Raw genomic sequence first — 57,671 nt, forward strand, 5'->3', positions numbered from 1 at the left:
ACACGACCGCCCCCATTTCAACAGGAGAGAGACATGTTTGATTTACTCCTGCGCCGTGCGTGCCTCGTTGACGATACGGTGAGCGATATTGCGCTCAAAGACGGCAAGATCGCGGCGTTGGGTGACGTTGATGGTCCGGCGCTGAAAACCATCGAGCTGGGCGGTGAGTGCTACGTCAGCGCAGGCTGGATTGACTCCCACGTTCATTGCTACCCGAAATCCCCGATTTATCACGACCAGCCGGATAGCGTCGGTATTGCGACCGGCGTCACTACCGTGGTGGATGCGGGCAGCACCGGGGCGGATGACATCGACGATTTTTACACCCTGACCCGGGAAGCTGCGACCGAAGTGTACGCGTTGCTGAATATCTCCCGCGTGGGGCTTATCGCCCAGAACGAGCTGGCCAACATGGCCAATATTGACGCTGATGCGGTGCGAGAGGCGGTGAAACGCCACCCTGATTTTATCGTCGGTCTGAAGGCACGTATGAGCAGCAGCGTAGTCGGTGAAAATGGCATCACGCCGCTGGATCGCGCCAAAGCGATGCAAGCACAGAACGGCGACCTGCCGCTGATGGTGCATATCGGCAACAACCCGCCGAATCTCGATGATATCGCTGAGCGCCTGAGCGCGGGTGACATCATTACCCACTGTTACAACGGTAAGCCGAATCGCATTCTGACGCCGCAAGGCGAGCTGCGGGCGTCAGTGACGCGGGCGATTTCACGTGGCGTGCGTCTGGACGTTGGGCATGGCACCGCCAGCCTGAGCTTTGCGGTGGCAAAACGCGCGATCGGCCTGGGCATTTTGCCGCACACCATCAGCTCCGATATTTATTGCCGCAACCGTATCAGCGGCCCGGTACATTCCCTGGCGAATGTGATGTCGAAATTCCTCGCCATTGGGATGTCGCTTCCGCAGGTCATTGAATGCGTTACCGCCAATGCCGCCGATGGTCTGCGCCTGAAACAGAAGGGGCGGCTGCAGGTCGGTCTGGATGCCGATTTAACCCTCTTTACGCTTAAGCGCCAGCCAACCGTGCTGGTAGATGCAGAAAACGACAGCCTGCAGGCTGAACAACTGCTGGTGCCGCTTGCCGCAATACGTGCGGGCAAGGGCTATATGACCGAACAAGGGAGCGCGGAACATGCCTTCGATTTTTGAGAAATACGATTTAAAACAGGTGATTAATACCTCCGGCCGCATGACGGCGCTCGGCGTTTCCACGCCGCGACCAGAAGTGGTTGAAGCCGCGATGGCGGGGATGAACCAATATTTCGAGATGAAAGACCTGGTCAATAAAACAGGCGACTACATCGCGAAATTACTGGAAGTGGAAGGGGCAACGGTTGTCTCTTGCGCCTCGGCCGGGATCGCCCTGTCGGTGGCTGGCGTATTGGTTAAAGATAGCGACTGGCTGCTGGAGAACCTGCACGTCACGCCCATTGAAAACAACGAAATCGTGCTGCCCAGAGGTCACAACGTCAACTTTGGCGCTCCGGTAGGCACCATGGTGGCGCTTGGCGGCGGCAAGTTAGTGGAAGCCGGTTATGCCAACGAATGTTCCGCGGCGCAGCTGGCGGCGGCCATTACACCGCGTACGGCGGCCATTCTGTATATCAAATCTCACCATTGCGTCCAGAAAAGTATGCTCAGCGTGGAGCAGGCCGCGGTGGTGGCGCGTACGCATAATCTGCCGCTGATCGTGGACGCGGCGGCGGAAGAGGATTTGCAGTGCTATTACCGGGTTGGTGCAGATCTGGTGATTTATAGTGGCGCCAAGGCGATAGAAGGACCAACCAGCGGTCTGGTGATAGGTAAAACCCAGTACGTTGAGTGGGTGAAGCGCCAGACGGCGGGAATTGGCCGGGCGATGAAGGTGGGCAAAGAGGGAATTCTTGGACTGACCTGCGCCATCGAACTGTATTTGAACGCGCAGAAAGAGAGCGGCGCGGAGATGGTCGAGAAAATGACGCCGTTCATTAATGCCTTGAACCAGCTTAACGGCGTGAGCGCCCGTGTGGTGTGGGATAGTGCAGGGCGTGACATCGCCCGCACGGAAATTAAGTTTGATGAAGCGGTAACCGGGATCGCCACGGGGGAACTGGTCGACGCGCTGAAACAGGGGGAGTACGCGATTTACTTCCGTGGTTACAAAGCCAACGAAGGCATTATCGAAGCTGATGTGCGCAGCGTCGATCGCGCGCAGCTGGAGATTGTGGCCCGTCGAATTGGTGAAGTGATTTCGCAGGAGAAAAACGCATGAAACTGACCCCTAACTTTTATCGCGACCGCGTCTGCCTGAACGTGCTGGCAGGCTCCAAAGAAAATGCCCGGGATATTTACGCGGCGGCGGAAGGACACGTGCTGGTTGGCGTGTTGTCAAAAAATTACCCGGATGTCGCAAGCGCGGTAGCGGATATGCGTGAATACGCGGCCCTTATCGACAATGCGCTCTCCGTGGGGCTGGGGGCGGGCGATCCTAACCAGTCGGCGATGGTCAGTGAAATCTCCCGTCAGGTGCAGCCCCAGCATGTTAATCAGGTCTTTACCGGCGTGGCCACCAGTCGCGCGCTGCTGGGCCAGCAGGAGACAGTGGTCAACGGTCTGGTCTCGCCAACCGGCACGCCGGGCAAGGTGAAAATCTCCACAGGTCCGTTGAGCAGCCAGACGCCGGACGGTATTGTACCGGTAGAAACCGCGATTGCGCTGCTCAAAGACATGGGCGGTAGCTCAATTAAATACTTCCCGATGGGCGGCCTGCAATGCCGTGACGAGTACATTGCGGTCGCGCAGGCCTGCGCCCGTCATGACTTCTGGCTGGAGCCAACCGGCGGTATCGATCTGGATAATTTCACTGAAATCCTGCAAATTGCCCTCGATGCCGGAGTGAGTAAAATCATTCCTCACATCTATAGTTCGATTATTGATAAGGTGAGTGGTAACACTCGTCCGGACGACGTACGCCAGCTGATGGCGATGACCCGGGCCTGCGTAGGCTAACTGACTGATGAGGAAACTGACGTGCGATTCCCCAACCAACGTTTAGCACAGCTGTTTGACATGTTGCAAAACGAAGCGCTTCCGCAGGACGAGCTGGCGCAGCGGTTGTCGGTTTCCACACGCACCGTACGGGCGGATATCACCGCGCTAAACGCGCTGCTCACCCAGTACGGCGCACAGTTTGTCCTCAGCCGGGGTAATGGTTATCAGCTCAAAATTGACGACCCGGCAAGCTTTCACACCCTGCAAACGCAGCAGCCCAATACGTTGCTGCGCATCCCACGCACCAGCCAGGAACGGATACACTGGCTGGTGGTGCGTTTTCTGACATCGGCTTTCTCGCTGAAGCTGGAAGATTTGGCTGATGAATGGTTTATCAGCCGCGCGACGCTGCAAAACGATATGGCTGAGGTGCGCGAGCATCTGCAACGTTATCATCTGACGCTGGAAACGCGTCCCCGTCACGGCATGAAGCTGTTCGGCAGCGAAATGGCGATCCGCGCCTGTTTGACCGATCTGCTGTGGACGCTGGCGCAGCAGGATCCGCAGCATCCGTTAGTGACGCAAGAAGCGCTGAATGCGGGGCTCCCTGAACAGTTGCAACCCGTTTTGCAGGACATTTTTGCCCGTTTCCATATTCGTCTGACCGATGAGGGCGAGCTGTTTTTACGCTTGTACTGCGCGGTGGCGGTACGGCGGATTAGCGAAGGATATCCACTCCCGGATTTTGCCGCAGAAGAGGCCGATCAATCGGTGTGCCTGGCCACGCGGGAAATCGCGGCGGTATTGCACCGCCTGGCAGACAAACCGCTTTCCGTTTCCGAAGAAAACTGGCTACAGGTGCATATTGCTGCCCGCCAGGTACAAGAGATCGCGCCCAGTGCTATCAATGCGGATGATGATGAAGCGTTGGTCAATTACATCCTGCGTTTTATCAACAGCCAGTACAACTACAACCTGTTGAATGACAAACAGTTACATGCTGACCTGCTGACGCATATTAAGACGATGATCACCCGGGTGCGTTACCAGATAATGATCCCCAATCCGCTGCTGGAAAATATTAAACAGCACTACCCCATGGCGTGGGACATGACGCTGGCCGCCGTCTCGGGATGGGGAAAATATACGCCGTACACCATCAGTGAAAATGAGATTGGCTTCCTTGTGCTGCATATTGGCGTCGGGCTGGAGCGTAGTTACAACATCGGTTACCAGAGACAGCCGAAGGTTCTGCTGGTATGCGATGCCGGAAATGCGATGGCGCGGATGATTGAAGCGGTACTGGCGCGTAAGTATCCGCAGATAGAGATCGTCGATACCGTAACGCTTCGCGACTACGAACAGCGGGAAAGCATCAGCGAAGATTTTGTCATCTCTACCGCGCGGATTGGTGAAAAAGATAAACCGGTGGTGATGATTGCGCCGTTCCCTACCGATTATCAGCTGGAACAGATTGGTAAACTGGTGCTGGTCGACAGAACCCGTCCGTGGATGTTGAACAAATTCTTCGATGCCGCCCATTTTCGTGTGATTGACGAGCCAATGGATCAACAAACGTTGTTCAAAACCTTATGCCGTCAGTTGCAGGATGAAGGTTTTGTCGACGCGGAGTTTCTTGATTCGGTGGTTGAGCGTGAGGCCATCGTCAGCACCATGTTGGGTGACAGCATTGCCTTGCCGCACGCCCTTGGTCTGCTGGCAAAGAAAACGGTGGTCTACACCATCCTCGCCCCACAGGGTATCGCCTGGGGCGATGAAACGGCCCACGTGATCTTTTTGCTCGCCATCAGCAAGAGTGAATATGAAGAGGCGATGGCTATCTACGATATCTTCGTCACCTTCCTGCGCGAACGCGCGATGACGCGACTCTGTGCGTGTCGCAATTTCACCGAGTTCAAAGCGGTTGCGATGGAGTGTGTGAGCCGTTTTTGAGAGGCGTTATCCAGAATTCGATGTAATGCGAATGTAATGCTAAACTGCATTACATATTCGATTTTACTGGAGGCATAATGGCCACGCTGAACGTCCGTCTGGATGACAAACTCAAAAATGAGGCTTATGCCGTGCTGGAAAAACTGAATATTACTCCAACGGAAGCTGTGCGATTACTGTTTCAGTACGTCGCGGAAACGGGGCGCATGCCGGTGAAAACCGTCACCCTTAGCGACAGTGAAGATGCACTCATTCAGACAGTCCGGGAAAGACTTGCCAGTCCGCAAAAGGGAATCAAGGTTAGTCTGGATGACTTATGAACTGGAATTCGACCCGAGAGCCTTAAAAGAGTGGCATAAACTGGGTGATACGGTGAAGGCTCAGTTTAAGAAGAAGTTGGCCGATGTGTTGTTGAACCCCGGAATTGACTCTGCCCGTTTAAATGGTCTTCCTGACTGCTAGAAAATTAAGCTTAAATCGTCCGGGTACCGTCTGGTGTACCAGGTTCGGGATGAGGTTGTGGTCGTGTTTGTTGCCGCGGTAGGTAAGCGAGAACATTCAGCCGTTTATCACGATGCAAACAAACGGCTTTAGCGATTAACGCAAATGATGTACAACCTGGTTGCTGCTGCCGCGCCAGATCAGTGCCGGGTCTTTAAGATCCTGCACAAATTTACCATCGACCAGCACGTTGATGAGATCCACCACCTGCATTTGTGCGGCGTTGAGTTCATCAAGCTTGTAGCCGGTCCACACCCAGATATCTTTCCCCGGACACTCAGCGTGAATACGCTGTACCAGTTGCAGGATATCCGGCACGTTTTGCGGATGCAGCGGATCGCCGCCGGACAGCGAAATACCCTGGCGAGGGATTCGCGTGTCGTTCAGATCGGCAATGATCTTGTCTTCCATCTCTTTGGTAAACGGCTGGCCGGAATTGAGTCGCCAGGTGCTTTTGTTATAGCAGCCAGGGCATTCATGCACGCATCCCGACACAAACAGGGTGCAGCGAGTACCGGGGCCGTTAACGATATCGACGGGATAGTATTGATGGTAGCGCATAGCGGGTGTCCAGAAAGCATGTAGGCCGGATAAGGTGCTTGCACCGCATCCGGCAACATTGTGATGCCTGATGACGACGCGACTGCGTCTTATCAGGCCTGCGACCTTTGCAAACGGAAATTAACCTATCTGCCCATTACCTAAATGCTTAACGCGGCGCTTCACTTCTTCCTGCTTACCGGCGTTAAACGGACGAGCGTCCGGGCTGCCTAAATAACCGCATACGCGGCGGGTGACCGACACGCGTGCGGCGTCGTGGTTACCACATTTCGGGCAGGTAAAGCCTTTGCTGGTGCACTCGAACTCACCGGTAAAGCCGCACTCGTAGCATTCATCGATTGGCGTGTTGGTCCCGTAATACGGCACGTGCTGATAGCTGTAATCCCAGACGTCTTCCAGTGCTTTCAGGTTGTGCTGAATGTTCGGGTACTCGCCGTAGCAAATGAAGCCTCCGTTCGCCAGCGGCGGGTACGGCGCTTCAAAATCGATCTTGTCGTACGGGTTAACCTTTTTCTCCACGTCGAGGTGGAAGCTGTTGGTGTAGTAACCTTTGTCGGTAACACCCGGTACCACGCCAAACTCGGCGGTATCCAGACGGCAGAAACGATCGCACAGGTTTTCACTTGGCGTACTGTACAGACTAAAGCCGTAGCCGGTTTCGTCTTTCCACTGATCGACCGCCTGACGCAGACGTTCCACAATGGCGATAGCTTTAGCGCGAAGCTGCTCGCTGTCGTACAAGTGTTTGTCGCCAAACAGCGCGTTGATGGTTTCGTGAATGCCGATGTAACCCAGAGAAATCGACGCGCGGCCGTTTTTAAAGATTTCAGACACGTCATCGTCTGCTTTCAGACGCACGCCGCAGGCCCCTTCCATATACAGGATCGGTGCAACGCGGGCCTTCACGCCTTCCAGACGTGCAATGCGGGTCATCAGCGCTTTACGCGCCAGGATCAGACGGTCGTCGAGCAGTTTCCAGAAGGTGGCTTCATCGCCATGAGCTTCCAGCGCGATACGCGGCAGGTTAAGGCTGATAACGCCGAGGTTGTTACGGCCATCGTGGACCTGTTCGCCGTTCTCGTTTTCCCATACGCCCAGGAAACTGCGGCAGCCCATCGGCGTTTTGAACGAGCCGGTCACTTTAACCACCTGATCGTAGTTCAGGATGTCCGGATACATACGCTTGCTCGCGCACTCCAGCGCCAGCTGCTTGATGTCATAGTTCGGATCGCCAAACTTGTGGTTCAGACCGTCACGAATCGCAAACACCAGTTTCGGGAACACGGCGGTTTTACGATTTTTACCCAGGCCGGCAATGCGGTTACGCAGAATGGACTGCTGGATCAAACGCGATTCCCAGCTGGTTCCCAGGCCGAAACCGAAGGTAACGAACGGCGTCTGACCGTTGGCGGTATGCAGGGTATTCACTTCATACTCAAGGGACTGGAATGCGTCGTAGCACTCTTTCTCGGTACGGGAATGCGCATAACCGTCGGCATCTGGGATCTGCCACTCTTCAGCGGTTTTGCGATGCTTATTAAAGCTCTCGGTCACGAACGGTGCGAGAACTTCGTCAATACGGTTAATGGTGGTACCGCCATAAATATGGCTGGCAACCTGCGCGATAATTTGCGCGGTGACGGCCGTCGCGGTGGAGATGGATTTTGGCGGCTCAATCTCCGCGTTACCCATCTTAAAGCCCTGCGTCAGCATACCTTTCAGGTCGATCAGCATGCAGTTAAACATTGGGAAGAACGGAGAGTAGTCGAGATCGTGATAGTGAATATCACCACGCTCGTGCGCCTGGACGACATCACGCGGCAGCAGGTGTTGACGCGCATAGTGTTTGGCGACGATACCGGCCAGCAGATCGCGCTGGGTCGGGATCACTTTGCTGTCTTTGTTGGCGTTTTCGTTCAGCAGAGCAGAGTTGGTTTGCTCAACCAGACCACGAATTTCCTGGTTCAGACGGCCACGTTTTTCACGCTGTATATCACGGTCGTGGCGATATTCGATGTACGCACGGGCGAGTTGTTTGTACGGACCAGACATCAGCTGGTTTTCTACCGCTGTCTGGATCTCGTTGATATCGACCTGGCTGCGCTCATTCATCTGGCTACTAACGACTTCTGCGACGGTGGCACAGTAATCTGCGTCATCGACTCCCGCTGCTTTAGCTGCACGCAGAATGGCTTCTTTGATGCGCTCTGATTTAAACGGCACTTTACAGCCATCTCGTTTCATCACATGCGGTGTCATGATCACTCCATATTTATAAGAACAGGTTATCCACAGAGGTTGGAGAAGCGGCCATGGCTTTATTCATCTATCTGGCCAATGACTTCCCGCAATACTGACCCACTTTATCCACAATTCCACCGTTAAACGGTGCACTGTAGTTGTAGCAATTGTAGTCGATTAATACAACATATTGGGTCGGCGTGCATTTTAAGTTCTATATGTAGTGATTTGCATCAAGGATGTTTACGATTTATTTGATGTAGCGCAAAGTAAAAATCGGAGCGTACAGATGACGGGCAGTACAGCGATTGTAAATTGTGGGCAGAAAATTCTGATTAATTATTCAACAAAAACAGGAAGCTAAGCTAAGCGTATATAGCAACGCCCGGTAGCGCTATGCGTACCGGGCCTGAACATAATTGCAAGCTATTTTTGCAACCACCAGACGGCCTCAAAAGGACGCAGTGTCATGTCCCCAGGTTGGCTGGCAACCTCGGCATAGTTGTGCATCAGGACCTGCCAGTTTCCGTCGGTCTGGGCTGGCTGCCAGCTCTGGAAGGTATCGCTCAGATTGGCAATGACCAGCAGCCGCTGCCCTTGCCACTCTCGTTGATAGCACCACAGATGCGGGCTGTCCGGTAGCAGATCCTGGTAGTCGCCCCAGGTGATAACCGGCTCCGCTTTGCGCAATGCGATCAGCTTCTGATAGGTGTAGAACACCGAGTCAGTATCGTTCAGTGCAGCCGCCACGTTGATGTCTGCCGCGTTGTCACACAGATTGATCCACGGCTCGCCGCAGGTGAAGCCCGCGTGTTTGCTGGCATCCCATTGCATCGGCGTGCGGCTGTTATCGCGTGATTTACTGGCGAGGATCGCCAGCAGCTCTTGCGCATCGCGTCCCTGGCCGTTCAGGGCGGCAAACATGTTATGGCTTTCCACATCGCGATAATCGGTAATCTGGCGGAAGTGCGGGTTGGTCATACCGATCTCTTCACCCTGGTAGATATAGGGGGTGCCCTGCATGCCATGCAGCACCATCGCCAGCATTTTGGCCGACGGAACGCGGTATTTACCTTCATCGCCAAAACGCGACACGATGCGCGGCTGATCGTGGTTACACCAGAATAATGCGTTCCAGGCCTGATTGTGCATGCCCTGCTGCCAGTGGCGGAACAGGGTTTTCAGCGCCATATAGTCGGGTTTTGCTAACGTCCACTTCTCGCCGTTGGGGTAATCCACTTTCAGGTGGTGGAAGTTAAAGGTCATCGACAGTTCGCTACCATCTTGTGCGGCGTACTGCTGGCAATGTTCCAACGTGGTGGATGACATTTCGCCGACCGTCATCAGGTTGCGTGGGGTAAAAACATCGCGGTTCATCTCACGCAAAAATTCATGCGCGCGTGGGCCGTCGGTATATAAACGCCGTCCATCGCCGTCGGGATCGTTCGGGAAGTCCTGGTCTTTAGAGATAAGATTCACCACGTCGAGGCGCAGTCCGTCCACGCCGCGATCGGCCCAGAACTCGCAGACTTTTTTTAGCTCGGCGCGGACCGCCGGGTTTTCCCAATTCAGGTCGGCTTGCTCCGGAGCAAAGAGGTGCAGATAGTACTGCTCGCTTTCGGCGTGCCAGTCCCAGGCGTTGCCGCCAAACTTGGAACGCCAGTTATTCGGCGGGCAGTCTGGCGTGCCGTCGCGCCAGAGATAAAACTGACGATACGGGCTGTCTTTATCCAGCGCTTCACGAAACCAGGCGTGCTGGGTTGAGGTGTGGTTAAACACCATGTCGAGAATAATACGGATGCCGCGTGCTTTCGCCTGTACCACCAGTTCGTCAAAGTCTTCCAGCGTGCCGTAGGCCGGATCGACAGACGTGTAGTCTGCGACGTCGTAACCGTTATCAACCTGCGGCGAAATATAGAACGGCGTCAGCCAGATGGCATCAACGCCCAGCTTTTGCAGATAGTCGAGGCGCTGCGTCACGCCGCGTAAATCTCCGGTGCCGCTGCCGGTGGTGTCCTGAAAACTCTTGGGGTAAACCTGATAGATAACGCCGTTTTGCCACCAGTGGGGAATATTCATGGTTGTTTCCTGGAAATACGCTGGGGCGCAACTGCGCCCCGAAGAAAAGTTAGACAATCTGTAATGTGCCCAGACGGTGTTTACGCTGGTAAACGAATGAGGTCAGTACCATTGGGATGACAATCGCAATGACCATCGCCATGCCAAAGACCTGCCAGTAAGTCGGCTGGATGGAGAGGATGCCCGGCAAACCGCCGACGCCAATCCCGTTCGCCAGCACACCGTTCAGGCCGCACAGCAGTCCGGCGAGACCGGAACCGATCATCGCGCACAGCATCGGGAAGCGGTATTTCAGGTTGATCCCATACATCGCTGGTTCGGTTACCCCGAGATAAGCGGAGATCGCGGCAGGAACGGAAATTTCACGTTCGTTGTGTTTGCGACTGGAGATAATGATCCCGACCACCGCAGAGGCCTGAGCGATATTCGACAGGGCGATCAGTGGCCATACCGGCGTGCCGCCCATGCTCTGAATCATCTGCATGTCGATAGCCAGCGTGGTCTGATGCACACCGGTGATCACCAGCGGGGCGTACAGGAATCCGAACAGCGCCGCGCCGATCGGGGCAAAGCTGCCGGTCAGCAGATGACGGACCGCAAACGCGACACCGTCGCCAATCATGCGGCCAAATGGACCGATAAAGGCATGCGCAAGGAATACCGCAAGGATCAGCGAGCACACCGGGACGATCACCAGATACAGGTAATCCGGGACGATGCGCTTCATGCGTGTTTCAATAAACCCGAGCGCCAGCCCGGCCAACAGTGCCGGAATGACCTGCGCCTGGTAGCCCACTTTCTCAATGCTGAACAGGCCGAAGTTCCACACGTCCGGCACCTGCTGACCGAGCAAATAGGCGTTCATCAGTTGCGGAGAAACCAGGGTCACGCCCAGCACAATACCGAGGATCGGCGTACCGCCCATTTTCTTCACCGCCGACCAACAAATCCCGACCGGCAAATAGAAGAAGATCGCTTCGCCAATCAGCCACAGGAAGTCATAGAGGGTTTTCAGCGAAGGATGCATCTGCGCCAGCGTCTGCCCGTTACTCATGGGCAGATCGCCGATCACGTTACGGAAACCTAAGATCAGGCCGCCGCTAATCAGCGCTGGCAGCAGCGGGAAGAAGATCTCCGCGAAGTGAGAAATCAGCTGCTCGTGCCACTTCATGTTCTGCCGCGCCGCTTTCTTTGCCTGCTCTTTGTCGGCACTGGCTTGTCCGGTGGTCGCCAACAGCGCTTTGTAGTAATCGCCCACCTCGGTGCCAATTACCACCTGAAATTGCCCGGCGTTGGTGAAGCAGCCTTTGACCATTGGCAACAATTCGATCTCTTTCGGCCTGGCGTTCGCAGGCTGATTCAGCACAAAACGCAGGCGAGTAATGCAGTGGCTCACCGTAGCGATATTGTCGCGCCCGCCAACCAGCTCAATCAGCCGGTCGATGTCTGCTTGTTTTATTTTGCTCATGATGGTGTGTGTTCCCCGTAGACCGGAAAAGACGCTGTTGCGTCGTCATTCGGCAACTCTCTCGTTGTTGACGCCAGAGTATATCTTCGATGAATTTTTAAAAATGGGAACGTTCCCGAAACGCAGCGAAGATCACAAATTAATGCTCAGAAAGCGATCAGGAGAGGGTGGAAGGAATAACGATTTGTCGTGGTTCGCTACGGCCGTTGATCTGTTCGATCAGCTGCGAGGCCGCTTGTCGCCCGGCTTCGGCGTATCCTGGATCGACGGTGATAATTTCCGGATGGAGGAATTTCATCAGCGGCGTGCTGCCCACGCTTGCCAACTGCAGGTTCTCTATTCGCTGCTCCTGCAAGTATTTGCTGACGCCAAGGGCAAGGGTATCCGTCGCACAGACTAAGGCGGTGGTTTCCGGGGTGATGACGTTGGCGGCCTGTTCATAGCCCTGCTTCATGGCCAGACCAGGTAGCGCTGCCACAGGATGCAGTTTATGTTTTTTACAGAATGCCAGGTAGGCCTCATGGCGGCGTTTACCAGTGGTCACATCGCTATGCGGAACACCAAGAAAGCTAATATGGCGATGCTCGCGTTCGTATAAACGCTGCATCAGGGTACGAATGGCACCCTCATCGTCATAGCAGACGGAGGCAAAGCCTTTTGCATCTCTTGCCAGCAGCACCAGAGAATCCTGCCAGGAGGCGAGCATGGTTTCAGTAATGCCGGTAAAACCGAACAGCACCACGCCATCAATGTTACGGCGTCTGAGCATGCCGAGATGTTCTTCAACCAGCTCGGGCGAGAACTGGCTTTCCATCATGATCGGATCGTAGCCCTGTTCATAAAAGGCGGGCAACATGGTCTGCACGGCGAGATTTTCCGAAAGCGAGTCCAGACGCGTGACGATAATCGCCACCACCTTGTCGCTTTGTCCGCGCATGGCGCGTGCGGAGCGGGAAGGGGAAAAACCGTGCTGATTCATCACCGCCTCAACGCGTTCGCGGGTGCGTTCACTCACGCCGCTTTCATTGTTGAGCACACGGGAAACGGTTGATTTTCCCACACCGCTTAAGCGGGCGATGTCTTTAATGGTCAGCCGATTTTGCATCCTGTTTTCCCATGTTGCGTGTGAAGTTATGCCAAATAGAGAATAACTTTACTCAAGCGCAGTGCAATGGGCAAAGTCTGGTATATGTTTGGTTTAGTTTCCATGGTTTATCATACCGCCATAATTGCCACAAACCTTATGGTTTTCTGCGTATAATCCGCAGCGCAAATCATTCACTTACCGGAGGCTATATGGATCCCGATCCCACCCCTCTCCCGAGATGGAGAAACAACCCTTTCCGGTAAGCTTGTCTTTCACTGTCTTACCGGAACTGTAAGACAGTGACGTTCTGACGTCCCTGTTGTGATTTTAATATTGCCACCAGGCAAGGCTTTGCCACGCCTGAAGGATTTACTGCGCCTGTTTATACTGGTGCAGAGGGACTGCCTATGTTCAAAAATATAACCCGCCAGCTGTTTGCCCGGCTAAACCGCCATTTACCGCATCGTCTGGTGCATCGTGATCCATTGCCGAATGCTCAGACCGTTGCCAGTACGCCGATCCCGCCATCGCTGAGCGAACATTGCCTGAAAATGGCGCTGATGGACGAAGAAGCGCTGTGGAAAACGTTCGGCGCTCATCCGGAAGGCTTAAACGCCGCAGAAGTCGAAAACGCCCGCGAAATACATGGCGAGAACCAGTTGCCGGCGCAGAAGCCGTCGCCCTGGTGGGTGCATCTGTGGGTCTGCTATCGCAACCCGTTTAATATACTGCTGACCATTCTCGGGGCGATTTCCTATGCCACCGAAGATCTGTTTGCCGCTGGGGTCATCGCCCTGATGGTCGTCATCTCTACGCTGCTGAATTTTGTGCAAGAGGCGCGTTCCACCAAAGCGGCTGATGCGCTGAAAGCGATGGTCAGCAACACCGCCACGGTGCTGCGCGTTATCAACGAGAAAGGGGAGAACGGCTGGGTTGAACTGCCGATCGACCAGTTGGTTCCCGGCGATGTCATCAAGCTGGCGGCAGGGGATATGATCCCAGCCGATTTGCGCGTGGTGCAGGCTCGTGACCTGTTCGTGGCCCAGGCTTCGCTGACCGGTGAATCGCTGCCGGTGGAGAAAGTGGCAACCAGTCGCGATCCGCAGCAAAGCAACCCGCTGGAATGCGATACCCTGTGCTTTATGGGCACCAACGTAGTGAGCGGCACGGCGCAGGCCATTGTGATTTCAACCGGCGCCAATACCTGGTTCGGGCAACTGGCAGGCCGCGTCAGCGAGCAGGAAAGCGAGCAGAATGCCTTCCAGAAAGGGATCAGCCGCGTCAGCATGCTGCTGATCCGCTTTATGCTGGTGATGGCGCCCATCGTGCTTATCATCAACGGCTACACTAAAGGCGACTGGTGGGAAGCGGCGCTGTTTGCCCTGTCTGTGGCGGTGGGACTGACACCGGAAATGCTGCCGATGATCGTCACCTCAACGCTGGCGCGTGGGGCGGTGAAGCTGTCAAAACAAAAGGTTATCGTTAAACACCTCGACGCTATCCAGAACTTTGGCGCGATGGATATCCTGTGCACCGATAAAACCGGCACCCTGACTCAGGATAAAATTGTACTTGAGAATCATACGGATATCTCTGGAAAGCCCAGCGAACATGTCCTGCATTCTGCGTGGCTGAACAGCCATTATCAGACCGGGCTGAAGAATCTGCTGGATACGGCGGTGCTGGAAGGCGTGGACGAAGAATCAGCCCGCCAGCTCTCGACTCGCTGGCAGAAAATCGATGAGATCCCGTTTGATTTTGAACGTCGCCGCATGTCGGTAGTGGTGGCAGAAGAAACCGATGTACACCAACTGGTCTGTAAAGGGGCGCTACAGGAGATCCTCAACGTCTGTACCCAGGTGCGTCACAACGGTGAGATAGTCCCGTTAGATGACAACATGCTGCGTCGGGTGAAACGCGTCACGGACACGCTGAACCGCCAGGGGCTGCGCGTGGTGGCGGTGGCGACGAAATACCTGCCAGCGCGTGAAGGTGATTATCAGCGTATTGATGAATCAGATCTGATCCTCGAAGGCTATATTGCGTTCCTCGATCCGCCGAAAGAGACCACCGCACCTGCGCTTAAAGCGCTGAAAGCCAGCGGTATTACGGTGAAAATCCTCACTGGCGATAGCGAATTGGTGGCGGCGAAAGTGTGTCATGAAGTGGGCCTGGATGCGGGTGATGTGGTTATCGGTAGCAGCATTGAAGGGTTAAGCGATGATGAGCTGGCTCGGCTTGCTCAGCGCACCACGCTGTTTGCCCGTCTGACGCCAATGCACAAAGAGCGCATTGTCACGCTGCTCAAGCGCGAAGGCCATGTGGTCGGCTTTATGGGCGATGGTATAAACGATGCCCCGGCGCTGCGCGCGGCGGACATTGGTATCTCCGTTGACGGCGCGGTAGATATTGCACGTGAAGCGGCGGATATCATTCTGCTGGAAAAGAGCCTGATGGTGCTGGAAGAAGGGGTGATCGAAGGACGCCGTACCTTCTCTAACATGCTGAAGTACATCAAAATGACGGCCAGTTCGAACTTCGGTAACGTGTTTAGCGTGTTGGTGGCGAGCGCCTTCTTACCGTTCCTGCCGATGTTACCGCTGCACTTACTGATTCAGAACCTGCTGTACGATGTATCCCAGGTGGCGATTCCGTTTGATAACGTCGACGAAGAGCAGATCAAAAAGCCGCAGCGCTGGAATCCTGCCGAGTTGGGCCGCTTTATGATCTTCTTTGGACCGATTAGCTCGATCTTCGATATTCTGACCTTTTGCCTGATGTGGTTCGTCTTCCATGCCAATACGCCTGAACATCAGACGTTGTTCCAGTCTGGCTGGTTCGTGGTGGGCCTGCTGTCGCAAACGTTGATTGTGCATATGATCCGTACCCGTCGCGTGCCGTTCATCCAGAGCCGCGCCGCATGGCCGCTGATGCTGATGACGCTGGTGGTAATGGTGGTGGGCATTGCATTACCGTTCTCGCCGCTGGCCAGCTACCTGCAATTGCAGGCGCTGCCGCTGAGCTACTTCCCATGGCTGATTGCGATTCTGGCGGGTTACATGACATTAACCCAGCTTGTGAAAGGTTTTTATAGCCGTCGCTACGGCTGGCAGTAATCCTCAACGTCTCTGCAGGATGGTGTTAATACCATCCTGCATTTCTCTTTTTCATTCGAAAGATATTCTCCCAAAATATTAGTGTTTTATTTTTATTGAAATGCTAACGGGTGTTATTAGTATCAAATCGCCTTCTTTGCGTTGTTTTTGTATCAATAAAACGATCTGCATTGCAAAAATGAAACAGTGTGCTAAAAATTTTAAGCATCTGCGATTTTTTGTGAACGCAGTCATCGAAATAAATTGTTACACCAGTTAGTCTGCGCAGGTAACGTCGTTAAGAAAGTTTCTCGCTGCCCGTTTTTAATTCCGGCAGTCATTTGCTCTGCAAGCTATTCCTGTTAATGGATATTATGAACTTCTGGAGAAGGACAAATGAAACTGACAAAAAAACTGTTAAGTCTGTGTATTGGCGCGTCTGTATTCCTGGCGAGTCATGCAACGCTGGCACAAACTTTTCGCGCCGCAGATGTGCATCCGGCTGATTACCCGAACGTTGTTGCTGTCAAACATATGGGGGAAAAACTTAGCGCTGCGACCGACGGCCGTCTGGAGATTAAAACCTTTCCAGGTGGCGTGTTAGGCGATGAAAAACAGATGATTGAACAGGCGCAATTAGGCGCTATCGATATTATTCGTGTCTCAATGACGCCTGTTGCCGCCATTCTCCCTGAAATTAACGTGTTTACCCTGCCATATATTTTCCGCGATGAGGACCATCTGCATAAGGTTCTCGATGGCATGATCGGTCAGGAAATTGGCGACCGTCTGACGGCCAATACCAAATCGCGGCTGGTGTTTCTCGGTTGGATGGATGCCGGCACGCGTAACCTGATCACCAAAAATCCGGTGGTGAAACCGGAAGATTTACACGGTATGAAAATCCGCGTTCAAGGAAGTCCGATAGCGCTGGATACCCTGAAAGCGATGGGCGCTAACTCCGTTGTCATGGGCGTCAGTGAAGTATTTAGCGGCATGCAGACCGGCGTTATTGATGGCACGGAAAATAACCCGCCAACGTTTGTTGCGCATAACTATTTGCCGGTCGTGAAAAACTATACCTGGAGCAAACACTTTATTATTCCTGAGCTTTTTCTGTTTTCGAAAGCTAAATGGGATAAGTTGAAAAAAGAAGATCAGGATCTCATTATTAAACTCGCCAAGGAAGCACAGATAGAGCAACGAAAACTTTGGCATGATTATAATGCGAAATCACTGGAGACCATGAAAGCCAACGGCGTTCAGTTCCACGATATTGATACGGACTATTTCTATAAAGCCACGCAGTCAGTGCGGGATAATTACGGTAAAGACCACCAGGATTTGATCAAACGTATTCAGGATGTGAAGTAATTCATCAGGTGGAGGATATCAACCCTCCGCCTGAATCTTTTGATTAATTCGAGGTGATAATTATGGGTGAATGCTATTCATCGGTAATGGATTTTCTTTATCGGGTGTCAATGTGGATTGCCGGTATCGCATTATTGGTCATGGTCGCCATTATCCCCATTGGCATATTCGCGCGTTATGTTCTGAATAACGCCCTGTCATGGCCTGAACCCGTCGCTATTCTCTGTATGGTGACATTCACCTTTATTGGCGCGGCGGTGAGCTATCGTGCAGGCTCACATATCGCGGTGAGCATGGTGACTGACCGTCTGGGGGATGCTTCCCGCCGTTATTGCTCGGTAATCGCAGACGTTATGTTGGTGGCGATAAGCCTGTTTATCCTCTGGTACGGAACCAATCTCTGTCTTGAACTGTGGGACCAGCCCGTGGCGGAATTCCCGCTTTTAAGCGCCGGGCAAAACTATCTTCCGTTGCCAATTGGCTCTGCCATAACGCTGCTGTTTATCGCAGAAAAGATTTTCCGTGGACCGCAGTACCAACGTCCCGTTGTTATGCTGGGATCGACCAGCTAGTTACCGCCCCCATTTCAGAAAGGAAAGCAGATGGATGCATTTATTCTCGTCTTTACGCTCGGCATTATGCTGGCGATTGGGGTACCGGTAGCGTACGCAGTTGGCATTAGCGCCATCATTGGGGCCTGGTACATAGATATTCCGCTGGAAGCGGTAATGATCCAACTGACCAGTGGGGTGAATAAGTTTTCGCTGCTGGCGATCCCATTCTTTATTCTGGCCGGGGCTATTATGGCCGAAGGGGGAATTGCGCGGCGACTGGTGAACTTTGCCTATATTTTTGTTGGTTTTATCCGCGGCGGACTGTCGCTGGTAAATATTGTGGCATCAACCTTTTTTGGCGCTATTTCCGGATCGTCCGTGGCGGATACCGCGTCCATCGGTTCGGTAATGATCCCGGAGATGGATAAAAAAGGTTATCCGCGTGACTTTGCCGCAGCGGTAACGGCCAGCGGTTCGGTGCAGGCGATTCTTACGCCGCCCAGCCATAACTCGGTTATCTACTCGCTGGCAACCGGTGGCACGGTGTCGATTGCCGCGCTGTTCATCGCCGGGATCCTGCCGGGGCTGCTGTTAAGCCTCAGCCTGATGGTGATGTGTGTGGCGTTCGCGCACAAGCGCGGTTATCCAAAAGGAGAACGTGTACCGTTTCGCCAGGCGCTGAAGATTTTCGTCGATACGCTGTGGGGCCTGATGACCGTTGTGATCATCATGGGCGGTATCCTGTCAGGTATCTTTACCGCAACGGAGTCTGCGGCAATTGCCTGCCTGTGGGCCTTCTTTGTCACCATGTTTATCTATCGTGACTATAAATGGTCTGAGCTGCCGACGCTGATGTTCCGCACGGTGAAAACGGTCACTATCGTCATGATCCTGATAGGCTTTGCCGCTGCGTTCGGTGCCGTCATGACCTATATGCAGTTGCCGATGCGTATCACTGAAGCCTTCACCAGCATCTCGGACAACAAATACGTCATCCTGATGTGTATTAACATCATGCTGCTGCTGATCGGTACGCTGATGGATATGGCACCGCTGATCCTCATTCTGACGCCGGTTCTGCTGCCGGTGACCAACGCGCTCGGCATTGATCCGGTTCATTTTGGCATGATCATGCTGGTGAACTTAGGGATCGGCCTGATTACGCCGCCGGTAGGGTCGGTGCTGTTTGTGGCCAGTGCGGTGAGTAAACAGAAAATAGAGCAGGTGGTGAAGGCGATGCTGCCGTTTTACCTCGTGCTATTCCTGGTGCTGATGCTCGTGACGTACATTCCGGCGATTTCGCTGTTCCTTCCGAAACTGTTTGGTGTGATGTGATAAATGCCCGGTGGCGCTTGCGCTTACCGGGCCTGTAAAGGACCCGTGCATTGGCCGGACGAGGCAAAGCCATCATCCGGCACAAGAAGACTTAGCGACGAACAGCGATCGCTTCAATCTCGATTTTCACGTCTTTCGGCAGACGGGCAACTTCTACGCAAGAACGCGCAGGGAAGGTCGCGTTGTGTTCGGTGAAGAATGCTTCGTAGGTCGCGTTTACAGTTGCGAAATCGTTCAGGTCTTTAACGAAAACGGTCGTTTTTACGATGTCGCCCACTTTCAGGCCTGCTGCTTCAACGATAGCTTTTACGTTTTCCAGCGACTGACGTGCCTGAGCGGACACGTCTTCCGCTACGGCACCGGTTTTCGGATCGACCGGGATCTGACCGGAAGTGATTACCATGCTACCCAGGTCAACGCCCTGAACGTATGGGCCGATTGCTGCTGGTGCATTTTCCGTCGCGATAGTCTTGCTCATGATTTCTCCTGAATTACAGCGGTAGTAGAATGTTCCCGCTCATTATAGGGAGCCGGGATCTCATAACCAACCCCAATTAGTTGGCCAGCACCACATAATGCGAAAACTCTTTTTCACAGTATTTGCATTTGAGTGCGATGTCATCAGCGCGCTTTTTCACTGCAAAACTGGAAGATACTGGTTCAGCATGGCTGATACAGTTGCTGTTTGGGCAAACCAGTACGTTGTCGATACGCTCAGGCAGGCTCGGACGTGATTTACCCACCACGTCGTAATCGTCAATGCGGTTTACCGTTGCCTGCGGGGCGTACAGGGAGAGCTGGTTTACCTGCTCATCGGTCAGGAACGTGTTTTCAATTTTAATCAGGTCCTTACGGCCCATCTCGCCTGACGGCAGGTTCAGACCGATGGTGATACGTTGGTCGGTTTCCGTCAGTTTGAACAGCGTCAGCAGCTTAAAACCAACCTGTGCGGGAATATGGTCAATCACGGTGCCACGTTTGATGGCTTCAACCTGCAGTTTGTTATCGTGTGTCATCTCTTTTTCTCCCTTACAGTGCCAGTTCGCTATTCAGTACCAGTGCCAGTAACGCCTGGCGGGCGAAGATGCCGTTGCCAGCCTGCTGGAAATACCAGGCGTGTGGCGTCTTGTCGACGTCGGTGGTGATCTCATCGATACGCGGCAGCGGATGCAGTACCTTCATGTTTGCTCTGGCGCCGTTCAGATCGCTGGCGCGCAGAACAAACTGCGCTTTCACGTTGGCGTATTCGGACGGGTCCAGACGCTCTTTTTGTACGCGGGTCATGTAGAGGATATCGACCTCCGCCATCACCTCTTCAATAGTGCCGTGCAGGCTCCAGGCGATACCTTTTTCATTCAACATATCCAGAATATATTGCGGCATGGCCAACGCGTCCGGGGCGATGAAGTAGAAACGGTTACCTTCAAACTTCGCCAGCGCCTGGGTCAGGGAATGGACGGTGCGGCCATATTTCAGGTCACCCACCATGGCGATGTGAAGATTGTCCAGGCGACCCTGAGTTTCCTGAATGGTGAACAGATCCAGCAGCGTTTGGGTGGGATGTTGGTTGGAGCCGTCGCCTGCGTTCAGTACCGGAACGTTACCGGAGAACTCCGTAGCCAGACGCGCGGCGCCTTCCTGCGGATGGCGCATTACGATGGCGTCGACATAGGTGCTGATGACGGAAATGGTATCGGCCAGTGTTTCACCTTTTTTGCCCAGAGAGGTGTTGCTGCTGTCAGAGAAACCCACCACGCTGGCGCCCAGGCGGTGCATGGAGGTTTCAAAGGATAAACGGGTGCGGGTTGAGGCTTCAAAGAAGCAGCTGGCGATAACCTTATGCTTTAACAGCTCCGGCTGTGGGTTAGCTTTTAATTTCGCCGCCGTTGCGAGGACCAGATTGAGGTCATCGCGGCTGAGGTCGTTTATGGAAATGATGTGTTTTTGATAGAGCGGATTAGCCATGTTTATCTCCTGACGCCTGGGCAAAAAAAAAGCCCCTCAATTGAGGGGCTCGGAATGGGTGATCAACGGAAAGAAAAACGGCAGGCCAGCGTCCTTTTTCAGACGCGGTAAGACAAAATGTCGTACACACTGAACCATACATCCTCCCGGCAAATTGTCCGCGATTATACTCAGCTCCGTTATGGGATCAAGCGAAAAATGCACAAATTATTCATCGCAAACGATTCTCATGAATATTCATTCACCCTGAATGCCAAACAGTAACAATGAGATAAACATGCGTTGACGCAAAATATCGGCAAATAGCAGTAGTATGGCAGACCATTTTTTCGTATAACAACTAAAATGAAACGATGTTTTAATTAAGGGGTTTGAGATGATTGTCGGCAATATTCACAACCTGGATGCCTGGCTGCCGGAAGAGCTGCGTCAGGCGATTGAACACATTAAAGCGCATGTGACGGATGAGACGGAAAAAGGTAAGCACGACATCGACGGCGATCGTCTGTTTTATCTGATTGCTGAAGATATGACGGAGCCGTTTGCACAGCGCCGCGCCGAGTATCACGCGCGCTATCTGGATATTCAGATCCTGCTCAAAGGTCAGGAAGGCATGACCTTCAGCACGCAGCCTGCGGGCGCGCCGGAAACTGACTGGCTGGCGGATAAAGATATCGCCTTCCTGCCGGAAGGGGTACAGGAGAAAACGGTGGTGCTGAACGAAGGTGATTTCGTGGTGTTTTATCCGGGCGAAGTGCATAAACCGCTGTGCGCGGTCGGTGCTCCAGCGCTGGTACGCAAAGCCGTGGTGAAAATGCGGGTGGCATAAGCGTATTTGCCGGGGGCGGCTTCGCCTTACCCGGCCTACGGGAGCGCGGTTGTAGGCCGGATAAGATGCTCAGCATCGCCATCCGGCATTCTTTTCATCCATGCCCTCACTTCGCCAGCGTCGCCACCATCACCGCTTTGATGGTGTGCATCCGGTTTTCCGCCTGATCAAATACGATACTGGCGGGGGATTCAAAGACCTCATCGGTCACTTCCATTCCGCCGTGCAGACCATATTCCTGTGCCATTTGTTTGCCAAGCGTGGTTTGATCGTCATGAAACGCGGGCAGGCAGTGCAGGAATTTCACCTGCGGATTGCCGGTCAACGCCATCATCGCGCTATTAACCTGGTACTTACGCAGCAGCGCAATACGTTCGGCCCACTTCTCTTTTGCTTCGCCCATTGATACCCAGACGTCGGTATAGATGAAGTCCGCGTCTTTCACGCCAGTGGCGACATCTTCAGTCAGCGTAATATTGCCGCCGTTTTTCTGCGCCAGCGCTTTGCACTCCGCAACCAGACTTTCTTCCGGCCAGCAGGCCTGCGGTGCGACCAGGCGCAGATCCAGCCCGGTTAACGCGGCGGCTTCCAGCATGGAATTGCCCATATTGTTGCGGGCATCACCGGTGTAGACCAGCGTCATCTCATTAAACGCTTTACCCGGCAGGTGTTCCTGCATAGTTAACAGATCCGCCAGCAGTTGAGTGGGGTGAAACTCGTTGGTTAATCCGTTCCACACCGGAACTCCGGCATATTCCGCCAGCGTCTCGACAATCTCCTGACCGTGACCCCGATACTGAATACCGTCGTACATGCGGCCGAGCACGCGGGCGGTGTCTTTGATCGACTCTTTATGGCCAATCTGGCTGCCGCTTGGCCCGAGATACGTCACGCGCGCGCCCTGATCGTATGCGGCAACTTCGAAAGAGCAACGGGTACGGGTTGAGTCTTTTTCGAAGATGAGCGCGATGTTTTTACCGGTGAGCTTAGCGACTTCAGTGCCGTTTTTCTTATCTGCCTTCAGCTGTGCGGCGAGCTGGAGCAGTGACGTGAGTTCAGCAGAGGTGAAATCAAGCAGTTTCAAAAAATGTTTCTGATAAAACGCAGACATGGTTCCCTCACATGGCTTAGGCCATTTATTGAATTAAAATTCAATTTATATGGATGTTTATTCATTTGCAACCTTGTTTAACAAATCTTTCCTGGAAAGGTGGAGGCAATGACAGCGGTATGTGACAATAAGAGTATCGGCAGGACATTATGAGGAACGAGCCATGGCAAACCCGGAACTACTGGAAGAACAGCGTGAAGAAACGCGCTTGATTATTGAAGAGCTACTCGAAGATGGCAGCGATCCAGATGCGCTGTACACCATCGAGCATCACCTTTCCGCGGATGACTTCGAAACCCTGGAAAAAGCGGCAGTAGAAGCCTTCAAGCTGGGTTATGAAGTGACCGAGCCGGAAGAGCTGGAAGTGGAAGAAGGCGACACGGTTATTTGCTGTGACATTCTGAGCGAATGTGCACTGAATGCGGAGTTGATTGATGCTCAGGTTGAGCAACTGATGAACCTGGCTGAAAAATATGATGTGGAATACGACGGTTGGGGAACCTATTTTGAAGACCCGAACGGCGAAGAAGGTGAAGACGGCGACGATGAAGACCTCGTCGACGAAGATGATGACGGCGTGCGTCACTAAGTCATCTACTGACCTGCGGTAGCATCGGCTGCCGCAGGCCAAGGACAACGTATGGATTACCTGCAAATACTTTCCCCGATCTACAACTTCCTGCACTGTAAAACGCCCCAGGCCTGGCTTGATAAAGCGCGAGACCCAGCGAATCTGCCTCTGTTATTGACCGATCACCTCGTCTGTGAGCTGAAAGCGGCGCAAACGGCGATGCTGCTGGTGCGTAAGTATGTCGCGGATAAACAGGGATCGCAGGCGCTGCTGGACTGGCTGAAGCCCTATGAAGCGTTTGCTTTCAGAGAAGGGGATGAGCCGGATTTTATCGCGCTGAATAAACAGATAAGCAAAAGCGTGATGCCGCAAACCGACGACCCGTGGGGACGCAAGCTTATCGACAGCATGGTTTTGCTGATCAAAGAAGAGCTGCATCATTTCTGGCAGGTGCGTGAGGCGATGATGAGCCGCAACATTCCCTATATCAAGATTACCGCCAGCCGTTACGCCAAAGGCATGCTCAAAGAGGTACGCACCCATGAGCCTTTAACGCTAATCGATAAACTGATTTGCGGGGCTTACATTGAGGCGCGTTCCTGCGAACGGTTCGCCGCGCTGGCGCCGTATCTGGATGATAATCTGCAGGCGTTTTATCTGTCGCTATTGCGATCCGAGGCCCGACACTATCAGGATTACCTGGCGCTGGCGCAGCAGGTTTCAGCCGATGATATCAGTAGCCGGGTGCGGTTTTTTGGCGAAGTAGAAGCCGCGTTGATCACCTCTCCTGACGATGAATTCCGCTTCCACAGCGGTGTGCCAGCTTAATTCCTTTCTTTGACGCGCGGTGCTCATCGCCGCGCGGTTTAATCCTTCCTGTTTCTGTTAGCAAAATCTGGTGGCTGGAAATCGCTCGCTGCTGCCGTAATAATCAAAACACACGAAGGGGAAATATATCCCCGTAACAGAGATGATTTGGCATAAGGATGGTTAATGAACTGGGCACACGTTTTGTTGGCAGGTTATATCGGGGCGGTGATTGCTATCGTCGTCGGCATGTTTCGCAAAAAAGGCTGGCTGGGCAAGATCTCCGGCGCGGTGGTTTTTGTGGTGGCGATTATCGCGTGGAATCTGTTTGATGTGCACTACCTGATCCCACGCGAAAGCCCGGATTATGGTCTGACCGAAGAGCAGCAGTTTGAAAAGGCGATGCTCTCCAATCCGGCGTTTCAGGTGATTAAGGAGCAGGAACCTGAGCTGACACAAAAAATTATCAGCCAGGCAGCGCAGATGAAGAAAGCAGGGAGTAGCGAACAGCAGGTTATCGACGCGATACAGCCGCAAATTCTTCAGTTGCAAATGGCAAGATTACAGCAGGCGCCAGATGCCAATGTCATTGAATATATGAAAATTAACCTTGAGCAGATCGCTGCTGTGGCCAAAATCGGTGATGACGAATGCTTCCGCTTTCTGTTTCCGGCAGTGAAAGGGGGGATTAACCCGGCACGTCTGGTTCCGCATGCGATCATGAACCGTCGTATGGCGAGTGATATGAGTATGATGCGTGCTGCCTATGGTCCGAACAAACATACGGTCGCGGCAGAAGAGAAACAGCTGGCGTTGCAGGATCTGCAAGCAATAAGCCCTGGGTTAGTACAGCGCTATGGGCCGGATATTCAGATCATGGCCGATCCGACTAAAGCGATCGACAAAGAGAAGATTGCCTGTGAGATAGTGCAGGATCTCTGGTCTCAGGTGCTGAAGCTGCCAACCGCCCGCGCGGCTGGCGTTATTCGACTGATGCTCTCAGCCGAGATGCAGTAACGCGGCTAAAGCTTCTCGGCGTAAGGTCAGATGGGCTTTAACATCCGCACTTCACAATCCACGTGCCCGGTACAGCCCAGCGCTTCGCTGATATGCTCAAAGCCTAAATGCTCATACAGGCGGATTGCCTCAGTCAGAAACGCTGTGGTCTCCAGATAGCACTGCTTAAAACCCTGCTCGCGGGCATGTTCGAGCGCCATCAGCGCCAGTTTTTTCGCCAGCCCCTGACCGCGCGCGCTCGACAGGAAGTACATCTTTTGCAGCTCGCAAATGCCTGGTTCACTACATCCTAACGGCGCAACGCCACCGCCGCCCACGACTTCACCGTTTTGCTCAACCACCCAGTAGGCCGCGCCCGGCTGGCTGTAAACCTGGAACAGTTCGTCCAGATTAGGGTCGGCAACGGTATACCCCTTATCGGCGGTAAGCCCGTATTCAGCGGAAACTTTGCGGATAACACGGGCAATGGCGGCGTTATCATCGGCAGAAATTCGGCGCAGCGTTGCCGCGACGGAGGTAATGGCACTCATAGCGAACTCATGACATAAAAGTGAGACATATGCAGTTAATACCACTGCGGCGAGGGGAAGCGCAAGCGAGGATAATTCAATAAAAAGCCTCTGAGCCTATGCGTCAGAGGCTTTATCGTCTGTGGTGTCGGATGCGCTACGCTTATCCGACCTACGATGACGGTGCCCGTTTGCCGGATAAGCGCAGCGCTATCCGGCATAGGCAATTACAGCGCGGCGATGACCGCCTGCTGTTCAATCAGCTTCGCTTTGGCTTCTGCGTAACCGTCCAGCTTCTCACGCTCTTTGGCGATAACTGCTTCCGGTGCGCGGGCAACGAAACCTTCGTTGGAAAGTTTGCCTTCGATACGGGCAATCTCACCTTCGATTTTCGCTACTTCTTTTGCCAGACGCGCCAGCTCATCTTCTTTGTTGATGAGGCCAGCCATCGGGATCAGCAGCTCGGCGCCGTCGATGATTTTGGTCACGGAGACCGGGCCTTTGTCATCGGCTGGCAGCACGGTAATGCTTTCCAGACGTGCCAGGTTCAGCAGGAAGCTACGGTTGTCGTTCACACGACGCATTGCGTCAGCGCTGCAACCACGCAGCAGCAGCTCCAGCGGTTTGCCCGGGGCGATGTTCATTTCCGCACGGATGTTACGTACGGCAACGATCGCCTGCTTCAGCCATTCGGTATCGGCCAGCGCGGCTTCATCAACCTGTGCGGCGTTATATTCCGGGAACGGCTGCAGCATGATGGTATCTGCAGTGTTGCCACAAATCACTTTCACGCGCTGCCAGATGGTCTCGGTGATGAACGGAATGATCGGGTGCGCCAGGCGCAGCAGACCTTCCAGCACGGTAACCAGCGTATTGCGGGTGCCGCGCAGTTCAGACTCGGAACCGCCGTTCATGACCGGCTTGGTCAGTTCCAGATACCAGTCACAGAACTGGTTCCAGGTGAACTCGTACAGAATGCCCGCGGCGATATCGAAGCGGAAGTTATCCAGCGCTTCGCGGTACGCTTTGATGGTCTGGTTGAATTCAGCGAGGATCCAGCGATCCGCCAGCGACAGGGTCATTTCGCCACCGTTGAAGCCGCAATCCTGATCTTCGGTGTTCATCAGCACGAAGCGGCTGGCGTTCCACAGCTTGTTACAGAAGTTACGGTAACCTTCCAGACGCTTCATGTCCCAGTTGATATCGCGACCAGTAGAGGCCAGCGCTGCCAGGGTGAAACGCAGGGCGTCGGTGCCGTGCGGCTCGATGCCGTCCGGGAACTGCTTCTCGGTACGCTTGGCAATTTTCTCAGCCAGCTGCGGCTGCATCATGTTGCCGGTACGTTTCTCCAGCAGTTCTGCCAGAGAGATACCGTCGACCATATCCAGTGGGTCAATCACGTTGCCCTTGGATTTGGACATCTTCTGACCTTCGTCGTCGCGAATCAGACCGGTCATGTAGACGGTCTTGAACGGAACCTGCGGCTTGCCGTTTTCATCTTTGATGAAGTGCATGGTCATCATGATCATGCGGGCAATCCAGAAGAAGATAATGTCGAAGCCGGAAACCATCACGCTGGTTGGGTGGAACTGACGCAGTGCGTCGGTATTTTCCGGCCAGCCCAGCGTAGAGAAGGTCCACAGTGCAGAAGAGAACCAGGTATCGAGAACGTCTTCGTCTTGGCGCAGTGCAACGTCGGCGCCGAGGTTGTTTTCCTGACGCACTTCGTCTTCGGTACGGCCAACGTAGACGTTGCCGTCGTTGTCATACCATGCCGGGATACGGTGACCCCACCACAGCTGACGGGAAATACACCAGTCCTGAATATCACGCATCCAGGAGAAGTACATGTTTTCGTACTGCTTCGGTACGAACTGGATGTCGCCGTTCTCAACCGCTTCAACCGCCGGTTTTGCCAGCACGTCGGCACGGACGTACCACTGGTCGGTCAGCATCGGTTCGATAACCACGCCGCCACGGTCGCCGTAAGGTACGGTCAGGTCGTGCGGTTTAATTTCTTCCAGCAGGCCCAGCGCATCAACGGCGGCAACCACCGCTTTACGCGCAGCAAAACGTTCCAGCTTCTGGAACTCAGCCGGGATTTCATTGGAGTAAACGTCGGACTCTTCGCCTTTGGTGTCGTACACTTCCGCGGTTTCACGGATGTCACCGTCAAAGGTCAGAATGTTGATCATCGGCAGGCCGTGACGTTTCCCGACTTCGTAGTCGTTAAAGTCGTGTGCCGGGGTGATCTTCACGCAGCCGGTGCCTTTTTCCATGTCGGCGTGTTCATCACCGACGATCGGAATGCGGCGGTTAACCAGCGGCAGAACAACGAATTTGCCAATCAGATCTTTATAGCGCGGATCTTCCGGGTTCACAGCCACGCCGGTATCACCCAGTACGGTTTCCGGACGGGTGGTGGCGACGACCAGGTAATCTTTACCGTCTGCGGTTTTTGCGCCGTCAGCCAGCGGATAGCGGATGTGCCACATGGAGCCTTTAGACTCGCGGTTTTCCACTTCCAGATCAGAAATAGCGGTGCGCAGTTTCGGGTCCCAGTTGACCAGACGCTTGCCACGGTAGATCAGATCTTCTTTGTACAGGCGAACAAAGACTTCTTTCACGGCATTGGAAAGACCTTCGTCCATAGTGAAGCGCTCGCGCTCCCAGTCAACGGAGTTGCCGAGACGGCGCATCTGACGGGTAATGGTGCCGCCGGATTCCGCTTTCCACTGCCAGATTTTGTCGATAAACGCTTCGCGACCGTAGTCGTGACGGGTTTTACCTTCTTCAGCGGCAATCTTACGCTCAACCACCATCTGGGTAGCGATACCCGCGTGGTCGGTACCGGCCTGCCACAGGGTGTTTTTACCCTGCATGCGCTGGTAGCGAATCATGGTATCCATGATGGTTTGCTGGAAAGCATGACCCATATGCAAACTGCCGGTGACGTTCGGCGGCGGGATCATGATGCAGAAGGACTCTTTGCTTTCATCGCCGTTAGGTTTGAAATAGCCCTGCTTTTCCCAGTGCTCGTAAAGCGGCTGTTCGATATCTTGTGGGTTGTATGTCTTTTCCATTATTTCCAGGTTGCCGTATTCAGGTTAAAACCAGCCACGCGGTAAGCTTTGTAGCGATCGCGTGCCGATTGTTTCAAAGAATCTTCGTAAGGAACGAAGTCTATCACTTCTGTGAAAGCGGTGGCAAAATCTGCAAAGCCAACGCGCAAACTGATGAGCAGGTCGCGCGGGCTGCTATTGCGTTTCTCCGGCCAGGCAATCTCTACCGGCGCGCCGCCTCTGGGGCCTTCTCCCGCCAGATTATGCGGAACAAAACTTTCTGCCGGTCTCGCCCACAGAGCTTCATCCAGTCGAAGAGCCTGCTTTTCGTTTTCACAGGCGATCAGCACGCGCTTGCCAGCACGCCAACGTTCTGCGGCAATTTCACACACCAGTTGTTCAACGGCGCTTAAGCCATCGACGGTGTTGTCATTGTCCAGAATATAGAACGTTGCGTTTCTCATGATATGGGGCTTCTTGTTGTGGATTTAAATGCAAAGCCGGGTGGCGCTACGCTTACCCGGCCTACGGTTGAGTAACGTTGTCGGCCGGGTAAGGCGAAGCCGCCACCCGGCGTTTTACATCACTCTTCGCCGTTAAAACCGGCACGATTGAGCAGGAACTGCGACAGCAGCGCCACTGGACGACCGGTTGCGCCTTTGGCTTTCCCTGAACGCCATGCGGTACCGGCGATATCCAGGTGCGCCCAGTTGTACTTACGGGTAAAGCGTGACAGGAAGCAGCCCGCGGTAATGGCACCGCCAGGACGTCCGCCGATGTTCGCCATATCCGCAAAGTTGGACTCTAACTGCTCCTGGTATTCATCACCCAGCGGCAAACGCCACGCGCGGTCACCAGCCTGCTCGGACGCACCGATCAGCTCATGCGCCAGCGGGTTGTGGTTCGACATCAGGCCGGTGATGTGATGGCCCAGCGCAATCACGCACGCGCCGGTCAGGGTCGCGACGTCAATCACTGCTTCTGGCTCAAAGCGCTCGACGTAGGTTAACACGTCGCACAGCACCAGACGGCCTTCGGCATCCGTATTGAGCACTTCAACGGTCTGTCCAGACATGGTGGTCAGCACGTCGCCTGGGCGATACGCGCGGCCACCCGGCATGTTTTCACAGCCCGCCAGCACGCCGACAACGTTGATGGGGATCTGAAGCTCGGCCACCATGCGCATCACGCCGTATACCGCTGCCGCGCCGCACATGTCGTATTTCATCTCATCCATGCCTTCGGCTGGTTTGATGGAGATACCGCCGGAGTCAAAGGTTAACCCTTTACCGACCAGCACGATCGGACGCGCGTCTTCGGACGGATTGCCTTTGTACTCGATGACCGACATCAGCGACTCGTTCTGCGAGCCGTGACCGACGGCCAGATAAGAGTGCATGCCCAGCTCTTTCATTTGTTGCTCGCCGATCACACGGGTCACAACATTTTTGCTGTAGCTGTCTGCCAGCTGGCGCGCCTGAGAGGCCAGGTAGGCGGCGTTACAGATGTTCGGCGGCATGTTGCCAAGATCTTTTGCCGCTTTGATGCCGGCGGCGATCGCCAGACCGTGTTGGATCGCACGCTCACCGCTGGTCAGTTCGCGGCGGGTCGGCACATTGAAGACCATTTTACGCAGCGGGCGACGTGGCTCGCTTTTGTTGGTCTTCAGTTGATCAAAGCTGTACAGCGTTTCCTGTGCCGTCTCAACGGCCTGACGCACTTTCCAGTAGTTATTGCGCCCTTTGACGTGCAGCTCGGTCAGAAAGCAGACGGCTTCCATTGAGCCAGTATCATTCAGCGTATTGATGGTTTTCTGAATGACCTGCTTGTACTGGCGCTCATCAAGTTCGCGCTCTTTGCCACATCCAATGAGGAGAATTCGCTCAGACAGAACGTTAGGAACATGGTGCAGCAACAGGGTTTGACCCGGTTTGCCTTCCAGTTCGCCGCGACGCAGCAGTGCGCTGATGTACCCGTCGCTGATCTTGTCGAGCTGCTCTGCAATCGGAGAGAGGCGGCGTGGTTCAAAGACACCCACGACGATGCACGCACTCCGCTGTTTCTCCGGGCTACCGCTTTTTACACTGAACTCCATGCACTACGCTCCTGAATCTTAAAGACAACGGCGGTGGCTACGGATAGAATTGCAAGCTTTCGTAACTCATACCCGCTGTTGCGGTGACTTCGTGTTAATCTTAACGTTATTACGGCATTGGCACGTCAGAACAATTTCTGAGAGGTGGATCCGTTGAGTATAATGATCTTAGCGACGATTTCGACGACTCAAGAGAATAAATGACGTTTAAGCCATGAAACAAGCTAAATTCCGGCAAAAGACGGGTTTTTACGGGCGTATTTAAAGTGATAATCATAAGATATCTGGTTCGGGAAACGCTCAAAAGCCAACTTGCGATCCTATTCATCCTGCTTTTGATCTTCTTTTGTCAAAAGTTGGTCAGGATCCTTGGTGCGGCGGTTGACGGTGATATCCCGGCAAATCTGGTGCTCTCGCTGCTGGGGCTGGGCGTGCCAGAAATGGCGCAACTTATCTTGCCCTTAAGCCTGTTCCTCGGGCTATTGATGACGCTGGGCAAACTGTATACCGAAAGCGAAATTACGGTCATGCACGCCTGCGGGCTGAGCAAGGCAGTGCTCGTGAAAGCGGCGATGGTGCTGGCGCTGTTTACCAGTATTATTGCGGCGGTCAACGTGATGTGGGCTGGACCGTGGTCCTCCAGACATCAGGACGAAGTCCTGGCGGAGGCGAAAGCGAACCCCGGTATGGCGGCGCTTGCTCAGGGGCAATTCCAGCAGGCGACCAACGGCAGTTCGGTGCTGTTTATCGAAAGCGTTGACGGCAGCAACTTCAAAGACGTGTTCCTCGCGCAAATCCGCCCGAAAGGCAACGCTCGTCCTTCGGTCGTCGTAGCCGATTCCGGACATCTTACCCAGATGCGCGATGGCTCTCAGGTTGTGACGCTGAACCAGGGCACGCGCTTTGAAGGTACCGCGCTGCTGCGCGATTTCCGCATTACTGACTTCCAGGATTATCAGGCGATTATCGGTCATCAGGCCGTGGCACTGGATCCAAACGATACCGACCAGATGAACATGCGTACGCTGTGGACGACCGACACCGATCGTGCCCGCGCGGAGCTGACCTGGCGTATCACGTTAGTATTCACCGTATTTATGATGGCACTGATGGTCGTACCGCTGAGCGTGGTGAACCCGCGTCAAGGTCGCGTGCTGTCGATGCTGCCAGCAATGCTGCTCTATTTGCTGTTCTTCCTGGTTCAGACGTCGCTGAAGTCGAACGGCGGTAAAGGTAAGCTGGATCCGGTGTTCTGGATGTGGACGGTTAACCTGGCGTATCTGGCGCTGGCGATTGTGCTTAACCTCTGGGATACGGTGCCGATGCGCCGCTTGCGTGCCCGTTTTATGCGTAAAGGAGCGGTATAATGCAGCCTTTTGGTGTACTTGACCGCTATATCGGTAAAACCATTTTCACCACCATCATGATGACGCTGTTCATGCTGGTGTCGCTCTCCGGGATCATCAAGTTCGTTGACCAGCTGAAAAAAGCCGGGCAGGGGAGCTACGATGCGATGGGCGCCGGGCTGTATACCCTGCTCAGTGCGCCGAAAGATATTCAGATCTTCTTCCCGATGGCGGCGCTGCTGGGGGCATTGCTGGGGCTGGGCATGCTGGCCCAGCGCAGTGAACTGGTGGTGATGCAGGCTTCCGGCTTTACCCGTATGCAGGTGGCGTTGTCGGTGATGAAAACCGCGATTCCGCTGGTGCTGCTGACGATGGCTATCGGCGAATGGGTCGCGCCACAAGGCGAACAGATGGCGCGTAACTACCGTGCGCAGCAGATGTACGGCGGCTCGCTGCTCTCTACCCAGCAGGGTTTGTGGGCGAAAGACGGTGACAGCTTTGTCTACATCGAGCGGGTGAAAGGCGACGCCGAGTTAGGCGGGATTAGCATCTACTCGTTTAACGACAAGCGCCGTCTGCAGTCTGTACGCTATGCCGCAAGCGCGACGTTTGACCCGGAGCAGAAGGTCTGGCGTTTGTCGCAGGTAGATGAATCCAACCTGACCGATCCGAAACAAATCACCGGCTCGCAAACGGTGAGCGGCACCTGGAAAACCAACCTGACGCCCGACAAGCTCGGCGTCGTGGCGTTGGATCCTGACGCGCTGTCGATTAGTGGTTTGCATAACTATGTGAAGTACCTGAAGTCGAGCGGCCAGGATGCCGGACGCTACCAGCTCAATATGTGGAGCAAAGTCTTCCAGCCGCTGTCTGTGGCGGTCATGATGCTGATGGCGCTGTCGTTTATCTTTGGTCCGCTGCGTAGCGTCCCGATGGGCGTGCGCGTGGTGACAGGGATTAGCTTTGGCTTTGTGTTCTATGTGCTGGACCAAATCTTTGGCCCACTGACGCTGGTGTACGGCATTCCGCCGATTATCGGTGCGCTGCTGCCAAGCGCCAGCTTCTTCCTGATAAGCCTGTGGCTGATGCTACGTAAGTCATAATCACAGTAATCGTAGGCCTGATGGCGTTGTGCTTTTCAGGCCTATTCCGGACCCGTAGGCCGGATAAGGCGTTTACGCCGCCATCCGGCAACGTAACACGGGCTAGCGTTTTCTCCCGCCCATCAAACTCCCCAGCATACCGCGGATTATCTGATTGGTAACTTGTCGCGCCGCGCTTTTCGCCACGCTCTGCACCACGCCATCGCGCTTACCGCCACGCGGTCCGGTGCTGCCAAACAGAATATCCTTCAACCCACCGAGAATACCGCCATCCACATCGACAGCTTTACCGTTGGCGGGGGGCGTATTTTGCTGCTCGGTACTGGCCTGCACGCCTTGCTGCAAACGTTCATAGGCGGACTCGCGGTCGATATCTTCTTCATATTTGCCGTACAGCGAAGAGTGATTAATCAGCCCGTTGCGCTCGTCGTCCGTCACCGGTCCCATCCGTGAGCATGGCGCAATCACCATCGCCCGTTCAACCACAGAAGGGCTGCCTTTGGCGTCCAGAAACGACACCAGCGCCTCACCAGTTCCCAGCTCCTGAATGGCTTTTTCGGTATCAAATGCCGGGTTGGCGCGCATGGTTTGCGCCGCGCTTTTCACCGCTTTCTGGTCTTTCGGGGTGAACGCGCGCAGGGCGTGCTGCACGCGGTTCCCCAACTGACCAAGCACGTTGTCCGGAATATCCGACGGGTTTTGCGAGACGAACCACACGCCGACCCCTTTCGAGCGGATCAGGCGGATCACCTGCTCGATTTTATCCAGCAGCACCTGCGGGGCATCGTTGAACAGCAGGTGCGCTTCATCGAAGAAGAACACCAGTTTTGGCTTCTCCAGATCGCCCGCTTCCGGCAATTGTTCGTACAGTTCGGAGAGCATCCACAGCAGGCTGGCAGCGTACAGTTTGGGCATCTGATAGAGCTTCTCGGCGCTGAGGATATTAATCATCCCTTTGCCGCTGGCGTCGGTACGCATCCAGTCTTTGATGTCCAGCATCGGTTCGCCAAAGAAGTGTGCCGCGCCCTGTTGATCCAGCGACAGCAGCCCGCGCTGGATAGCCCCGACCGAGGCGCTACTGATATTGCCGTACTGATTCTGGAAGGATTTAGCGTTATCGCCAATGTATTGGGTGATAGCCCGCAGGTCTTTGAAATCGAGCAGCAGCAATCCCTGGTCATCGGCAATACGGAAGATAATATCCAGCACACCGGACTGCACGTCGTTGAGGTTCAGCAGACGGGCCAGCAGCAGCGGTCCGAGGTCAGATACAGTAGCCCGCACGGGATGACCTTTTTCGCCGAAGATATCCCACACGGTGACCGGATTAGCATGCGGTTGCCAGTCGGTAATGCCGATATTTTTCAGGCGGGCGAGCAGCTTTTCAGAGGCTTGTCCTTCCTCGGCTACACCGGTTAAGTCACCTTTCACATCGGCCATAAATACCGGCACGCCAATCTCGGACAGCGATTCGGCCAGTTTCTGTAGCGTGACGGTTTTACCGGTCCCGGTCGCGCCGGTAATCAGCCCGTGGCGGTTGGCCATACCTGGCAGTAAAAACAATTCGGTGTCCGGCGTGCGGGCAATTAGCAGGGGTGCGCTCATTGAGATTTCCTCCATTTATCCTGCCTGGAGTATAGGCAACCGTGACGCACTCTTCACCGCTAAATTGCAGAGATTGTGAGGAGAATTTAACCTGTCTGGAATAGCGGGGAGAATAGCCGGGAAGCTTACGCCACCCGGCAAAGACGATCAGAAGTCGGCTTTAAGCACTACGCGGTAGCGGGCTTTGCCGTCACGCACGTGCTGGATAGCTTCGTTAATTTGCGACATCGGGTACAGTTCGGTGGTGGGCGACACCTTGCTGCGCCCGGCAAACTTCATCAGCTTGCGCAGTTCGAACGGCGTACCGGTCGCCGAACCAGAGATACTGCGATCGCCGGCAATTAAGGTGAACGCCGGAACCGGCAGCGGCTTCAGCACCGCGCCGACGGTATGGAAGTTACCGCCGTAGGCCAGCGCTTCAAAATAGGGCTGCCAGTCGAGATCGACGTTAACCGTGTTAATAATGAGATCGAACTGGCCCGCCAGCGCTTTTAGCGCATCCGGATCGCGGCTGTTGACCACTTTATCCGCCCCCATTGCCAGCACTTCCTGCTCTTTCGCCGGATTGGAGCTGAACGCGGTCACTTCGCAACCCATCGCATGTAACAGCTTAATGGCGATATGCCCCAGGCCGCCGATGCCGATCACCCCGACGCGGCTGGTGGCGGTGATATGGTGCATCAGCAGTGGTTTGAACACCGTGATGCCGCCGCACAGTAAGGGGCCAGCGGCCGCCAGATCGATATTGTCCGGCAACGGGATCACCCACTGCCAGTCGGCCCGCAGCTTCTCGGCAAAGCCACCGCGATTAAGAATTGTGGGAACAGACCCTTCAAGGCAGTTGATCTGATTACCGCTGATACAGGCATCGCAATGTCCGCAGCTGCGCGCCGTCCAGCCAACGCCGACGCGCTGACCAACCTTTAGACCCTTATCCTGCGCCGCGCTGCCGAGCGCCGCCACGCGACCAATCACCTCATGCCCGGCAACCAGCGGATACTGAGAGAATCCCCATTCGTTGTCGATCATCGACAAATCAGAATGGCAGATACCGCAGTAATCGACCTGGACTTCGACATCTTCCGGTTTAAACTCGCCCGCATCATATTCATAGAGTTCGAGTTCGCTGCCCGCCGCTTTTGCAGCGTAGCTTTTTATCATCGACATCGTGTTTCCCTCAGTGTGGTGTTGAACTGGAAGTGTAGAGCATGGGGAAACGGGACGCTTCGCAGAAGGGGGGATTAAGGCCTTTTCTGCAGCAGCGCATTGAGCCACATTTCGTCACGGTCGGGGCGCTTATCGCGCGTCGTCCAACTGCTGATTAGCGTGATATCCGTCAGCGGTGCGATCAGCTTTTCCAGCCCTTGTTCGGTGAGATCGGTAAAGTGGCGACCGTCTTTTACTCGTTCAGTTTCACCGTATTTGAACGACACATACCAGGTACCGCCCTTTTTAAGCGCATGGGCGAGTTTGCTCATTACGCTTGGTAACTCTTCGGCACTTACATGCAGCAACGACGCGCAGCACCAGATACCATCATAGTGTTCAATATCGGTGATATCGTTGAATGTCATCTGTCTGACGCGCAGCCCGGCATGCTGGCTGGCAAGGTTAACCATTTCCGATGAGGCGTCGAAAGCCTCGACCCTATACCCTTTCTCAAGAAATGCTTTGCTGTCGCGCCCCGAGCCGCAACCCGCATCCAGAATACGTCCGCCTTCTGTGATGCGTTGCAGAAAAGGTTGATAAAGCGACTCCATATCGACATTAACCGTCGAGCTGAAAAAATCTTGCGCATGGCGCTGGTAATATTCAAGGGTCATCAGAATGTATCCGTTCCTTGTGCAATGGGTTCCCACTGGTGAAAGAGTATTTTAATCGCCTCGTTCCAGCTGTCGTTCAAAAATGTGTTTCTCTGCGCCTGGGTTGCACCGGTCTGACGAATCAACGTTTCACGCAGCGGAAGATGGCTGTTAATGAAGTATTCATTTCGGTCCCGTAGGCGCTGGAGTAGCCTGGTCGAAGGAAGTTGGGCAAATTTACCTTTCCCACCACGGTTACACTCCTTGCAGGCGAGGACCAGATTCCAGACGCCATCGATATTCGCCACCTGTCCCCGTGCTTTCCACGGAATAAAATGATCAACATCAGCGAAAGTGTCATCGCCAGCTTGCAGGCTTATGGGGGCAAAACAGTAGAAGCAGCGCCCCTTCTGATAACCATTCAGGCTGTCCCGACAGCTGGAGATCGCCACCCGTCGATCGCTGTTCCTGCTAAACAACATTTGGTTATCGTCGTCATATTCAATGTTAATCAGGTGGCTGGATATATTCATTGCCCAGCCCTGCTCGACCAGGTTCCAGCGTGCGTCAGTTTCAAAACTGAAGTTTCGGTATTGCAGGCGTTCACCCAGGTTGTAAAAGTTATCCGTCATCCGGATGCCTTTATGCGTTTTGCGCTCATCGATAAAAAAGCGTTTCTCAATCTCACCCTGATTCACATTGTGAAAGGCATCGAGCACGTTGTTAAACCCCTGGCGGACGGTGATGGCGGTGAGTTCATCACGTGTAATTTCACCGTTATTGAATTGCGTACAGGCGGTAATAAACTGGCTGCTGCGTGAGGTAATCTGCTTTGGTGCGTGTTTTAGATGACGGCATAAATGGCCGCTGAATGGTACGGCCAGATCCTCAAGCGCGATCAGATCGCTGCCGTCAGGTTTGAGATCGTACAACGCGTGGGCGAGGGCAAACTTGTAGGAAGCCACATTTTTGCCGAAAAGGATAATCCCGCGCCAGTAGTTCTCCAGCGTGGGTTCAACCTGATAGAAACGCATAACGGTGTCCTGAGCGCGGTGAGTAACCGCTATTACGTGATTCAGTAACGACATCTCATAGTAAACGGCAGCAAATGTAAACCGAGCGGGTCACGTTGCATTTTTTTGCGAGGTAAATTCCGGAAAAATTCAGGTGAGAGATGAGAATAGCTGGAGCAAGGAGGGAGCGTGGGCGATCGAAGCGCAATGACGCTGTTTTTTTCAACACTTAGCGAGACTATCGCGTGCTGGCACTTGCATGGTGGAGCATGACAGGTATAATCCACAACGTTTTCCGCATCCCTTCCGTGCCGGAGTGGCGAAATCGGTAGACGCAGTTGATTCAAAATCAACCGTAGAAATACGTGCCGGTTCGAGTCCGGCCTTCGGCACCATCGGAACATCAATAGACGTCAACGGACGTCTTTTTTTGTGCCTGAAATCCAGTATTTACCCATCATTCCCGCTATATTAACTCTCTCAAGGTCAATCGACTTCAACGTACATCTACCAACAGATGTTGGTACAGATGATGGTATTTCCGGTTCGATAATGCTTGTACCAACAGGGAGGGGATAAGCATGGCTCTAACAGATATCAAAGTCAGAACAGCTAAGCCAACAGATAAGCAATATAAGCTGACTGATGGCAACGGTATGCATCTTCTCGTCCATCCCAATGGTTCTAAATACTGGCGTTTGCAATACCGATTTGGCGGAAAGCAAAAAATGCTGGCTTTAGGAGTTTACCCTGACGTATCTCTTGCAGATGCCAGAGCCCGCCGTGATGAAGCTCGTAAGCTTTTGGCAAACAGCATCGATCCGGGAGATAAAAAGAAAAATGATAAGGTTGAGCTGGAAGAAGCGCGTACTTTTGAGCAGCTTGCTATTGAGTGGCATGCCACAAATAAAAAGTGGTCGGAAGAACATAGTCGACGAGTGCTCAAAAGCCTAATGGACAACCTCTTTCCAGCCATAGGTAAGCGGAATATTGCTGATCTCAAAACTCGAGACCTGCTAGCCCCAATCAAAGCGGTAGAGTTGTCGGGGCGACTAGAGGTGGCATCCCGTCTACAGCAGCGCACTACTGCAATTATGAGATATGCCGTTCAGAGTGGTTTACTTGATTACAATCCCGCGCAAGAGATGGTTGGTGCTGTCGCTTCAAGTAACCGTCAGCATAGACCTGCATTAGAGTTGAAACGTATTACCGAACTGCTTCGACGGATTGATAACTATACCGGCAGGCCTCTAACTCGCCTAGCTGTTGAGCTAACCCTTCTTGTTTTCATTCGTTCCAGCGAATTGCGTTTTGCCCGATGGTCTGAGATCGATTTTGAAACATCAATGTGGACGATTCCAGCCGAGCGAGAAGCTATCGAAGGGGTAAAACACTCACAGCGTGGCTCAAAAATGCGCACACCTCATTTGGTGCCGTTATCTCGTCAGGCGTTAGCAATCCTTAAACAGGTACACAAACTTAGTGGCGATCGCGATTTTGTTTTCATTGGCGATCACGACCATCGCAAACCGATGAGTGAGAACACGGTGAACAAGGCGCTGCGCGTTATGGGTTATGACACGAAGGTAGAGGTTTGTGGACATGGTTTCAGAACAATGGCCTGTAGTTCGTTGATTGAGTCTGGATTGTGGTCGAGGGATGCCGTGGAACGGCAAATGAGCCATATGGAACGTAACTCAGTACGTGCTGCTTACATTCATAAAGCTGAGCATCTGGATGAGCGCAGACTGATGCTGCAGTGGTGGGCTGATTTTCTGGATGTTAATCGGGAAGGGGTAGTGAGTCCTTTTGATTTTGCGAAAATTAATTCAGGGAAATAGATAAGCCTTATTGAGTATAGTATTTGTAACATACGACATAGTGTTGCTGGCGATCTATCTCCAAGAGGACCTTTGATAAAAAAATGTCAGTAAAGCAGTCATCTGAACATGAGGATGGTTGGATGTCTGCTTTAAGCTTCACTGAATAGATTAACAAATACTTAATTTCATCTATTTACATACTTCAGGAAGCATGCTTTTAATTGGCGTGTTTTTGTGCAACTGTTCCCACGAAAATAATATCATGATCTTAATATATTTTCTCGATGCCATTTTAGATAGTGATGATGCTGTGCCGAGAATGGTGGGATATTTTCAGGTAAGTTTAGTTGTGTTTTTACTTCAAAATCAAGTTCAGTGCTAATTAAGATGTGCCCATTATTACTAAATGACAGCCATCCTTGGTCAAAAAGAGCATCAATATGAGCTGCCAATATTATTCCATTATAAGGATCCAGTCGCTCATGACCATTCTGGCACGCGGCCCAAGGCTTAATATGGCTAGCCCTTAACAGAGGTTGAAAAGAAATACCAGTTATAGGACAGGCAGGGAACAGTTTAAGGCATTTTTTCCTGAATTCACCTTGTCCAAGCCTTGAAGCGATTAATCGTTCTTTCATCGTTTCATCCAGACTTTTATCTTGTTGAATAGGTAATATATCAGCCAGTTTTTGTTCTGAGGGGGTTATCGACAGCCAAGATAGAATTTTTTGTTCAATAAGTGACTCTGATAGTTTGTTCATTTTGTTCATAACAGTCTGAGCAGACAACGGGAGCTCGCCAGGAGAACCATCAGCATTCCGCCAGCCTGTGCGTACAACACTTAGCCACGAATCAAAACGATCACGGTGGTTTTTTAGACTGTTATAAAATTCAATTCTCGTCTTACCTGCACCAAATGTTGGATAAAATAGTGATATTGCAGCTTTCCATGTGTCAACACCTAGAACTTCAGGAGGCTTTTTTTTTCCATACTTAGCCAGATACCAAGCTACTTCTAATAATCCACTTTCATATGTATTCATTTTTTTTATCCTTAGCACGAAGATTCATTTTTATATCAAGCTGAACAAATTAAATCAGACTAATGATATTTGTGTTTATAAGAGAGTACAGATGATCACTAAGTGCTTCTGGAATCCCTCCGCCTGTAATAAGAACTCCTGCTTCAATGTTTCTCTCCATGGCATACCCAGTTAGATTTGCGCTTGTAATAAAACAAGTGTGACCATCGGCAACAATTACTTTCGCATGCACGCGACCTTCTGAAAATTCATTGTTTTTATTATTCCAGGCGTAAATATGTGCGCCAGGTATAAGCGTCTGCATCTTACCGATTATATCAATATTGATACTACCACCATGCTCTTGTGAAGATTCCAGCAACATTGTAATGGTAACGCCACGCTTTATAGCCATATTCAATTCATTCACAATACTCGACACATCATAGGCAACAAAGCTGGTAATAAATAAAGACTGTTTTGCCGCATTGATTATTTGTAGCAGCACTTGCTCTGTACGGCGAACAGATACAAAAGGTGTTGTTGGACCAGTCCATACAAGTTCAGTACTTTGCTCAGAGCTAACTTTAAAGTAAACATGGCTTGCAGCAAGAAGCATAGATGCTAGTTCATCTGAATTGACCATGGTGTTTCGCCATGCAATTGCTAGTCTCTCAATAGCTTTACTTGCCTTGGGAGTTCCTACTGCACCTGGCAGTACCAGCAGAGCCTTGCAGGCTTCAGTCCGTCGAATTCGGCCAGCGATCGCTTGTATCTTTTCAGGAGAAACTAGACAAACTAGCTCGGCAACAGCATCTAAGAGTTCATCCATGTTAAAAACCCTTAAAAAATGCAGCGTGAATACGCTCAAGTGTTGGTACTAATAGTGATCGATCCAAATAGCGATTGCCTTGCTCACAAGAGGTTTCTGCTACCAGAGTACATGCATGGCAGGCTGCGGCATGTAATGACCGATCTTTCTCCGGGTTATGTTCAGAACATAGTGGGTCAGAAGAACAGATCTTAGAACGATTTAATGCTTGTACCAGCAGGCGACCAAGATTCTCTGGTTTACCAAGATCTACAAGACCACCCAGTGTGCCATCAGAATCAGCTGCTGCCGTGTAGATCAAGATACCAGCTTGTGGACTGCCGTTTGATGTATCAGCATAGATACGTTCGCGAATACTTGCTGCGTTGTATCCACATTCCAGGGCTAGTTCACGGATCAACAAATGAGATAGGGTATGCAGCATGGCATATCGGATACCTGGGTAATCTTCATTCGGATCGAGATTACGAGAGTTACGCCAACCGGTATGCCCACCACGAAGCATCTTGTCTACTTGCTTGACGGCATCCAGTGATTCCCAATCTACAAGAGCTTTTTCATCGAATTGGATGAAGATACCTTCCCCATGCACCTGGTTAGCTGGCACCCATTCAGGTTTATTGCGTGCCAAGCTAGCCATCTGAGGACGTTCATTTATCTCTCCGGATCCTTCTGGCGCCTCTACTCGAGTAAAACCAAGCAGAGCATTAACCTCTCGTAGTCGTTCAAGTAGTAATACACGGCTGATGTACGGTATGAATTGTGCTGGGGTTCCGATCTTCTTACTCATGAAGTGTGGATAATCCGTGGGAGGGTTGGCCTCTGTCAGCACTTCCCATTCTGGACCTTTGATATCGGCTTCACCTACAAATTCGCTATCGCCACCAGAACGATGCATTTCGATGGCTGACCAGATGTCTGACACGCTATATTTGTCGATTCCAGGGAGACCGCCAGTTAGCTTGAGTGTCTGCACAACGATGGGAACCATGACTTCAGCTGTAATTGCTTCAAAGAACGGCCATCCATCTTGAATCAACTGACTGAGAGGATTTTTTGTTTGGGGTATGGCCAATGCAGAAAGCGTTATCGGAAACCAGCTGTTTGTGGCTCCTAGCAGTACTGCCCGTGGTTCTTCACCGCAGTCAATGTCGAATTGATCCAAATGTGGGTGGCGACCTCGACAAGCTGGAAGATTTTCTTTACCGGCTTTGCCGAAGGCATGGGCCATGCTTCGTGATGCCTCACAGCTATCACACCGTACCCACAGGTTTTCGGTTTGTAAGGATGCACCGCTCTCAAAGAAGCGCAGTGTCCCTTTGCAGGTACTATTGCCACCATGGACAAAGTAGTGCCAAGGAAAGTCATCTAGGTGACCGTCACGACAGGCAAGCAGAAAACGTGCTGGAACGGCATCAGCATCCTTAGCGGGTAAATTCCTTTTAGAACCTGTACAACCTTTGTGAACAAAGCGAGTTCGTTCGGCCCTGAATCGATCCTCTCTGATCTCAAGCAGACCATCATCAAAGGGCGACAACAAACCACACTTTACACAGCGCATCCAGCGAGGAAATGGACGAACAGGTACACCTATGTTGGCCTCGGCTGACCAAGGGTCAACGAGCTCACTTTTCTGAAAGGGCGGCATTCTCAAATTTTCGACTTGTGATCCTAATACTTTCCGAACAGCAGCAAGAAGCCGGGCCTCTTGAATTGGCTGGCAGCGATCTCGCTCCCACTGGTCAATACCTAGTGTCACTACAGATAGGCTCGGTAGATCGATTAGCGCGCCAGGCCCATAAGTCCATAGCAACTGGCTTGGGCGTACTTCGCCGACTGGAGTTTTGTTATTGATGATCATATTCAATCCTCGTCATTCGTTGCAGGACGAGGCTTCCAATCGTGATCGTCCTTGATAAATTTGGTGTCCATAATCAGGCGTACTCCAGACTCAACTTCTCGCATTGACATAGGTACAGTCCAGTTGTCCCACGCTTGAAGCCCTGGTGATTTGATCAACGCCACAGTCTTGTCTTTTTCGGGGCCTCTCTTTTCATATCCCAAAATTCGTCCGCCTTTACTGGCCTCTTTGGCCCATTCGTCGGCACGCTCTTTCAGTTCATTTTCAGCTAACAACTTACGTGTATTATCTTCTGCTACATTGCCTGCACGAGTCGCTAAAACTTCAATTGCATGAGCGAGTTCACTCTGGTTTGACATATCCAATTTACCCGCACCTTCATTCGGGCTGAACTCGTTATTCTTCAGACGCATAAGACTTAGCAACGACCCTGTCAAACCACGATCCATAGCACGTGGAGAGAATGGCGTTACCGATTGTGCCTCAACATGCTTGTAGAAGGTGGCGTGGTAATGTTCGAATGTTTCGTAATGAGAGAGGTCACGCGGTCGGGCCCACGTAAGTACGGTGCAAACTAGGCCGGGGAATGAACGTCCAACACGACTGGTAGCCTGAATATACTCGGCCGTTCCCTTAGGTTGTCCATTCACTGCCATCAGGCCGAGTCTATTCACATCGACTCCCACTGATAGCATATTGGTCGCCAGCACTACATCAATAGCACGAGTATCACCCTCCTGCCATTTCGTTACGTATTTACCTGCAGAGTTATCAAACTCGGCCTTAAACTTGACCTCAAGATTGTCGAGGTACTTTGGGATATCCTGGCTGGATACACGAGAAGTCAATTCGCGGATGTTGTTGACACTACGTTGTGCCAATGCAGGCCGTTCCACCATGCTCATTTGCACGCGATAGGAACGTGTCTGCACATCATCTTCTGCCAATCGCTTCATTCCACCTAGTTCACGCAGAGAGTTGAAGTAGCCGACCATAGTCATATAAGGATCAGCAGGTTCACCGAAGTGGTCAAATAGTTCCTGTGCCGCAGTTAAGAAAGCGGTATAGACACGAATAAGCATTGCTGGGCGCGAGCTACCGGGTGAGCAGACTCCCAGATAACGTCGCCCAAATTTATCCTTAATGTGGCGTTGAACTGAGAAGAAGTTATCTTCCACATCTAGTCCATGTGGCGGGAATACCGAAACTTGACGCATAAATACATTATTTACTTGTTCTTTGGCTTTGCGCACCGTCGCCGTTGAGGCGATGATTTTCGGTTTTACTGTTTTTCCGTTGAGCGTCCAGCTACACAGCTCATCGACGGCAGTTTCATACAAACCTACCATGGTACCCAGTGGCCCACTTATTAGGTGGAACTCATCCTGGATTATTAAATCAGGTGGTCGGATGGGGGGGATGGCCTTCACTTTAGCTGAAGGTTGTCCTTTGAATGCTTGGTGGTTTCCAGTGCAATTGGCCCCAGGCCAGAGTAAACCGTGCCGCTCACATTCTTTTTCAACTCGGCCAAAAAGAGTCCGCACTTGGCCACGCCATGCCATCATGGCGAACTTATCCACTGTGGCAATCATCATTGTCGGAGGACGATGGTAGATTTCTTCATCTACCACCAGTACTGGTATTCCAGGGTGTAGTTGCTTGCTGGACTTTCCCTTGGAAAATTCGCAACGTCCTTTTTTGTCACCACAATAGATAAACGTTCGGCCGCCAGCTTTATCCTTTTTAACTTCGACATCTTGCCCAGGAATGATTTCGGTACCACACCATGGACAGCTGGTAAGTTGGACGGGTGAGGCTGTTCCCGCATTATAACTACCCGGGTTACGTGTTTTTTCGATAGCATTATGGCTATCTTCAGTCGTTCCCGGAGTCACTTTATTGCCGACCCATAGGCCAATAGTGAATGGCTCCGTTCCGAGGGACTTATCACCCTTATTTAGTGCCTCGCGTCGCAGCACTTCCATTGCACAAATAAGTGCTGTAGCACGCTGGAACTGTTGCAGTGTCAGCAAACGAAGGGTGTAACGCATTATCACAGTCAAACCACGTGAGCTATCGTACCCGCCTAGATTGCCCTGCATACGTCGAATGGCCATGGTGAAGGCGGCTACACCCAGATAGGCTTCAGTCTTACCACCCCCGGTAGGAAACCACAACAGGTCCGCATAAGCCTCAATAGGTTTGACTCGGTCTGGGTGACACGGATCCGCCAGGGATGGAATCGACAGCAACAGAAAAGCTAACTGGAATGGACGCCAGCTGCGGTTCTTCAGAGCATCGAACTTATCTAGGGTAACGTCCTCGCCTCGGCGCATGGCAAGTGCATACAAGCTGCGTATACGCTGCGTGGCCATCGCTTGGTTGGCGAAACGGAAGGCCGCCAGAGCATTCTCATTATGCTTAAGTGTATTGATACCTTGTTGCAGGCGGGTATGGATCTCCTGACAACGATCTAAGGCCGCTTGGGCTTGGGTTTTGAAGCCCTTGGCCTTGCTGCTCACATTCAAGTTCTGTTCATCAATCCAGGTAGCGTAGTCATTAGTTAGCACACTCAAGGCATCAACTAATGGGTCAATGTCCAAAGTGGCTAGTCGTTGCATATCAAGCAGACCACTGCTGACCATTTCTCGCATAGCTGGACGATCGGATAGCTCAAGCCCAGGAGTCTCAGTTGCCTGAACTTCGTACTGTGGCATCACTGTGGTACGCACTTCGGTGGCTAGTGTGACGTCATCCGCTATTTCTGCATGAACTGCAACTCCATGACCCACGGCGAACTCGACACGATCTCGGTAGATCATCTCAAGTGCTTCGCGCTCTGGGTCCATACCATCTGCATCTAGTACCGGCCTGCGCCTGAAAATGGCAGGCTTGGCAGCATCTTTCTCTGCTCGAACGATCAGCTCTGGTTGAAACACCCATGCCGTATCACGGTTTGTATCCGGTTCTTCCTGCGCATTAACGAGGAAGAGTGTAATCAGTCGATCACCATTGTCATTTTTGGCTCGAATAGAGCCCTGCACTCTAACTTCCGGGGAAGTACTATCCGGAGCATTGTGTGAAATCGAGCCTTCGATCAGGGGGAGTACGATCTTGCCGCCACAAGGAATGCGTTTCCACACCTTAGCTTTTTGCCCATTGGACTTAAAGAATTGATGTTCATCATTTGGCACACGCTCATACCGTCCCCAACGCGCTTCGATCTCAACCCGATCGACGTCGCCATCCACGCAGAAAGTCATGCCGAGGCTACTGGGCACCAATGACTGATTGCTGGCGGCATCAATCTCTTCTGCCGTGTCGGTTTCGCCGCTACCAAGGACTGAGGGAGAGTTCACCTTTGCAGTCTTCGCTTTGACGATCAGGTCTGGCTCTTGATCTTCAATATCTTCAGCATCAACAGGAAACTCTTGTCCTCTTTCGGCTGCTTCACGTGGGGCGAGTTTGCCAACTAGGTAGCGGTCGCGTACACCCATATCGACGATGAGCTCATTAGGGCCACCAGCAGGGCCAAGCAAGTCGTCCATCACCGCTAGTTGCAGCAGTTCGCGGATGTAAGTTTGATCCTCGATCTTTGGTATGTCTGCAATGGTTATGTGGAACTCTTTAGGCAAGGTCTCAATGAAGTCAGTCCATTGGATACGACCCGCTCTGTCTTTGGGAGGAAATTTGAATGGGGTTATGCCGATCGAAACCACCGACTTAACCTGCAACATTCGATCGAAAAAGATAGTTGTGGTTTCAAGATCAGAACGTATCCGCAGGATTCGTCCAACTCGCGTGATATTACCTGTAGTATCTAGGACTAAGATCCAATCATTGTCGGAGATGGCTTGGTGCAGTGAATGTTCACCTTTTAACTGTAGCGTGTAGTATGTTAATACTTGAGCTCTTGAAAAGTTATGGTCAATGGCGATCCAAGCGTTCGGTGTTTTACTAGATTTGTTGTTATCAGTCATATGTGCTTCCCATCAATCATCAAATGCACCAACGCCATCTGGATTCTTACCTGCCTTGAGCATTTCAAACTCTTTTAGGAACTGTTCTAGCGATTCTCGTGCCTCGTCTGGAACGAGGCCTTTTTGTCGCAGGCCTATCAGGCGCTCATAGCAAGCTTGAGTGTCAATATATTGTTCTAACCAGGTTGGATTCAAACGAGGTTGAAGATGTACAGCCCAATCACCCATGGTCTGTGAACGTGTATGTGTATAAAACTTGGATAAGAAATTCAGAAACCACCATGGATTAAAGGTCACTATAGTGGGCTGTTCTTCTTTTGTGCGTTGTTCTAGGAAGTGACGCACATAGCTCAGTACGGTAGATTTCCCTGAACCCCATGGCCCATAAAGGGCCAGTACTAAACCATCATTACCCGAATAGCGACAAATGCTGTTGGTGAGGCTTTCTGCGAAAGGGGCGTGCCCGAACAGGTCTTCTATCGGGTCTGAGCTTGGACGATCAGTAGAGAGATTAGTCATTAGTTCGCACCATCAGACAAATCAAGTAAGTTTACCGTAGCGTCTGCTTTTGAGCGGCGCCCGCGTTTAACTGGATTAGCAGCATTTTTCTGAGTCAACGAAAACTCCTCAAAACGTTGCCGGTTTAGCTCAGTAAGTCGTCGCATCAACTCTGTTGTTAGGTCTTCTGAAAGTGCCCAGCGCCACGGGTCTCTTACTGAGCCACTATTGAACTCCTGAAAATCGTATGAAATATCAAGATCATTCCATCCATAAGCCTGTGCAACTTCAGCGTCTATTCCAACCATTATTTGGCGTAGTTCGTTTATGACGGGATCATTGTAGCTTGGCGTGTTTACGGCATTCATTGCGCTGGTTAAACCACAGTTATTTTGCTCGCTCCATGCGACGAGAACGTTTTGAAAACGTTGTGCATAGTTACAACCGACATTCGAAACTCTCGTTATTGGTAACGTGAAAGTTGATACAGCTTCTCGAATGGAAAGCGTGAGTGTATTAGTGTCTGCCCCCAAACTACGGACAGAGAATGCATAGAGCCAGCTTCGGAAAAATGAGCTTAAACAAATGGCATAAAGATCATCTCTATCTGCACCAATAAGCAGGATTTTATTTGTATAGATCCATTCAGTGGGAGTCATTAAGCAAAACGGATACTTGGTCACCTTTGCGAAGGCAATGAAATATTCTTGTTTGCGCAACTTGCGCATGAGCTCGGCTCGATGGTTCCAGAATTGCCACCAACGGTCATAGAGTCCTTTGTAGCTTTTCAAGGCTTGAGGAGTTCGGGTTGGTTGAACTTCTTGAATTAAAAATTGGAATGCAATGGGCCAGTTTTTCTCAATGTCTTCCAGATTTCTGTCTGCGATATCCAGAGCCCAACGGTCGGTTCTACGAAGTGCATAACTTGTTATATCGTCTCCGGTGATGTATGGGCGCAGAAGGCTATTCGATTCGTTTTTGAGTTGATAGAACCAAGGATTTTCTTCGGTTAATACAAATGCCATCCCCTTGCTATTATTTACGCCCTCAAAACTTATGATAGAATCAGGTTGCTCTTTGGGTATCCAAGTATCCGTAGCTTCCGGTTCTAAACGTGCACCGATACGATTACAAGAATTCCCCTCAGAATCACATTTTCCTGCCCATCGTCCTTTGAAAAAACCAATAACAGCAACAACTACAGAAGCTGTACCAGGCCATGGCATACCTTTTCTGGAGAAATATATGTGACCGTTTTTAACGATCATACCCAGACCAATAGCAACCGCGCTTCCTTCGGCGATGTTGCTTGCGGCCAGCAAACCATAACATCCATCTGCTCGAAGCAAATCGACAACACGCCGATGGAAGACAACACTTAAGTCGATTTTACCGGGCGGTGTTCCTAGAATCATCTGACATTGCCATTGCAACTTATCACCCATTGAACTTTTCCATAGGCGATTACCGAGAAATGGTGGGTTTCCTACGAATGCATCAAATCCGGATCGTTCTCTTAAAAAAACTTCGGGAAATTCTAAAGGCCAATGGAATGGCCGCCGTGCATGTCCAAGTGTCAGATCACTGGTAAAGGAGTTGGAAATACGGTTTGCAATAGATTGAGTAGCCTCAATGCTTCCACCTACTGCCTGGTCTGCCAAAATGGAGAGTGAGGAAAGCGCATTCTCTAGTGTGGGCGAATTGCCCCCGGAGACCAATACCTCGGTAATAAACGCATCGGCAATTAGTTTATGCACTTCAAGATGGCCACGAGACCTAGCATCTAAACTAGCCATGATCTCTACGTCGTGAATGTCACGTATTGGCATAGCGCGCAAACGTTGGCGAAGTTCGATTGCTTGTCGTACTGATCTCTCTATGTCTTTGCCAAACAGACGGTCACTTCGTTTTCCCTTTTGTTCTGGTGTCATGCATAATTTGGTGAGCTGGTCCAACCGATGAATACCAAGCAGACTGTCTCCACAACGCAGACTGTGATCAAGAAAGCCGAAGGGCAGCCCTTTCGCCAGTGTTACCAGCCAGATGGAAAGCTTGGCAAGCTCGACTGCCAGCGGGTTCAAATCTACACCATATAAGCATTGCTCGGCGATGAGGCGTCGGGCTATTACGATACGTGCATCAGTATCTCGTGGTAGCCGCTCCTTAGTATCCAGATCCTCCAGTACGTCTCCGTCCACACTTATCATTTTTCCTGTTGCTTCAGCCTGCGACCAGGCTTCGACGAGGCGATCGGCCAGCCAGCGACAAGCCTGTACCAGAAAAGCACCCGAACCCATCGCAGGGTCACAGATTTTAAGGTCGAGTAGTTCAGTGGGGGATTTGAGTTGCCACGCTTTACGCGGTGTGCCTTCAGCCGGGCCGATGTAGGCTATCGGTGTTAGCGTTTCAGTAACGATGTTTTCAGTAAGCGATTTTGGTGTGTAGTGGGTGCCAGTCTCGCGTCGGTTGGAACCGCTTGTGACGATGAAGGCACCAGCGGGGTAGACTAGCGGATAACCCCAAGGGTCAGTGCGCAGCAGATGGGCGTAAGGTTTGATACGGTCACGTAACTGGATGTCACCTTGGCAGGTAGTGAGTAGGCGATCAGCCAAGGTATCATCAACGTCCCTGGCCAGATCTTTGCGCACCCGGCTGACAGAACTACCGGAGCGCTCTTGCAGCAACTCAACTAGCTTCTCAGGACTGTTCATGCTTGCTGAATCTAGCTCGGCTAGTTTGACCCATGGATACTGTGATTTCTTGGTGGCATCCAGTTCCAGTGTGACTTCATCGGTGCGCCTTACGGTACGTTCCAGCAGACCTTCATACACGTAACCGATTTGTTCGACGTCCAGTGCGCGATATGAGAGTGTTCGGCCCTGGAATTGCTGGATAGCCTCTAGCAACAACAGAACTGTGCGGTTATCAATCGGCAGTGGCTTGGCTGTATCTGTCCGCCAGCTGGAACCTTTAGCCCGTCCTTCCAGAAAAGGAAAATGATCAGGATCGAATAGTGAACTACCCAGTGCAGGCAGACGAAGATTTTCATGTTCCACCCCGCAGAAAACAGCACGGAAGACCGCCAGTAGGCGCGACCAGGCATCCCAGCGTCGTTCTAGGATTTCTTCGGGTACCTTGCGTAACTGCATACGTAAGGTGGAAAGTGCATAGTTGGCTTCGTATCGTTCATCGCCCAAAAGAAGCAGGCCGCGCTCCTCTGCCGAGAGCAGAAACACTAAGCGCATCATCACTGTCAGAGCCGCTTCATAGAGTTCGGATTCTTTTACGTTGTAAAGTAGTTCACGGTTGCGATCCTGATCAGCTTTATCAAGGGACTGGATTAATACTTCTACAGCGCGACGTACTTGTTCTCCCAGTGCATCGGTTACTTCATCCTGATATTTCAGAGAACTGTCGAACAATGCGGGTAGTTGTTCGGATTCATCGACGAAGAAACGGCGGATACCGAGCAGGTGCACGAAGGCCTGCAGTGTTATGGGCTCCTGGTTCCAGATTCGAGCATACCAGCTGGCGAAGCTGGTGACAGCGCCTACAGGGGCATCCACCAGCATCCAGCGTTCGCCATTGGTCACCAAACCAAGGCGACACTCCCTAGAGCGGCACAGCTGAACCATACGTTCCGTGGGTGTAGTGGCCCATCCGTCTATTTTCAACGTTGCGTCAAGATCGATATCTTGCGCATAGGTATGAATGAGCATCAAAGGCTTGTTCGCACATTGCTCGTCGACAATTGCTAGAGTTGGTGACAGAGCTATGCCATGATCAGGGAGAAAAGTGTTCAAGTTGGCGGCGCACCAATCTGTGCCCTTCAGTACATCACCTTTCCCGTCCTCATCAAACTCAAGGCCACGTGAAAGAACTTCTTCAATCCACGCGAAATGCAATTTGTTGAACTGAGGATCTTCTTGTTCCAGTGCTTCTCGCCACTCATCGTAAGCTTGGCGCAGTCGTTTGCGCTTAGCAGCGTCTAGCTCTTCCAGCCCTTGCGGGAATGCATCTTTTAGTACTGGTACAGCAAGGAAGGGGCCTGAAATGTCGATTAGCGAGAGCCAATCATCGTGTATGCTGGCCATACTCATGCTTCCCCCCTCTGAACAGTAGATTCAGGTACTAGGAAGGTAACAGCAACGGGAAAAGTACGATCGTCGAGTTTAGCGTAGCGAGTTTCGATGGCTTGGAGCTCCTGTTCACGCTCTTCAGGAATACGTAAAAGGCGAGCTTTCAGAGCCGCGGTGTCACGTTTGAGCTGGGTTCGTTCATCCTCTGAGAACAGTGAAAATTGCTCAGGTTGTTGATCTTTTTTTAATTCGATACAGATGGTTTTTTCAAGTTCATCAAGCACTGTGCTAATGTCCGTCAATTCTCGATTCTTACTGAGCTGAAGAGTATTACTCAAATCTTTGAGCCGGTCTTTTGACCTAGCGTTCACTGACTGTAAAATAGCGTGTTGTGCACGCTCAAAACGAATACGGATATCATCAAATAGTGAGTCAGAAGCTGTCATTGGCTTACTATTATCTAGCCATAGCTGAACTTTACTGACCCCTTCTTCACGGCGGAAGGATTTATCCCCAAGATAACCTCCAGCTGTTGTCAACTCTTCGTGGAGGCGATGGTAATTGCCTCCGGTGATAACCAGCCTTGAACTAACTACTACGGCAAGGCCATCAATTAGTGTGTCGGGCACCGAACGTACAGTAACACGATGCAACTTCTTCACGTCATCGCGAGCCCATACTTCTGCTCGTAACAGACGTAGGCACATCTGTACCAGTCGATGATTCAAATGAACGAGTACGACATCGTCACGTCCTCTCGCAACGGTATGGTCAAAGGTGATAGGGCGAGTTTGCAGAGTATAGGGATGGCGTAGCCCCTCCAGGCAACGAGCCCAGGATCCTGACAATGCTGGCATTTTGAATGTTGAACCAGCTGGAGCATCCGGAAGAGCAAACGGCTCCAAATGTGGTCGGCCTGCCAAAGAAAGTCCCGTATTTACAGCCATAAGGATATGTTTTGGCGTGAGATGGAAATCGTTTTGAGTGGATAGTAGCCGGTCGTGTAACCGGGCTATCCGCTCTTTCAGTTCACGATCGGCGCTAACGAATCGTTTAGTTTTGGCAATCCGAGCTTCTGCAATACGAGTATCAAAATCCCTGATAGATCCTTCAATCAACTTCGACATCTGTGGCGCGATAACCGGATTGACACTACCCATGTCTGATCGCATAGATTCGAGCTTACGTAGAGCTCGGATGATGTCTCCACTATGGCCTCCAATGCTAGCTTGGCTATTTTCATCGCCATCGACAGGATGCCAGATCAATACTTCTTTCTGGCGTTGACCATGACGGTCAATACGACCATTGCGCTGCTCCATGACATTGGGATTGTAGGGAATCTCAAGATGGATTAAGCAGTTACAGTGGTTCTGCAGATCGATACCTTCAGATGCTGCATCGGTAGCAAGAAGAATACGAACGGCAGAGTCTTTGGGAGCGGTCTGGAAGGCTGCTTTTACTTTCTCACGTTCGTCCTGCGCTATACCACCATGTAAGATCGCAAGGCGCTCCCCACCAAATCCATGGCTGGCTAGGATCTCATGTATCCACTGGAGGGTAGTGCGATATTCAGTGAACAGAATTACCCGATGTTCGTTCCAATGACCGTTTGTTTTCAGATTGGTATCAAGCCAGCTGAGCACGGCTTTAGCTTTGGAATCGACTTGGTTTCTGGCTATCTGTGCCCATTTACGTAGTTCACTCAGCATTTGTTGCTGGTCGGTCGTGAGCGGCTGAGCTCGACATGAAGCTTCTTCAACAGCCTCAGATTGCGCGTTCTCTACCTCTTGGTCGTTAGCGTAATCTTCATCAACACGAAGAATAGCTTTGCGCAAGATGCGGTCGTCCATCGGACTATTATCACTACGCAGGTTTCCATAAGTCAGACTAGCGATGTGTTTTTCGAGTGTTGATGCGAAGGCCGCAGGGGAGGAAAAGAGCCGTTTTTTTAGTAGCTGATTCACGAAAGCAGTTCCGAATGTGCTAACGGTTTTCTCTGCACCTAGTTCTCGGCTCTTACAGTAGTCATTGAGTTTTGAGTGAATTTCGCGTTCTTTGGCAGTGTAGAAGATCGGTAAGGCTTCAAGCTTACGTTGGGCGTAAAGTAGATTGCCGTCAGCATCGACGAGATCGCTCTTGAGGCGACGAATCATTACTTGATTGAGCTGCTTATCGTCCGGGAGTATATTTCTGGCGAAACGTTGGTCATCCAGAAGTTCGAGCAGTGAGGTGAAGGATTCGGTATAGCCATTATGTGGCGTAGCGGTCAGAAATAACCTGTGCTGGAAGTGAGGACTGATTGAACGGATGAAGCGCGTTCTCTGACTCTCTAATGCGTAGTTTGCCCCAGCAGCCGGTGCGATATTATGTGCTTCGTCAATGACCAATAGATCGAACTTGCGTGGGTAGCTGCTATACAAGGGCAACACATCGCGCATAGCTCTCAAGCCTTCGCCACTTTTGGCCCAATCCATGGATGTGATCAGACGAGAATGCGATGTCCACGGGTTGGCATGGATCCCTCGTTCTCGGCGTAATTGCTTGATATAGCGAGTGTCGACGATTTGAAATTCCAGTCCAAACTTTTCCTGCATCTCCATCCGCCACTTTTCCTGTAGCGACGCAGGGCAGATAATCAGGACTGTACGGGCTCGATGCCGAAGCAGCATTTCCTGAATGATTAATCCTGCCTCGATAGTCTTACCTAAACCGACATCATCGGCTATGAGGAGATTGACACGTGCCATATCAATTGCACGCACCAACGGATCGAGTTGGAAGTCTTCTATACTAACGCCACTTCGAAATGGGGCCTGCAGGAAGCCTCGGTTAGCATTAGTGGCTGCTCCCCAGCGCACTGCGTCAAGGAAAGCATCAAGAGTGCTGGAGTCGTCTTGGCCACTGATTGTGGGCAGCCCAGCTCGTTCAATAATCTGGGCACCTACCTCAATTTCCCAAATAACCTCAAGTTCTTCCCCCAAACCATCTTCATCAATAGATGACAAAGTTACTGCATGCTGTTGAGCTGAGGCAGGTAACAATTGAGATGAAGTAACTTCCACAACAATCCATTGACGCCGACGGACCTCAACCAACTGACCGGGTTCTGGAATAGTTCGCTGTACTCGGATATCAGGTGTATTAGAAATTTCCATATTGTTTCCAGGCTCTAATTCAGCGAAGCTAATGATTAGTAAAGAGTTGTCATTCCACAGTGACCATATTCACATTTGCAAGATGTGAATTAATGCTACGTGCAATTGCTCGGCCAAGTTCAACAGGAACTGCATTCCCGATTAGGCGCCCTAGAATCCTTAAACTTACTGGCCCATCATGGGGAATAAATGCATAGTTACGGGGAAAACTCTGAAGAATTGCCGCTTCTCTCAGGGAGATTGCGCGGTTCTGTTCAGGATGCCCAAATCGACCATTTCCGAAACCATAGCACTGCGTTGTCATGGTTGGTGCTGGTTTGTCCCATTCCATACGGCCATAAACACTAGCGTAAGTTCTGCCACTTTCTGTTCGATGACAATCGGCAACAAGATGTTCTGGCCAGTCACGCCAAGTTCCTCCTGGTTTTGAGGCCTTAATACGCTCCAGATTCTTATCTGACAATGTGGAGGTAACATGCAGTTTATCTCCTGGAGCCGCTTCACCAGCATTTAATGCGCGCAGATGGCCTATAGCTTCTCTTACTGTTTTGGGTTTTGCACACGTTGGAGAAGACATTTTTATCTCGCCATGGAGTGATGCCAATAAAACCATTCTCTTACGTGTTTGTGGGACACCGAAATGAGTGCAATCAACAATGCTAAACCATACGCTGTAGCCAATACACTTCAATGCCTCGACGAAGTCGTGGAACACTTGGTGTTTAGCCACAGTAGGAACATTTTCCATCGTGATCACGTCTGGGCGAGTACCTTCTGCTAGGCGTGCAAACTCATACAGGAGCCCCCATTTACCATCCTTACCATCCGATTCATAACGTTGTGTATAGGTAGAAAATGGTTGGCAAGGCGCGCAGCCAGCGAGAATTTTGATGTCAGCATCGCCAAACAATGCATCTAATTCGGTTGTTGTTACTTTGCTTATATCCCGTTCTATAAATTTGGCATTGTTGTTTGATTCATAAGGAAATTTGCAGGCCGGATCCATGTCAATTCCTGCAACTACAGGTAAGCCTTCAAGTACAAGGCCATGCGTTAATCCACCTGCACCACAAAACAAATCGACACAAGATACTTTCTTCATTTAACTCTTCTCATCTTTTCAAAGACTTAGAGATACTCATAAATTAATTACTACAAGAGTATCAAGATCTTATTCCCACTTCATTAGTATTTGCACAACGTCCAAGATGCAACCATCTGCGAGCTCCTTTAGCTTACAACTTCCATGATGAAGTATTTTATGTATAAAAATACAGCATTTTGGGGCTGCACATAAATGGTGATTTTGCTGTTACCAGAGTCTTCTATGATTCATTCAACCGATGACCAGCGATCTAGACTGAAAAGCCCCATACCAGAAGTTATTTGCTTATATGATCTCATGAACAGCTGGTAGGGTAAATGAATACTGGATACAGGTTTGGTGCCTGGTCGTGGGCGTTGAACAAGATAGTGGCAGGTTGATAGTCCGCCTGCCTGATGTAGTACCCATCAACGAGGTTTATAATTGTGCGGAACGTACTTACTGGGTTTCTACTGAAGGCTATTCCCCGAGCTCCACCTCAGAAAAATATGCGTTATATTCCTCAAGCATTTGTTGCTGATGAGCCAATGCTAGCACGTCATTCCACTGCTCATTTTCATAAATAAGTGCCAACTTGAGTGAGTCCACCCTGTTCTGGTTACGCTCAATGAAACGAGCCCGTTTTTCAACATAGGGTTTGTTGCCGTACTCTGAGTTGATACTGCGTGAAACTAGCCCTAAATTACCAAAACAGTCCAGTATTTCAGAGCTCACTCGGTTGGAATCAAAATGCTCAGGCTGCTGTGGGGAAACATGCTCCACTGAATTCCTGGCCGTCATTCGGAATGCCTGCCAGGCACTCCCTTTTTGAAAGCGGTAATGCTCCCAAAGAATATATTCCAGCTTGTAAAACCAGTAGTGAGAAAATCCGGTTCCCTCATCAGCTCTCAGCACTGCCTGCATATCGCGGATCGGATAGCTATCGCACCATGGATTTAACACAAACGCACGGGTTCGTTCGATCAGTGGTAAGCGTCAAGTCACTGCCGCCTGTGATTCCAGTCCCGGGATCGCTAGCTTAGAGCTCCGTCTAATTTAGAAGGAGCTCTGTTTATGGAAAATGCTGCCAACTGGCGAACTGAATCGCGTACCGTCTATTCCAGTGACTTCAAACTTCGGATGGTCGAACTGGCTTCACGACCAGATGCCAACGTCGCACAACTGGCGCGGGAACATGGCGTTGATAATAATCTCATTTTTAAGTGGCTACGCCTCTGGCAGAGAGAGGGGCGAATCTCTCGT

Annotated in this window: 48 protein-coding genes, 1 tRNA gene and 1 pseudogene (1 of these 50 running past the window's edge); 21 read left to right on the top strand and 29 right to left on the bottom strand. The window is 51.8% G+C overall.

Annotated features, from left to right (window positions below; translation table 11 throughout):
* The first annotated feature begins 33 nt into the window (after positions 1–33).
* The 6 genes and pseudogenes from OGX94_RS05720 (at position 34) to OGX94_RS05745 (ending at position 5,535) form a co-directional block, all read left to right on the top strand.
* Positions 34–1,167 carry an amidohydrolase/deacetylase family metallohydrolase gene (locus OGX94_RS05720; protein ID WP_257662248.1) on the top strand — a complete coding sequence of 378 codons (1,134 nt, stop codon included), beginning with the start codon at positions 34–36 and terminating at the stop codon, positions 1,165–1,167.
* Positions 1,151–2,269 (top strand): DgaE family pyridoxal phosphate-dependent ammonia lyase, encoded by a 1,119-nt coding sequence (locus tag OGX94_RS05725; RefSeq protein ID WP_032942188.1) that lies wholly within the window; start codon positions 1,151–1,153, stop codon positions 2,267–2,269. The genes OGX94_RS05720 and OGX94_RS05725 overlap by 17 nt, the downstream gene beginning before the upstream one ends.
* Positions 2,266–3,006: a 2-dehydro-3-deoxy-phosphogluconate aldolase gene (gene dagF / locus OGX94_RS05730; RefSeq protein ID WP_257662249.1), complete on the top strand. Its 741-nt coding sequence runs from the start codon at positions 2,266–2,268 to the stop codon at positions 3,004–3,006. Before OGX94_RS05725 ends, dagF begins: the two co-directional genes overlap by 4 nt.
* A 21-nt stretch (positions 3,007–3,027) precedes the next feature.
* Positions 3,028–4,941: a BglG family transcription antiterminator gene (locus tag OGX94_RS05735; protein WP_003830372.1), complete on the top strand. Its 1,914-nt coding sequence runs from the start codon at positions 3,028–3,030 to the stop codon at positions 4,939–4,941.
* 77 nt (positions 4,942–5,018) lie between these two features.
* Positions 5,019–5,261, top strand: a complete 243-nt coding sequence (locus tag OGX94_RS05740) for a type II toxin-antitoxin system RelB/DinJ family antitoxin (protein ID WP_003830370.1) — start codon at positions 5,019–5,021, stop codon at positions 5,259–5,261.
* Positions 5,251–5,535: pseudogene (locus OGX94_RS05745) on the top strand (type II toxin-antitoxin system RelE family toxin). Before OGX94_RS05740 ends, OGX94_RS05745 begins: the two are co-directional and overlap by 11 nt.
* 3 nt (positions 5,536–5,538) lie before the next feature.
* On the opposite strand, the gene nrdG reads toward OGX94_RS05745, so the two are convergent.
* From nrdG to treR, 5 genes are all read right to left on the bottom strand, one after another.
* Positions 5,539–6,003, bottom strand: a complete 465-nt coding sequence (gene nrdG, locus OGX94_RS05750; protein ID WP_048227187.1) for an anaerobic ribonucleoside-triphosphate reductase-activating protein — start codon at positions 6,001–6,003, stop codon at positions 5,539–5,541.
* A gap of 120 nt (positions 6,004–6,123) precedes the next feature.
* Positions 6,124–8,262 (bottom strand): anaerobic ribonucleoside-triphosphate reductase, encoded by a 2,139-nt coding sequence (gene nrdD / locus OGX94_RS05755; protein WP_003830363.1) that lies wholly within the window; start codon positions 8,260–8,262, stop codon positions 6,124–6,126.
* A gap of 408 nt (positions 8,263–8,670) precedes the next feature.
* A complete protein-coding gene (treC, locus tag OGX94_RS05760) occupies positions 8,671–10,323 on the bottom strand; it encodes an alpha,alpha-phosphotrehalase (RefSeq protein WP_257662250.1) in 1,653 nt (550 codons plus the stop codon).
* A gap of 49 nt (positions 10,324–10,372) precedes the next feature.
* Positions 10,373–11,791 carry a PTS trehalose transporter subunit IIBC gene (treB, locus tag OGX94_RS05765; protein ID WP_048215055.1) on the bottom strand — a complete coding sequence of 473 codons (1,419 nt, stop codon included), beginning with the start codon at positions 11,789–11,791 and terminating at the stop codon, positions 10,373–10,375.
* A gap of 157 nt (positions 11,792–11,948) precedes the next feature.
* A complete protein-coding gene (gene treR / locus OGX94_RS05770) occupies positions 11,949–12,896 on the bottom strand; it encodes a trehalose operon repressor TreR (protein WP_003830358.1) in 948 nt (315 codons plus the stop codon).
* 191 nt (positions 12,897–13,087) lie between these two features.
* Between treR and mgtL the strand changes: the two genes are divergently transcribed.
* The 5 genes from mgtL to OGX94_RS05790 all read left to right on the top strand — a co-directional run bounded on the left by mgtL (position 13,088) and on the right by OGX94_RS05790 (position 19,236).
* The gene (gene mgtL, locus OGX94_RS24795) at positions 13,088–13,141 is read left to right on the top strand and encodes a mgtA regulatory leader peptide MgtL (protein WP_223240846.1); all 54 of its coding nucleotides are present in this window, start codon (positions 13,088–13,090) and stop codon (positions 13,139–13,141) included.
* A 144-nt stretch (positions 13,142–13,285) separates the two neighbouring features.
* A complete protein-coding gene (gene mgtA, locus OGX94_RS05775; protein ID WP_197385335.1) occupies positions 13,286–15,994 on the top strand; it encodes a magnesium-translocating P-type ATPase in 2,709 nt (902 codons plus the stop codon).
* Positions 15,995–16,369: 375 nt separating this feature from the next.
* The gene (locus OGX94_RS05780) at positions 16,370–17,347 is read left to right on the top strand and encodes a TRAP transporter substrate-binding protein (RefSeq protein ID WP_257662251.1); all 978 of its coding nucleotides are present in this window, start codon (positions 16,370–16,372) and stop codon (positions 17,345–17,347) included.
* 62 nt (positions 17,348–17,409) lie between these two features.
* Positions 17,410–17,919 (top strand): TRAP transporter small permease, encoded by a 510-nt coding sequence (locus OGX94_RS05785; protein ID WP_043018240.1) that lies wholly within the window; start codon positions 17,410–17,412, stop codon positions 17,917–17,919.
* A gap of 30 nt (positions 17,920–17,949) precedes the next feature.
* Complete coding sequence (locus tag OGX94_RS05790; RefSeq protein ID WP_257662252.1) at positions 17,950–19,236, top strand: TRAP transporter large permease; 1,287 nt, start codon at positions 17,950–17,952, stop codon at positions 19,234–19,236.
* A 91-nt stretch (positions 19,237–19,327) separates the two neighbouring features.
* Here OGX94_RS05790 and ridA read toward each other — a convergent pair whose 3' ends face one another.
* From ridA to pyrL, 5 genes are all read right to left on the bottom strand, one after another.
* Positions 19,328–19,714 carry a 2-iminobutanoate/2-iminopropanoate deaminase gene (gene ridA / locus OGX94_RS05795; protein WP_000047544.1) on the bottom strand — a complete coding sequence of 129 codons (387 nt, stop codon included), beginning with the start codon at positions 19,712–19,714 and terminating at the stop codon, positions 19,328–19,330.
* 76 nt (positions 19,715–19,790) lie between these two features.
* The gene (gene pyrI, locus OGX94_RS05800) at positions 19,791–20,252 is read right to left on the bottom strand and encodes an aspartate carbamoyltransferase regulatory subunit (RefSeq protein WP_003025816.1); all 462 of its coding nucleotides are present in this window, start codon (positions 20,250–20,252) and stop codon (positions 19,791–19,793) included.
* Positions 20,253–20,265: 13 nt separating this feature from the next.
* Positions 20,266–21,201: an aspartate carbamoyltransferase gene (pyrB, locus tag OGX94_RS05805; protein WP_003025818.1), complete on the bottom strand. Its 936-nt coding sequence runs from the start codon at positions 21,199–21,201 to the stop codon at positions 20,266–20,268.
* 2 nt (positions 21,202–21,203) lie between these two features.
* Positions 21,204–21,257, bottom strand: a complete 54-nt coding sequence (locus OGX94_RS24800) for a pyrBI operon leader peptide (RefSeq protein ID WP_106875647.1) — start codon at positions 21,255–21,257, stop codon at positions 21,204–21,206.
* The gene (gene pyrL, locus OGX94_RS05810) at positions 21,238–21,339 is read right to left on the bottom strand and encodes a pyr operon leader peptide (protein ID WP_003025819.1); all 102 of its coding nucleotides are present in this window, start codon (positions 21,337–21,339) and stop codon (positions 21,238–21,240) included. The genes OGX94_RS24800 and pyrL overlap by 20 nt, the downstream gene beginning before the upstream one ends.
* A 238-nt stretch (positions 21,340–21,577) precedes the next feature.
* Between pyrL and OGX94_RS05815 the strand changes: the two genes are divergently transcribed.
* A complete protein-coding gene (locus OGX94_RS05815; protein ID WP_048215052.1) occupies positions 21,578–22,030 on the top strand; it encodes a YhcH/YjgK/YiaL family protein in 453 nt (150 codons plus the stop codon).
* 106 nt (positions 22,031–22,136) lie between these two features.
* Here OGX94_RS05815 and argF read toward each other — a convergent pair whose 3' ends face one another.
* Both argF and argL read right to left on the bottom strand, forming a co-directional pair.
* Positions 22,137–23,141, bottom strand: coding sequence for an ornithine carbamoyltransferase (gene argF, locus OGX94_RS05820; protein ID WP_003830265.1), 1,005 nt, complete (start codon positions 23,139–23,141; stop codon positions 22,137–22,139).
* Complete coding sequence (gene argL, locus OGX94_RS24935) at positions 23,111–23,206, bottom strand: putative translational regulatory protein ArgL (protein ID WP_370867251.1); 96 nt, start codon at positions 23,204–23,206, stop codon at positions 23,111–23,113. The genes argF and argL overlap by 31 nt, the downstream gene beginning before the upstream one ends.
* A gap of 98 nt (positions 23,207–23,304) precedes the next feature.
* Between argL and rraB the strand changes: the two genes are divergently transcribed.
* The 3 genes from rraB (at position 23,305) to OGX94_RS05835 (ending at position 25,536) form a co-directional block, all read left to right on the top strand.
* Positions 23,305–23,730, top strand: a complete 426-nt coding sequence (rraB, locus tag OGX94_RS05825; RefSeq protein WP_003025845.1) for a ribonuclease E inhibitor RraB — start codon at positions 23,305–23,307, stop codon at positions 23,728–23,730.
* Positions 23,731–23,781: 51 nt separating this feature from the next.
* Positions 23,782–24,540, top strand: coding sequence for a tRNA isopentenyl-2-thiomethyl-A-37 hydroxylase MiaE (gene miaE / locus OGX94_RS05830; RefSeq protein WP_257662253.1), 759 nt, complete (start codon positions 23,782–23,784; stop codon positions 24,538–24,540).
* Between the two features lie 165 nt (positions 24,541–24,705).
* On the top strand, positions 24,706–25,536 hold the full coding sequence (locus OGX94_RS05835; RefSeq protein ID WP_257662254.1) for a topoisomerase II: 831 nt from the start codon (positions 24,706–24,708) through the stop codon (positions 25,534–25,536).
* 26 nt (positions 25,537–25,562) lie between these two features.
* On the opposite strand, the gene OGX94_RS05840 is transcribed toward OGX94_RS05835, so the two are convergent.
* The 4 genes from OGX94_RS05840 to pepA form a co-directional block, all read right to left on the bottom strand.
* Positions 25,563–26,066, bottom strand: a complete 504-nt coding sequence (locus tag OGX94_RS05840; RefSeq protein WP_257662255.1) for a GNAT family N-acetyltransferase — start codon at positions 26,064–26,066, stop codon at positions 25,563–25,565.
* Between the two features lie 206 nt (positions 26,067–26,272).
* Entirely contained in the window at positions 26,273–29,128 is a 2,856-nt protein-coding gene (locus OGX94_RS05845) for a valine--tRNA ligase (RefSeq protein WP_008786064.1), read from the bottom strand.
* Entirely contained in the window at positions 29,128–29,571 is a 444-nt protein-coding gene (gene holC / locus OGX94_RS05850; protein WP_003830256.1) for a DNA polymerase III subunit chi, read from the bottom strand. Before holC ends, OGX94_RS05845 begins: the two co-directional genes overlap by 1 nt.
* A gap of 119 nt (positions 29,572–29,690) precedes the next feature.
* Complete coding sequence (gene pepA, locus OGX94_RS05855; protein WP_257662256.1) at positions 29,691–31,202, bottom strand: leucyl aminopeptidase; 1,512 nt, start codon at positions 31,200–31,202, stop codon at positions 29,691–29,693.
* Between the two features lie 153 nt (positions 31,203–31,355).
* Here pepA and OGX94_RS05860 point away from each other — a divergent pair, with 153 nt between their 5' ends.
* The 3 genes from OGX94_RS05860 (at position 31,356) to lptG (ending at position 33,651) form a co-directional block, all read left to right on the top strand.
* Positions 31,356–31,406: a hypothetical protein gene (locus OGX94_RS05860; protein WP_212723231.1), complete on the top strand. Its 51-nt coding sequence runs from the start codon at positions 31,356–31,358 to the stop codon at positions 31,404–31,406.
* A gap of 62 nt (positions 31,407–31,468) precedes the next feature.
* Complete coding sequence (lptF, locus tag OGX94_RS05865) at positions 31,469–32,569, top strand: LPS export ABC transporter permease LptF (RefSeq protein ID WP_032942200.1); 1,101 nt, start codon at positions 31,469–31,471, stop codon at positions 32,567–32,569.
* A complete protein-coding gene (gene lptG, locus OGX94_RS05870; protein WP_008786067.1) occupies positions 32,569–33,651 on the top strand; it encodes an LPS export ABC transporter permease LptG in 1,083 nt (360 codons plus the stop codon). Before lptF ends, lptG begins: the two co-directional genes overlap by 1 nt.
* Positions 33,652–33,753: 102 nt before the next feature.
* Here the strand turns inward: lptG and OGX94_RS05875 are convergent, their stop codons facing one another.
* From OGX94_RS05875 to OGX94_RS05890, 4 genes are all read right to left on the bottom strand, one after another.
* On the bottom strand, positions 33,754–35,256 hold the full coding sequence (locus tag OGX94_RS05875) for a helicase HerA-like C-terminal domain-containing protein (RefSeq protein WP_003830246.1): 1,503 nt from the start codon (positions 35,254–35,256) through the stop codon (positions 33,754–33,756).
* A gap of 147 nt (positions 35,257–35,403) precedes the next feature.
* On the bottom strand, positions 35,404–36,423 hold the full coding sequence (gene ahr / locus OGX94_RS05880) for an NADPH-dependent aldehyde reductase Ahr (RefSeq protein ID WP_286568872.1): 1,020 nt from the start codon (positions 36,421–36,423) through the stop codon (positions 35,404–35,406).
* Between the two features lie 74 nt (positions 36,424–36,497).
* Positions 36,498–37,079 carry a class I SAM-dependent methyltransferase gene (locus tag OGX94_RS05885; RefSeq protein ID WP_149335671.1) on the bottom strand — a complete coding sequence of 194 codons (582 nt, stop codon included), beginning with the start codon at positions 37,077–37,079 and terminating at the stop codon, positions 36,498–36,500.
* Positions 37,079–38,092: an HNH endonuclease gene (locus OGX94_RS05890; protein WP_063941027.1), complete on the bottom strand. Its 1,014-nt coding sequence runs from the start codon at positions 38,090–38,092 to the stop codon at positions 37,079–37,081. The genes OGX94_RS05885 and OGX94_RS05890 overlap by 1 nt, the downstream gene beginning before the upstream one ends.
* A 289-nt stretch (positions 38,093–38,381) precedes the next feature.
* Between OGX94_RS05890 and OGX94_RS05895 the strand changes: the two genes are divergently transcribed.
* Both OGX94_RS05895 and OGX94_RS05900 read left to right on the top strand, forming a co-directional pair.
* Positions 38,382–38,466, top strand: a tRNA-Leu gene (locus OGX94_RS05895).
* A gap of 186 nt (positions 38,467–38,652) precedes the next feature.
* Positions 38,653–39,912 (top strand): tyrosine-type recombinase/integrase, encoded by a 1,260-nt coding sequence (locus OGX94_RS05900; protein WP_268063722.1) that lies wholly within the window; start codon positions 38,653–38,655, stop codon positions 39,910–39,912.
* 242 nt (positions 39,913–40,154) lie between these two features.
* Here the strand turns inward: OGX94_RS05900 and OGX94_RS05905 are convergent, their stop codons facing one another.
* The 9 genes from OGX94_RS05905 to OGX94_RS05945 form a co-directional block, all read right to left on the bottom strand.
* On the bottom strand, positions 40,155–40,937 hold the full coding sequence (locus OGX94_RS05905; RefSeq protein ID WP_202633486.1) for an HNH endonuclease: 783 nt from the start codon (positions 40,935–40,937) through the stop codon (positions 40,155–40,157).
* A 49-nt stretch (positions 40,938–40,986) separates the two neighbouring features.
* Entirely contained in the window at positions 40,987–41,748 is a 762-nt protein-coding gene (drmC, locus tag OGX94_RS05910) for a DISARM system phospholipase D-like protein DrmC (RefSeq protein WP_268063723.1), read from the bottom strand.
* Position 41,749: 1 nt separating this feature from the next.
* A complete protein-coding gene (gene drmB, locus OGX94_RS05915) occupies positions 41,750–43,609 on the bottom strand; it encodes an MrfA Zn-binding domain-containing protein (protein ID WP_046458785.1) in 1,860 nt (619 codons plus the stop codon).
* A 2-nt stretch (positions 43,610–43,611) separates the two neighbouring features.
* Positions 43,612–47,589, bottom strand: coding sequence for a DISARM system helicase DrmA (gene drmA / locus OGX94_RS05920; protein ID WP_268063724.1), 3,978 nt, complete (start codon positions 47,587–47,589; stop codon positions 43,612–43,614).
* 12 nt (positions 47,590–47,601) lie between these two features.
* Complete coding sequence (locus tag OGX94_RS05925; RefSeq protein ID WP_268063725.1) at positions 47,602–48,108, bottom strand: P-loop NTPase fold protein; 507 nt, start codon at positions 48,106–48,108, stop codon at positions 47,602–47,604.
* Positions 48,108–52,187, bottom strand: coding sequence for an Eco57I restriction-modification methylase domain-containing protein (locus OGX94_RS05930; RefSeq protein ID WP_198036332.1), 4,080 nt, complete (start codon positions 52,185–52,187; stop codon positions 48,108–48,110). The genes OGX94_RS05925 and OGX94_RS05930 overlap by 1 nt, the downstream gene beginning before the upstream one ends.
* Complete coding sequence (gene drmD / locus OGX94_RS05935; protein WP_268063728.1) at positions 52,184–55,324, bottom strand: DISARM system SNF2-like helicase DrmD; 3,141 nt, start codon at positions 55,322–55,324, stop codon at positions 52,184–52,186. The genes OGX94_RS05930 and drmD overlap by 4 nt, the downstream gene beginning before the upstream one ends.
* A 49-nt stretch (positions 55,325–55,373) precedes the next feature.
* A complete protein-coding gene (locus OGX94_RS05940; RefSeq protein WP_129195541.1) occupies positions 55,374–56,426 on the bottom strand; it encodes a DNA cytosine methyltransferase in 1,053 nt (350 codons plus the stop codon).
* Between the two features lie 462 nt (positions 56,427–56,888).
* Positions 56,889–57,371, bottom strand: a complete 483-nt coding sequence (locus tag OGX94_RS05945) for an HNH endonuclease family protein (RefSeq protein ID WP_286568892.1) — start codon at positions 57,369–57,371, stop codon at positions 56,889–56,891.
* Positions 57,372–57,482: 111 nt separating this feature from the next.
* Between OGX94_RS05945 and OGX94_RS05950 the strand changes: the two genes are divergently transcribed.
* Positions 57,483–57,671: the start of a transposase gene (locus tag OGX94_RS05950; RefSeq protein ID WP_004189163.1), read on the top strand. It continues 252 nt past the right edge of the window; the window shows 189 of its 441 coding nt (coding positions 1–189); its start codon is at positions 57,483–57,485; its stop codon lies off the right edge, out of view.

It is taken from the genome of Citrobacter sp. Cpo037, from assembly GCF_030332945.1.
GTDB lineage: Bacteria > Pseudomonadota > Gammaproteobacteria > Enterobacterales > Enterobacteriaceae > Citrobacter > Citrobacter portucalensis.

What these genes read in the sequence shown, in the direction of transcription:
- OGX94_RS05875 (WP_003830246.1), bottom strand. Translation starts at nt 35,256, where the DNA reads ATGAGCGCACCCCTGCTAATTGCCCGCACGCCGGACACCGAATTGTTT.
- rraB (WP_003025845.1), top strand. Translation starts at nt 23,305, where the DNA reads ATGGCAAACCCGGAACTACTGGAAGAACAGCGTGAAGAAACGCGCTTG.
- ahr (WP_286568872.1), bottom strand. Translation starts at nt 36,423, where the DNA reads ATGTCGATGATAAAAAGCTACGCTGCAAAAGCGGCGGGCAGCGAACTC.
- OGX94_RS05845 (WP_008786064.1), bottom strand. Translation starts at nt 29,128, where the DNA reads ATGGAAAAGACATACAACCCACAAGATATCGAACAGCCGCTTTACGAG.
- OGX94_RS05900 (WP_268063722.1), top strand. Translation starts at nt 38,653, where the DNA reads ATGGCTCTAACAGATATCAAAGTCAGAACAGCTAAGCCAACAGATAAG.
- lptG (WP_008786067.1), top strand. Translation starts at nt 32,569, where the DNA reads ATGCAGCCTTTTGGTGTACTTGACCGCTATATCGGTAAAACCATTTTC.
- pyrB (WP_003025818.1), bottom strand. Translation starts at nt 21,201, where the DNA reads ATGGCTAATCCGCTCTATCAAAAACACATCATTTCCATAAACGACCTC.
- miaE (WP_257662253.1), top strand. Translation starts at nt 23,782, where the DNA reads ATGGATTACCTGCAAATACTTTCCCCGATCTACAACTTCCTGCACTGT.
- drmD (WP_268063728.1), bottom strand. Translation starts at nt 55,324, where the DNA reads ATGGAAATTTCTAATACACCTGATATCCGAGTACAGCGAACTATTCCA.
- OGX94_RS05725 (WP_032942188.1), top strand. Translation starts at nt 1,151, where the DNA reads ATGCCTTCGATTTTTGAGAAATACGATTTAAAACAGGTGATTAATACC.
- OGX94_RS05785 (WP_043018240.1), top strand. Translation starts at nt 17,410, where the DNA reads ATGGGTGAATGCTATTCATCGGTAATGGATTTTCTTTATCGGGTGTCA.
- pepA (WP_257662256.1), bottom strand. Translation starts at nt 31,202, where the DNA reads ATGGAGTTCAGTGTAAAAAGCGGTAGCCCGGAGAAACAGCGGAGTGCG.
- OGX94_RS05720 (WP_257662248.1), top strand. Translation starts at nt 34, where the DNA reads ATGTTTGATTTACTCCTGCGCCGTGCGTGCCTCGTTGACGATACGGTG.
- OGX94_RS05815 (WP_048215052.1), top strand. Translation starts at nt 21,578, where the DNA reads ATGATTGTCGGCAATATTCACAACCTGGATGCCTGGCTGCCGGAAGAG.
- drmC (WP_268063723.1), bottom strand. Translation starts at nt 41,748, where the DNA reads ATGGATGAACTCTTAGATGCTGTTGCCGAGCTAGTTTGTCTAGTTTCT.
- OGX94_RS05930 (WP_198036332.1), bottom strand. Translation starts at nt 52,187, where the DNA reads ATGAGTATGGCCAGCATACACGATGATTGGCTCTCGCTAATCGACATT.
- treC (WP_257662250.1), bottom strand. Translation starts at nt 10,323, where the DNA reads ATGAATATTCCCCACTGGTGGCAAAACGGCGTTATCTATCAGGTTTAC.
- OGX94_RS05840 (WP_257662255.1), bottom strand. Translation starts at nt 26,066, where the DNA reads ATGAGTGCCATTACCTCCGTCGCGGCAACGCTGCGCCGAATTTCTGCC.
- argL (WP_370867251.1), bottom strand. Translation starts at nt 23,206, where the DNA reads ATGAATAAACATCCATATAAATTGAATTTTAATTCAATAAATGGCCTA.
- holC (WP_003830256.1), bottom strand. Translation starts at nt 29,571, where the DNA reads ATGAGAAACGCAACGTTCTATATTCTGGACAATGACAACACCGTCGAT.
- OGX94_RS05940 (WP_129195541.1), bottom strand. Translation starts at nt 56,426, where the DNA reads ATGAAGAAAGTATCTTGTGTCGATTTGTTTTGTGGTGCAGGTGGATTA.
- treR (WP_003830358.1), bottom strand. Translation starts at nt 12,896, where the DNA reads ATGCAAAATCGGCTGACCATTAAAGACATCGCCCGCTTAAGCGGTGTG.
- nrdD (WP_003830363.1), bottom strand. Translation starts at nt 8,262, where the DNA reads ATGACACCGCATGTGATGAAACGAGATGGCTGTAAAGTGCCGTTTAAA.
- OGX94_RS05740 (WP_003830370.1), top strand. Translation starts at nt 5,019, where the DNA reads ATGGCCACGCTGAACGTCCGTCTGGATGACAAACTCAAAAATGAGGCT.
- drmA (WP_268063724.1), bottom strand. Translation starts at nt 47,589, where the DNA reads ATGACTGATAACAACAAATCTAGTAAAACACCGAACGCTTGGATCGCC.
- treB (WP_048215055.1), bottom strand. Translation starts at nt 11,791, where the DNA reads ATGAGCAAAATAAAACAAGCAGACATCGACCGGCTGATTGAGCTGGTT.
- OGX94_RS05885 (WP_149335671.1), bottom strand. Translation starts at nt 37,079, where the DNA reads ATGACCCTTGAATATTACCAGCGCCATGCGCAAGATTTTTTCAGCTCG.
- OGX94_RS05835 (WP_257662254.1), top strand. Translation starts at nt 24,706, where the DNA reads ATGAACTGGGCACACGTTTTGTTGGCAGGTTATATCGGGGCGGTGATT.
- OGX94_RS05790 (WP_257662252.1), top strand. Translation starts at nt 17,950, where the DNA reads ATGGATGCATTTATTCTCGTCTTTACGCTCGGCATTATGCTGGCGATT.
- argF (WP_003830265.1), bottom strand. Translation starts at nt 23,141, where the DNA reads ATGTCTGCGTTTTATCAGAAACATTTTTTGAAACTGCTTGATTTCACC.
- OGX94_RS05905 (WP_202633486.1), bottom strand. Translation starts at nt 40,937, where the DNA reads ATGAATACATATGAAAGTGGATTATTAGAAGTAGCTTGGTATCTGGCT.
- dagF (WP_257662249.1), top strand. Translation starts at nt 2,266, where the DNA reads ATGAAACTGACCCCTAACTTTTATCGCGACCGCGTCTGCCTGAACGTG.
- drmB (WP_046458785.1), bottom strand. Translation starts at nt 43,609, where the DNA reads ATGATCATCAATAACAAAACTCCAGTCGGCGAAGTACGCCCAAGCCAG.
- pyrL (WP_003025819.1), bottom strand. Translation starts at nt 21,339, where the DNA reads ATGGTTCAGTGTGTACGACATTTTGTCTTACCGCGTCTGAAAAAGGAC.
- mgtA (WP_197385335.1), top strand. Translation starts at nt 13,286, where the DNA reads ATGTTCAAAAATATAACCCGCCAGCTGTTTGCCCGGCTAAACCGCCAT.
- ridA (WP_000047544.1), bottom strand. Translation starts at nt 19,714, where the DNA reads ATGAGCAAGACTATCGCGACGGAAAATGCACCAGCAGCAATCGGCCCA.
- OGX94_RS05780 (WP_257662251.1), top strand. Translation starts at nt 16,370, where the DNA reads ATGAAACTGACAAAAAAACTGTTAAGTCTGTGTATTGGCGCGTCTGTA.
- pyrI (WP_003025816.1), bottom strand. Translation starts at nt 20,252, where the DNA reads ATGACACACGATAACAAACTGCAGGTTGAAGCCATCAAACGTGGCACC.
- OGX94_RS05925 (WP_268063725.1), bottom strand. Translation starts at nt 48,108, where the DNA reads ATGACTAATCTCTCTACTGATCGTCCAAGCTCAGACCCGATAGAAGAC.
- OGX94_RS05890 (WP_063941027.1), bottom strand. Translation starts at nt 38,092, where the DNA reads ATGCGTTTCTATCAGGTTGAACCCACGCTGGAGAACTACTGGCGCGGG.
- nrdG (WP_048227187.1), bottom strand. Translation starts at nt 6,003, where the DNA reads ATGCGCTACCATCAATACTATCCCGTCGATATCGTTAACGGCCCCGGT.